Below are 55,104 nucleotides of genomic sequence, written 5' to 3'. Positions count from 1 at the left end.
AAGCTCCAATATAAATTTAAATAAAAGCAAAAGATTAGGCTTCTTTTAAATGCTAGCTATATAAAAGGAGATCATATTGATCTCCTTAATTAAATTTCGCTTATGAATAATTAAAAACGTTCAGCAGTTGCTAAATTCCACATTCTAAAATAGAAGTTTTCTTCATCTTTATTTTCACAACTGAGCAATTCGCCGTCTTTCATCCAAAAGTGCAATTGAGCATAGTTTTTGATTTCACGGTCATTGATTCGTTGTGCCAAATGATGCGCTTTAATCTCAGCAGGATGTTGTAAACCAGCTGCAGCAATCATTTCCGCAAGCGCTTTTAAGGTATTTTTTTGAAAACTAAATACACGATCTGCTTTAGATGGCACATCAAGTGCTTTTTGACGTTCTTTGTTCTGCGTTGCAACGCCAACAGGACATTGGTTGGTATGACAACTTTGTGCTTGGATACAACCCACCGCAAACATAAAGCCACGTGCAGAATTGACCCAGTCGGCACCCATAGCCATCGTACTGGCGATATCAAAGGCACTGATAATTTTACCACTTGCGCCAATCTTGATTTGAGAACGTAAACCTGCGCCAATTAAGGTATTGTTTACAAAAAGCAGGCCTTCACGTAAAGGTGTACCCATATGATCAATCAGTTCAATAGGGGCAGCACCTGTACCGCCCTCTGAACCATCAACCACGATAAAATCTGGAGTGATTTTGGTCAGTAGCATGGCTTTTACAATGCTCATAAATTGCCAAGGTTGTCCGATACACAATTTAAAACCAACCGGTTTGCCGTTGGATAGCTCACGTAATTGCTGAATAAAATGCATCATTTCAATAGGAGTGCTAAAAGCCGAATGTGTCGCTGGAGAAATACAATCCACGTCCATAGAAACACCGCGTATTTCGGCAATTTCTTTGGTGATTTTATCTTTGGGAAGAATACCGCCGTGCCCTGGTTTTGCCCCTTGGGATAGTTTGATTTCGATCATTTTAATTTGAGGCAAAGCTGCTTGTTGCTTAAATTTTTCAGGATCAAACTTACCATCTAAAGTACGGCAACCAAAATAGCCACTGGCTATTTCCCAAACAATATCACCACCGGGTTCAAGGTGATAAGGACTTAAGCTCCCTTCACCCGTGTCATGATAAAAGTTGCCTTTTTTTGCACCAGTATTTAAAGCAAGAATGGCATTTGCACTCAAACTACCAAAACTCATTGCTGAGATATTCATGATCGAAGCACTATAAGGTTGTGAGCACTGATCATTACCAATACTAATTCTAAATGTATTAAAATCAGCAGGTGTTTTGGGTGTCATCGAGTGGGTTAAAAAACGATAGTCATCTTGATAGACATCAATAATTGAACCAAAAGGCTTATCTGCATTTTCATTTTTAGCACGTTGGTAAACTAAGCTTCTTTGTGCACGTGAAAAAGGTAAGGCATCATCATCAGATTCAATGAAATATTGACGAATTTCAGGGCGGATATCTTCAAAGAAAAATCGAAAATGTCCCATTAAAGGATAATTTCTTAAAATAGAATGTTGTGTTTGGATGATATCGGCAAAGCCAATTGCGGCCAGTATGGATGAAATAATCCAAGCTAAATTCAGTACAGTATCTGAAAAAAAGTAATAAATATAATGACCTTCGTTAAAGAAAATAATCCAAGTCAAATATAAAGATACAAATATACAAAGGAACCAAACGGAATAACGGGAGAAAAAAGTATTGAGAAGTTGATGTCGAATTGCTTGAGCAGGACTTGCCATGAAGTAAATATCTCATTCTTTATATAGCGCTAAATTGCCCAAATTGATGAAAAAGCTCAAGTAATGATTTGTTAGACTTGAGAATGGTTCTAGATTAATAATTGAATGATTTATTTTCTAAACAATTTGAGTTAATTTAACTGAAATATTTATTCAATATGCGATGAAAACAAAAAGGAATCGAAAATGTTTGAAGAGTTTCTGACAAAATTGTTAAACCCAAGTATCAGTTTTTTAGCCATTTATGTTTCTGTAATCGTTGTTATTGCTTATATCGGGCTATTCTTCCAGTTTTTTAAAATTAAAAATCTAAAGCAGGAAAATGAGACATTAAAGCATCAGTTAAGTTCTCAAGCTCACTCAAATATCAGTTTGAGCAAGGATGAGGGAATTATTTCTTAAAATTATGCTGAAAATAAATTGATAGAAATAAAGCCTGAATTTTCAGGCTTTATTTGATAAGTTTTAATTATTTAGCTTTAAAATTTTGACAGTAATTATATGATCGACCTTACTTCTGATGTAGAACAGGAATTATTAACAGCAATGGACAACTATAAAGCCATTGCTGAAGTGCTTATTGATAAATTAATTACAGAAACAGACCAACCTGAAAAAGAAAAAATTAGCGCAGGACACTATTACGAAATACAAGATGCTGATTTTTTAAATGGACAAAAAACGCTATCGGAAGATTGGTCTTTTTTTGTGCATGGAGAACACTGTATGTTTGAGAATTTAATAACAGGACAAATTCTTGAAGTTTCGCTTGGAAACAAAGAAAGTATTGGCAATCTTGACCCATATTTCTTTTATAATTTTCTCAAGACAACAGTTGAATTCAATCACTTAACAAAATACTTCGTTAATCCCTTTAGTAGTACTTTAGACTTTTTTGAAAAACTTGAACGACAAAAAATATTGACAATAGATTTCGGAGTTTATCGAAAACTATGAGAAAAAATAGTCTGATAAAAGGACAATAAAGTCACAGCAAAGTCTTTATCTCTAGTGGGATGAAGTGTTTACTTTTCTAATACCTATGAAAATTTATACTTTAGCAGAACTGAAGTGACTTAAACTCAATGCTTCGGTTAAGTCCTCAAGCTCACTCAAATATCAGCTTAAGCAAGGATGAGCGAGTTATTTCTTAAAGTTATGCTGAAAGTAAATTGATAGAAATAAAGCCTGAATTTTCAGGCTTTATTTAAGCGTTACATTGTTAGAGTTAGATTGCGAATTTTATTCGTCAGTGGGAACAAGCATCAAGATAGATTCATTTAATAATCCAGCAATGTCCTCTAATATTTCATCATCAGACAATTCATGATTGAGTTTGACACTTTGTCCATCTGCAATCTGCTTTAAATGGGGTGCAAATTGTTCAAAAATACAGATCGATTCACCATTTGCCCAGAATAATAATTCATGATTCTGTTGAAGATAAATTAATCGAGAGGCTGGCTCAATTTGTAGTAAATAGCCTTGTTCAAGAACTTCTTCTAAATCTTCAGTGCCAATCGCTTCAGCATCTGGAATATTTTCAGGGTACTTTGCTTCAGCCATTAGACTCATAATGGCATCTTCCAACACTTTAGAATTATTTAATTTCGCCAACAATTCAGCTTTTAAATAATCGAGTTCAGCTTGTGTTACTTGCCCAATCGGGTTTTGTTTATTCCGTAAGATGTCGATAAGCGGATTACGTAGTTGTTGGTCTTCGACAAATTTATCGCTGACACGATCCATCATGTCTGCAATATTCGGCATACGGAAACCAAAAGAGTAGGTTAGGCAATCGTCTTCCGCTACACCATAATGTGACAATCCTGGTGGGACATAAAGTAAATCACCTGGCGCTAAAACTTCATCAAAATTGATCTCCATTTCTGGAAGTAGCTTTAACGGCTGCCCTTCAACAAATTCAGATTCAGCATCACACATTTGTCCAAGTTGCCAACGACGGTGTCCATAACCTTGTACAAGAAATACATCATAAAAGTCAAAATGCTGACCTACAGAACCACCTTTAGCAGCATAAGAGACCATAATGTCATCACGACGCCACTGTGGAATAAAAGGAAATTTCTTCCAAAGCTCTGCTAAATCAAATGAATAATGATCTACAGCTTGAATCAATAAGGTCCAAAGTTTTGGCATTTTTTGAAAATCACCTTTGATGAGCGGTGATGATTTTACTGACCATTGATTTGGATCTTTGTCTTTTTGCTTAATCAGGCGTGCTGTGATGTTTTCATCCAGAGCAAGCTCCATGACGTCATCTGGAACAAGGATATTGGCAATTTCAGGTAAAGCATTACGAACCAATAAAGGTTTTTTTTGCCAGTATTCTGAGAGGAATTGTTCAGCAGTAATTCCGCCAAGAACATCTAAAGGTAGGGACATGAAAATAGCCTAAGCAAATTTGAATCTATAATGTGGCTATTGTCTTATGAGATGACAGGTGGTGCAAGTATTTGTAAATTTATTCAAAATATATTTATATAAAAACAGCCATGCTTTTTGAAAATTAAAGGAGTTATAAAAGTCATGATTTTAAAAAAAATATCTCATAATATATTCGAGATTTGCCTAGATTTAAAAGAAAGCATTTTTAATTGGATTGAGGGATATGGATTTGTTCCTATTTCGTATTATTCTGACCCAAAAAAAGAAATTGCAAACAAAACACTTTCAGTATTGCGTTCGTATCGACAATTGATTATCAAAGGCAAAAATATGTCTATTCCAACTTGGGTGGTGAATGAAGCGCAAGTGAATGATTTTAGTGAGGCGCAATTAAATCAAATTTGGTTAGAGTATTTAAACAAGATGATTCTTGCTTTTGATTTGGTCTTGATGGGGGACTGCCAAACAGAATCTAAGGCTAAGATTAAAGAAGGGCTTATGTTATTTGCAACGCATTATCAGGATTTATGGGATTAACTCAAAAAGTCTTCATCCTTTTTTAATGCATGAGCAAATAACACAAAGTCCATGTAATTATGAAAATTTATAATAAGATCGAGCTTATTATACAATGTGGAAATTAAGGTAGCAGGATGCCCAACTTCCTTAAAATTCCACATAACTGAATCATTGGCATACCCATCAAAGTGGTTTGGTCTTGCCCAATCATTTGCTCAAATAAACTAATACCAAGACTTTCACACTTAAAGCTACCCGCACAATGCAGAGGTTGATCAATTTCGATATAACGCTCAATTTCATCCAAAGTTAAGTCACGAAATTTCACATGATAATGCTCAACTAAGGTTTGTTCAAAACCAGAAGCCAAATGTTGCACACTTAAGGCAGTACTAAAAAAGACATTTTTGCCTGAATTGGCTTGTAGCTGGTGAATGGCTTTTTCTACAGATAGAGGTTTACCAATAAAATCTTGTGGTGCATGTTCACGCCAAGCCACCTGATCTGACCCAATCACAATTGCATTTGGATGATCTTGTGCAATGACTTGGGCTTTTTCAAAAGCCAAGCGCTTAGCCAAGTCATCGGCATGAGATTCACCCTGTGGTGATTCATCGATTTCAGGAGAGATACAATGATAGTCTAAGCGCAAACGATTCATTAAATCTTTACGGGTTTGGCTCGATGAAGCCAAAATAATTTCAGGGTGATTCATCTTTGAATAATTCATGCCTAGTTATACTGCATATTCCATCAAGAGATCTAAGGGAACATACGCCAAAACAGCTTGATGACAGGCTTGTAGTTTTACACGAGGTGCCATGTCGTTTTGATAGGCCTCAACCCAACGCGTCACACATAAACACCAAAAATCACCAGGTTGTAGTCCCGGAAAGCCGTGTTCTGGCAGCGGTGTAATTAGGTCATTTCCCACTTTTTGTGAAAAATTTAAAAATTCTGAAGTCATTTCAGCGCATACAGTGTGCTGACCGAGGTCGGTTGTTGCTGTATGGCAGAAACCATTACGAAAATAACCTGTGATTGGGGAAAAACAACAACTTGCTAAAGGTTCACCTAAGACATTTAAACCATTGATTTTAGGATCGGGATGAAAAGACATAAGCGTATAGAATTTAAAAGTTCGCCCTATAATAATCAAATCTCAACTTTTCTACAGCTTTTCTACAAAAGTATCTAACCTTTTTTTGTGTAATCATTTAGAATCTACGCGATTTTTAATATCTATAAGAGAGCTATACATGAATTTTCAGCGTATGACTGACCTCGATTTAGCAGGCAAGCGTGTACTTATTCGTGAAGACTTAAACGTACCTGTTAAAAATGGTGTGATTACAAGTGATGCACGTTTACGTGCTGCATTACCGACAATTAAATTGGCACTTGAGAAAGGTGCTGCGGTCATGGTGTATTCTCATCTTGGTCGTCCCGTTGAAGGTGAGCCAAAAGCGGAACAATCATTAGCTCCTGTAGCTGCTTATTTAACTGAGGCACTTGGTCAAGACGTTAAATTATTTACAGATTACTTAGATGGTGTTGAAGTTGCAGCAGGGCAAGTGGTATTACTTGAAAACTGTCGTTTCAATGTGGGTGAAAAGAAAAATAATGCTGAACTTTCAGCAAAATATGCAGCGCTTTGTGATGTATTTGTGATGGACGCATTTGGTACAGCGCATCGTGCAGAAGCATCAACTGAAGGCGTAGCACGCTTAGCAAAAGTTGCAGCAGCAGGCCCTTTGCTTGCAGCTGAATTAGATGCTTTAGGTCGTGCATTACAAACACCTGAAAAACCTATGGTTGCAATTGTTGCTGGTTCTAAAGTTTCTACTAAACTTGATGTTTTAACTTCGCTTTCTGATATTTGTGATCAATTGATTGTTGGTGGTGGTATTGCCAATACATTCTTAGCTGCAGCTGGCTTCAATGTCGGTAAATCATTGTGTGAACATGATTTGATTGACACAGCGAAAGCGATTGCGGCAAAAGTATCTGTTCCACTTCCAACCGATGTTGTTGTGGCAGATGCTTCTGCAATCGATTTTGCAGATTTCTTAGGTTCATTGGCAAATGCTAAAGCAATAGTAAAAAAAGTTGAAGATGTAGCAGACAATGACATGATCTTGGATGTCGGTCCTGAAACTGCGAAAGCTTTTGCTGAAATCTTAAAAACGTCTAAAACGATCCTTTGGAATGGTCCAGTTGGCGTGTTTGAAGTGGATCAATTTGGCGAAGGTACAAAAACACTTTCTTTAGCGATTGCAGAATCTGAAGGATTCTCTATTGCTGGTGGTGGTGATACTTTGGCAGCAATTGATAAATACCAAGTTGCAGACAAAATTGGTTATATTTCAACTGGTGGTGGTGCATTCCTTGAATTTGTCGAAGGCAAAACACTTCCAGCTGTAGCGGTATTGCTTGAACGTGCTTAATTGAAAAATTATTTTAATTATGACGTTTATATGAAAGGCTGACCTCGTGTCAGCCTTTTTTATCTGAGAGATTCATTGTAAAGTAATAAAAATGAAATATAACTGCAATAAACTAGATCAAATCCAATCACCAACACTGGGAAATGTGATGAAATTTAAATTTACACTTGCAGCACTTCTTATTGCTCCTTTGGCATTTACTGCATGTTCTAAACAAGAAAAAGCACCAGCCTCAGAACAAACATCTTCTTCTGAAGCTGCTTCAGCAGAATCAGCAAACACATCTGCAGAACAACAAGCTGTGATTGATGCGCTTGATCAGCCTGTTTTGGATGAAAAAAATACAGATGTTCCAGCTGAAAAAGCAAATGCTCCAGCGGATGCGGCTACACCAGCGACTGAAGAAGAAGCAGCTAAAGCTCAATAATCTTTCTAAATGTTGTTATTTGTTAAAAGTCCTCGCTAACGCGGGGATTTTTTATGAAATAGTCAATATTGTTGCTGAATTGAAATAAAGCAACATGTAGAATATGGGGCATTACTTGGGAGGATATTATGGCTCTTATCTCATTGCGCCAACTCTTGGATCATGCCGGTGAACATAGTTACGGCGTTCCAGCGTTTAATGTGAACAACTTAGAACAAATGCGCGCAATTATGTTAGCCGCTGACGCAACAAATTCACCTGTAATTGTGCAAGCTTCTGCTGGTGCACGAAAATATGCAGGTGCTCCATTTTTACGTCATTTAATTTTAGCTGCAATTGAAGAATGGCCACATATTCCAGTGGTAATGCATCAAGATCACGGTACAAGCCCAGATGTTTGTCAACGTTCGATCCAGCTTGGATTTTCATCTGTAATGATGGATGGTTCTTTAGGTGCAGACGGTAAAACACCAACGTCTTATGAATATAACGTTGATGTAACACGTCGTACTGTTGAAATGGCACATGCATGTGGTGTTTCTGTAGAAGGCGAAATTGGCTGTTTGGGTAGCCTTGAAACAGGTTTGGCTGGTGAAGAAGATGGTGTTGGTGCAGAAGGTGTACTTGATCATTCTCAACTTCTCACTTCTGTTGAAGAAGCTCGTCAATTCGTTGCAGATACCAATGTTGATGCTTTAGCAATTGCAGTTGGTACTTCTCATGGTGCGTACAAGTTTACTCGTCCACCTACAGGCGATATCTTGGCAATTGACCGTATTAAAGAAATTCATGCGGCACTTCCAAATACTCATCTTGTTATGCATGGTTCAAGCTCGGTACCACAAGAATGGTTAGCGATTATTAACCAATATGGTGGTGACATCAAAGAAACTTATGGTGTTCCAGTTGAACAGTTGGTTGAAGCAATCAAGCATGGTGTACGTAAAATCAACATCGATACAGATTTACGTTTAGCATCTACAGGTGCAATGCGCCGTATGATGGCTGAAAAACCAAGTGAATTTGACCCACGTAAATTCTTCGGTGAAACTGTTGAAGCAATGAAACAAATCTGTGTAGATCGTTATACAGCATTTGGTACTGCGGGTAATGCAGACAAGATTCGCCCTATTTCTTTAGAAAAAATGGTTGATCGTTATAAATAATCTTTGATGGTTGTTGATCACCTAAAAGCCCACTCATGCTAGTGGGCTTTTTCTTGAATCATAGCGACTCGATTCCGCATAAATTTTGCAATGATTGGTGAGATAAGAAATAAATTATGGAACTCATATTTTCAGCAGCACTTTGTAGTGTGTTGGTTTCAATGCTTTTAAAATGGACCAAACAAAAAGCTTTTGATGCATTGCAAATGATTGCTTGGAATTATGCAATCGCCAGTATATTGAGCTACATCTGGTTTAAGCCTGATTTGGCCCATATTTCAATTTCAAATACACCATGGTGGTTGATTTTTGGTTTAGGTGTTGTATTACCCAGTATTTTTTTATGTCTAGCTAAATCATTAAATAGTGCAGGAATTTTAAAAACTGAAATTGCACAACGATTGTCTGTGGTTTTATCATTATTGGCTGCATATTTTTTATTCCAAGAACAATTTAACCAATTAAAAATGCTTGGTATCGGTTTGGGTATTGTGGCAGTTTTATGTATTGTACTTTCCCAGTCGAGTTCATCAAATTCATCCCTCAATCAGAAAGGGATCCTTTATTTACTCAGTGTTTGGGTAGGTTATGCTTTGGTTGATGTTTTATTGAAATATACAACCAGTCTGGGCTTACAGTTTCCAGTTACATTAACCTTGATGTTTATCTGTTCATTCCTATTATCTGTCGGTTACTTACTGATTCGAAAAACTCAGTGGAAGCTTCAGAACTGTATTGCTGGTTTGGCCTTGGGGATCATAAATTTTGCCAATATTGCTTTATATGTCAAAGCGCATATTTTATTAAAAGATTCTCCAGCCATTGTTTTTGCAGGGATGAATATCCTTGTGGTGTTATTTGGAGTCATTGCAGGGCTGTTAATTTTTAAAGAAAAGCTTAAAGTGATTACCGCTCTAGGACTGGTTTTAGGTTTGGCTGGAGTGGTATGTTTAGCCTTGGCAATATAATGACTTAACAGCAAGAAAACTTCGCTGTTAATACGATTGCTGATCACTTTACAATGACATCAAACGGTAAATTTATAGATTAACTTGGTGGATATGAGATGGATGCATTTGAACAATTATTTATTCATTTAGATTTACAACTAAATAATATTCGCTTAGTACCACTGTCTTTTGAACACGAGCAAGGACTCGCTGAAGCGTGTCGTGATGGTGAATTGTGGAATTTACGAATTACCTCTACACCACATTACACAGAAGTTAAAAATTATATTGAAAAAGCACTGATCCAAAAAGCACAGGGCAGCCGTTATCCCTTTGTTGTCATAGAGCAAAGCTCAGGGAAAGTCTTGGGAACGACCAGTTATCACGATATTTTATTAAACGTAAAACGTTTTGAAATCGGCTATACATGGTATGCACAATCGGCACAACGGACCCATGTCAATACAAGCTGTAAACTATTGTTATTAGGATTTGCTTTTGAACAACTTCAAGCCAATACCGTGGCGTTGCGGACTGATCAATTTAATTTTAAAAGCCAAAAAGCCATTGAACGTTTAGGTGCTAAAAAAGATGGCATTATTCGGGGTGATCAAATGCGTAAAGATGGTACGATTCGAGATACGGTGTTGTACAGTATTGCGCAAGGTGAGTGGAACAATGTAAAAGCACATTTACAAGACATGCTGGCACACTATAAAAAATAACTATTTTGTTGAATTATATTCGATTCAAGGGCATGCAAATGCCTTTGAAATCATTTGAAAGATCGTCATGGTGATTTCATATTTTGATCATAAAACTTTCAAAAACATAGCGGACAATGGAGGAGCATTCTTTACATTGGTGTAATTGCTATGAATCAAGATATCTTTTCAACGCTTTATACATCATTACAAACCCATCAAGTGCAGCTTTTACCACTACAAATAGAACATGAAAATGCTTTAGTTGAGGTATGTAAAGATGGCCGCTTGTGGGAATTGGAATATACATCTGTTCCACATTATTCTCAGATCAAGGCTTACATTGCCAAGGCACTTGAACAAAAATCTTTAGGAATACGCGTACCTTTTGTTGTTTTAAATCAGCGGAATGGTCGTATTGTAGGAACCACCAGTTTTCGCGATTTTATTTGGGAGGTACGCCGTGTTGAGATTGGCTATACATGGTATGCACAATCAGCACAACGCAGTCATATCAATACCAGTTGTAAGTTGTTGTTGCTTGAGTACGCATTTGAAAAACTACAAGCTAACTCGGTTGTATTAAGGACGGATATTCGCAATATTAAAAGTCAAAGTGCCATTGAGCGTCTAGGTGCGCATTATGATGGTGTGCTACGTCAAGATGCGCTACGAAAAGATGGAACTGTTCGCGATACTGTTATATACAGCATAATCAAAGATGAATGGCAGGGCATTAAACAACATTTAAGCCAGTTACTTAGCCAAAGCTATAAGGTTTAACTTATAAGGTTTGATTATGTATTTAACTACAATCTATATGTAAGCGATGTTGTTGGCAATGAATGCATTGAAACAGATAGCCTGTTAAATCACCGTCGATACTGAGCTGATCTTGGATAAGCTCTACTGGATAACCATTTTCTTCGATATCGGTTTTAACCTCATCCCAAATTGGTTTAAGCATTTCACTATCCGCATAAGCGATAAACTGACATGGTTCATTGCAATGCACCAGCCAAACTTCTTGTTGCCAACTATGATAACTTGGCGTTTTTAAGCAGATTTCATCTAAAAATTCAGGGTTGATTTTTTCGGATGGAACATTTGGGTTTGAAGAAATACCTTCAATGCCACAATAGTCATTGTATTCTCCATCGTATTTTTGCGCTGCTGTACCATTGGCAATACACCACGGACAGATATAATCGGGTTCATCTACGCTATAGAAAGAGCATACGTACTTTAAATCACGTTGTTGATTGCAAATTGAACAAATACCATCTTCTTTTTCAAACAGATCAAGTTTGTATGCATTGGGATGATATTTAAACTGAGGGTAATTCATATTTTTGATTCTTCTAGGCAGAGATTTTAACTATTGAATGCTAACAATAAAATTCTACACGAAAACTTTCAATCAGTTCAGGTGGAACACGTGTTGTTTGTCCATTGGTGCGCATAAACAATTCGCCTTTGTAATACAACGGGCGGTCCGATTTATTACATTTAAAGACCAATATGGTTTTTCCTTGAATCTGTATTTCTTCTAGTGTGGTATAAATATTTGAAATTTTGTTACTTTCGTGCGCCAGTTTATCAATCAAACTCCGCTTCATTAAGTCGAGTGAATTATTAAAGTGTTCCGCAAGTTCATTTTCAATCCCTACAATGGCTAAATCATCAGCAACGCCTATAAAGACATAGCCATTGCGGGTATTCATAAATGCAAAGCACGCTTTGACCCATTTATCTGATTTGCGATTGGTTAATAGGTCTGTGGTACGTTCTTTAAATTCAATCCGTTGATTTTCACCCAGTTGAATTAAATTAAAATAGTACTCTGAACAGGATTTTTGCCGATAATGATTGAGTGTGGTCTTAATTTTTTCTAATGATTTATATGCGGCGACAGTTTCTAAATTATGAATATCTTGCCATTGGTAAATTAATTTAATCTTTAACTCGTTGGCTAAGTTGGGATCAGCAAGGTATTCAAAGCTCAAATTGAGATATTGTAAAATTTCTGTGTAAATAGCATGACTGGCAATTGGAATGGAAATTTTATTAAAAGTATTTCTAATTTTTTCTAATTTTTTGTGAAATTCAAAAGCTTCTTGGTAAAAGCTTAAATATTTAAACTCATTTAAAATATGCTCATAAGGGCGATGAAATGAGTTGGGAAACAGTTGTTTGGGTGGTATATGGATATATTTTTCAATCTGTTGGAAATAATATCTTAAGGTTGGGTACTTTAAGGCCTGATCAATATTGATTTCAAATTTTTCGGAAAGTGGCTTGGTGGTATAGGCTTGAAAAAACAGCAGTGTTTGGATTTCTTTATATTTATTGGGGTAGTCATGCCAATGCGTTTCTAGAAACTCATTAAAATTCTTAAATTTATTGGTGAGATACATGTTCAAATCCATAGCAACACCTTTAATCCTCTATTGTTTGGTGTTCGGTATTTACAACAAATATGTCATCAGACTATTTATATATAGTTATTTATAAGTTAATTAAGTCAGGAAATAAAGCGTAAAACTTTAAATCGGATCGTGAAAGTTGTTAGAAAATATAACAAATATTTCAATTTGGTGAATAGCGCATTTGACTGCTTCATTTCGTCATTCATCGATAATTTGGGGAATCGCCGAACTTGGATCTTGGATAAATGATGCTAATCGTTCTTTTAATGAGGTGGCTCGTTCAGGAACAGCATCAAGTGCAATCTCAGCGAGCGTCTTGACCAATTGTAAATCACCAGCAGCACCAGCTACATAGCAGAGGGTACACATGTGTGCGGGATGTAAGGGGTTTATACAGGCCTGATGCGCTTTCTTGAGAAAATCTTCAGGCCAATGTGTCAATTGCTTAAAGAAATTTTGGCTTTGACGATTCCACTCAGATACTAGAAATTGCACCATTTCGTTAGCATCTTGTTCATTTGAGGTATATGACCAGTCGTTGTCATGATCATTGATCAAATAAGGTAGGATCGAACTACGCCATGCACAATCGAAATCACGCATTTTTTCAATATCTAAAGCGTTACCTGTACATCGCATAACATATTCACCTAATGGGATGAGGTGAATACCGAGATTAACTTGAAAACAATGTCTTTTAATGGAGTGCTGTATATCGACGATTCGAATAACTTCTCCCTCAACCTGCCTAAATACATCGCCTTTTTTTATAAAGCCTTGTGCTTTTAAAATGGGATAAAACTGACGTTGTAATAGTTTGGAAATGACTTTTTTATCCATTAGATATATCCATGGTGAAGGCTAGCATTGCCATAGAAATTTAGCAGTTTTACCCTGAGGGCAAACAAACAGCCATTCAACTTGTAAGCCAATCGTTTTAACAGGAAGACCGCCAAAAGAGGTTTGATCAAGGTGTTGTGAGATTTGGTCTAAAATTAACAGTTGAGTCATGTTTATACCTTATTTTATTTGTATTTTAGCTCTGGGGGCGTTAGATCTTAACTGTGTACAACATATCCAAAGATTCCAACCAAGCTGCTCTTCTGGGTTAAGCCCAATGCAAGTCGAGGCAAGACACAACCTGTAATGATTGTTCCTTTCGGGTAATTATCAGAATTGATTTGTTCTAAAAGTGCTGAGTCACCAATCCGAACAAATGCACAGTCGATAAAATCGTGTTGTGCTGCAAACCAATTTATCATCTTGTGCCAAGGCTGAAAATATTCTGCTGGAGATTCTTCACCATCTTGTTCAACTTCTTTCCACCACTGTGTATTGGTTGTAAGCGGTTCAGTCGTAATGTTCGCCAAAGGAAAAATAGTATTGGCAAAGTATTTTTGAATCAGCTGAGGCGTAATTTTTTGGCTAGCTGAGTTTTGTGAATGCATGATATAAAAATCTTGAAAATAATCACCCGAGTTTGAACCCATACCAACTTCAACATTTGTCATGATATTGGCGATTTCAGCGCTTAGTTTTTGACAAAGTTTTAATTCATCGGGATCAATTTCATGCTGCAATGGGATATTGTGCTTTGAAATAGACCCATCATTATAAACGCTGGTAAAGCGCGAAATGATATTGTTAGGCCATTCATCTGTATCAGCACCCACGTCATAATTCTGCATACATTCAGATAATATTTTTAATCTTTCTTCACTTAACGCTAGTTTTGTACTCATGGTTTTGCCAAATTTAATTATAAATCTTAATCATATAAACGGTAAATTCCAGTAAAGCGCTCACAGCCTTTTTGTGTTGTTGTCACAGACAAAATTGCTTTTTGGAAATTAAGCACATATTTACAGTCATGTTCATTGTCCAAAATTTGATTCTTTTTTTCAGGCGTGGTGTAAGCCAACAATGAGACAATTTGACTATCTTTACGATTATTGGGATTTCGGTAGGCGATGCCTTCAACTTTAATCCGATCTTTAGTCAGTTGATGGATTTGTAAATGGGCGGGTTGCTTCGAAATTTTACCATGTTCATATTTGATGAAATGTTGGGTTAAACTTTGATTCATTGAAGTGTAAAAATTTAAGTCTTCTAGGCGAATATCGAACTGTTGTTTAAAACAATCGTTGCTTTTACATTGACTTAAACGGTTGAGCCACAAACGATGCGTATCATTGATTAAGCGTATTGGTGCATCTGTGACCAGATATGCAGTGAGATAGCTCTCATTTAATTGAGCGCGTAGTTCACTATACTGCGAACCACATAACTTTTTTAAAAGTGATGAATCTTGGTGCTTACAGTCAAGAGGCAGGGCGTAAACAGCTGATGTACTGATACAGCTCAAAATGAGACCAGACAAGAGTGTTTTAATTTGATTAAATTCTGTATTCAACAGCATGATCGCTTATACTTTCACAATGTTTGCATACGTACTATAGCGAAAGAGAAAGTACGAATACAAGATTTTTAAATTTTAAAAACTGCAAAAGGAGCTAAGAATGATCATACCGATTCGTATTGGGCAGGGAATGGATGTACATGCTTTTGAAGAAGGTGATTTTGTAACTTTGGCAGGCGTTCAAATTCCACATACGCATGGTTTAAAAGCACATTCTGATGGTGATGTCGTGTTACACGCATTATGTGATGCTTTATTGGGTGCATTGGCTTTAGGTGATATTGGACAGCATTTCCCAGACACAGATGCTGAATTTAAAGGTGCGGATAGCCGTAAACTTTTAAAACATGTTTATCAATTAATTTTAGACCGTGGTTATAAATTAAATAATGCCGATATTACTGTGGCATGTGAACGGCCTAAATTAGCCAAACACAATTTGGAAATGCGTCAAAGTATTGCAGATGTGTTAGATGTTGATGTGACTCAAATTAGCGTTAAAGCAACAACCACAGAGAAATTGGGTTTTACTGGCCGTCAGGAAGGTATTTTAACTACTGCAACAGTCTTAATTTCACATTTAGCAAAATAATTATTTTTATTGTTTAGAACTCTTACTTATCTATCTACTGAGAAATATTGATGCGGTGGTAGATAAGTTTTGATGGTTTCCGATTTTAAAGCGCTATAGTCAAATTTTAGCTACAAAAAAAGCCCTTTAAAGGGCTCTTTTCACATGCAAAAATTAGTTAGCTAACGCTTTAACTTGTGCATTCAAGCGGCTCTTGTGACGAGCAGCTTTGTTTTTATGGATGATACCTTTATCCGCCATACGGTCAATAACTGGAACTGCAGCTTTATAAGCTTCAGTTGCGGCAGCATATTCACCAGTAGCGATAGCAGCGATTGTGCGTTTGATATAAGTACGTACCATTGAACGCAAGCTTGCGTTGTGTTTACGTGCTTTAACGTTTTGACGAGCACGTTTTTTTGCTTGAGCAGAGTTTGCCACTCGTGCACTCCTTGAATTAGATGGGTCTGGGCGGGCTGAAACCACATCTGAAAACCACATCAGAGGATTATCACCAGCCCGTAAACAAGTGCCATATTGTGATTAAAGAGGCCAGTAAAGTCAAGTGTTGACATGCTTTGACAACATTTTTGTTGAAGAAAAATTTGAAATAAAACGTTAGATTAGTAATAAATCTAGGAGATTGTTTAAAAAATGACTAATTCGATAAAAAATGCGATTGTGATTGGAGCAACAGGTTTAGTTGGGCAACGTCTCATTGAACAGCTCAATTTATTGGCAGATTGTGAAAAAATTACAGTTGTTGTACGACGAGAAAATCCTGACTTTTTAAAATTTAAAAAAGTTGAACAATTTGTATTGGATGACTTCCTTCTACTCAATGATCAAGATGTCAGCGGTTACACTCATGCATTCAGTTGTTTGGGAACAACTATTAAAAAGGCAGGTTCTAAAGAAGCTTTCTATAATATTGATTTTGAGATCAATGCACATTTTGCAGATTTATTTGAAATGACTGAAACCCATTTACTTTTAGTCAGTGCGATGGGGGCAAAAGTCAGCTCGCCAATTTTTTATAATCAAGTGAAAGGTGAACTTGAGGACTATATACAAAAGTTGAATTTATATCGCTTTTCAATCATTCGACCATCGTTACTCCTTGGTGATCGAAATGAAAAGCGATTCTTGGAAGATGTAACGCAAAAGCTGTATGGTAAATTTTCGCATTTGGTACCCAATTCTTTTAAATATAAGCCAGTGACAGCACAACAAGTGGCTCATACTATGGTCGAGGCTGCTCAAACACAAACTCAAAAAATTGAAATTTATGATAATTTGCGTATACAAAATAGCAAATAATGGAGTGATAACGTGACTACAGTACCTTTTGTAACTTGTGATTTATTAGATGATCACCCAGACCAAGACATTCAAACCTTGATTCCATCTCTAGATGGCAAATTTTTTAGAAGTTATGGGGCGCGTAAAACCTTTGGTGGTCAAATCGTGACAGTCAAGTGTTTTGAAGATAATTCACGAGTGAAAGAGTTACTTGCTACAGATGGAACAGGCAAGGTTTTGGTTGTCGATGGTGGAGCATCCATGCGTTGTGCCTTGATGGGTGACATGATTGCAGAGTCAGCGGTTAAGCATCACTGGAATGGTGTAGTGATTTATGGTTGTGTACGTGATGTAGATGCACTAGTTGAACTTGATCTAGGTGTCCATGCATTGGCTTCAATTCCACAAAAAAGCAATCGTAAAGGCATAGGTGAGGTCGATATTCCTGTGTATTTTGGTAGTGTCACTTTCAATTCTGGTGAATATATCTATGCAGATAACAATGGCATTGTGGTTTCAAAAGAAAAATTAGTGGATTTATAAAAAGCTTAATTTAAGCAAAAACAATCGTCTAGGGGGTATAAAATGGTGCATCATCAAATTAAAGTTGTACAAGCTTTGGCTTCATCACTGACTGAGGGAGGCCGTGGTGTAACAGGAACTCCGTTTCCGAACCAGCCAGAAAAGGCTTTAAAGTTATATGAGTTTGAAGGTTCACCATTTTGCCGCCGTGTACGAGAAGTGATGACCTTGCTCAATTTGGATTATGAAGTCTATCCATGCCCTAAAGGTGGAACTAAATATCGTCAGATTGTAAAAGAAAAAGGTGGAAAATTGCGTTTTCCGTATTTCATTGATGAAAACACGGGAACAGCAATGTACGAATCGCAAAAGATTGTTGATTACTTATTTAAGCATTATGGTAAAACGGGCAAAACACCAAAGAAATATTCTCATTATCCTAAATACCCAACGGTCGCTATGGTGGGAACCATTATTAATGGTGCACGCGGGGTTTGGGTTAATAAAAAAATTGTTGATCGTGCAAGTCCAGCGCAATTATTGGAATTATGGGGGTTTGAAGCCAGCCCCTATACACGTGTTGTGCGTGGTGTGTTAACTGAATTAGAAATTCCATTTATCTTTCATAATGTGGCTAAAGAGTGTTGGCAAGATCTAGGCCCAGCAGTTTTACGTTTAAAACCGGGTAAATATGTTCCTTTGGTGGGTGGCAAACGTGAAAAAATTATTCCAGTTATGGATCGCGCAAAGCAAGACATTCAAGTGCCTTATTTAGAAGATCCAAATACAGGTGAAAAACTCTTTGAGTCAGCAGCAATCGTACGTTATTTACAGAAACAATATGGTTAACTCTATGTGTCAAAAGCACCGAACATAGGTGCTTTTAATTGAAGGATAAATGTGGGTTTACAAGAAAATTATCTTGAATATCGAAATCATATAAATACTTTAAAGACTGACCAAGGCTATATAAAGTATATTTTGAAAATTCAGCAGATCATGCATCAACGGCAGTTGGTATCTTGTATGAGTGATTCAAAATGGCTCAAACTTCTGCATGCAATGACAGACTTGGATTTTCCACCTGCATTTATTGTCAAATTGGTGACTGAAAATAGAGATCTACAAGCTGAATATCAATTTGTGAAGAAAATTCCGTGGTATTTGGGTGATTGGCATCCTTTCTATCACGATGCTATGCCTGTATTTATTGCAATTGAATATTTAATTGTAAAGCCTATGCTAAGCAAGCCGAGGGGAAGATTGATCGATGATTTGATTTTAGATCAAACAGATCAATTTCGTACTTTATTGCAGCGTTTGAATATTGTGTTTGATGAAAAAAATAGTTGTTTTAAAATTTATGCTTATCACTCAAAGTAATTTTAAAAATAATGACAATAGAAGTGTCTAAGCAAATAAGTCAAAACTGATTGCCTTAATCATTTTTCGCAACATTTCTATCCATATAAATATTGTGAATTAGTGGATTGTTAACGATAAAAACTTAAGCTTTAAAACAGCCTATGTTAGATTGTAACCAATAGAATATTTTGAGATAAATTATGACTTCAACTCGAATTCAACCTGTTATGAATCGTCCAGGGGAAAATGCCTTATTTATTGTTTTAGGATTAAGGCTTGGGGCTGAAGTAATAGATACAGTAATCGATTTTGCAGCAAATTTTTCAGCATTAACACGTAGTTTAACCAACCGTTATCCAGATGCACAATTTAGTGCAGTCATGGGATTTGGGGCAAATGCGTGGGAACGTTTATTTCCTGATCAGGCTAAACCACAAGAATTAGAACAGTTTAAAGAAATTAAAGGGCCAAAATATACGGCTGTTTCAACAGAAGGCGATTTGTTTTTCCATATTCGTGCTGATCGCCAAGCGTTGTGTTTTGAAATGGCAGATATGATCAATACGCAATTAAAAGCCGTAAGTTATCCAGTGGATGAAGTGAATGGTTTTCGATATTTTGACGGTAGAGCGATTATTGGCTTTGTTGATGGGACAGAAAACCCAGAGCCTGAAATTGCAGCTGAATATGCGCTGGTGGGTGATGAAGATCCAGACTTTAAAGGTGGCAGTTATGCATTTATTCAAAAATATATGCATGATATGGATAAGTGGCGTGCGCTCAGTGATGAAGAACAAGAAAAAGTCATCGGACGTAAAAAGTTTAATGATGTTGAGTTGAGTGATGATGTAAAGCCGAAAACAGCACACAATGTAGTGAGTAAGGCGCATGATGCAGATGGCAATGAAATTAAAATCATGCGTGCAAATATGCCGTTTTCAAATCCATCTAAAAATGAATATGGCACCTTCTTTATTGGTTATGCACGCAAATTTAGTGTCACTCGACAAATGTTAGAGCATATGTTTCAAGGTGATGAAGAAGGTAATTTAGATCGTTTATTAGATTTTAGTACAGCAGTGACAGGAACCTTATTCTTTGTGCCTACTGTCGATTTCTTAGATGATTTAGGCGACGAATAACGCTGATGGTTTATGTTCAGGTAAAGGATCGTTTTAAAACGGCCTTTTACTGCGAACTTTTGTCATCTTTGTTATGATGAATCTTTGATTTAATTGAGTTTTAATGATGTTTGATAAAATTGCAGCATTATTTAAGGGCAATAAAAACGGTCCTGAACAAGTTTTTCTACAAGAAAATAATATTCAAATTGATGCTGAGCATGGTTTTATTGTAGATGGTATTGTTTTAAATCGTGAGTTATCTGAAAGGCTGGAATACTTTTCCAACCGAAAACTTAATAATTTTGATGATTTAAAAGCTTTGTTCTATAAAACAATTTTGATCAATGAAAAGATTGATTTAGAAATCGCGACAAACAACTATGTGCAAAGACTTGGCAATACAGAAGGAAATTTAAAACAATTCAAACAAATTATTCAAAAACTCAATGATTATTATAAAACGTTTAAACGAGAAAAATAAATCAACTTAAGGCATGGATAAAACATTTGGTGGAATCAGAATATTTCACCAAAGAATGATGTGTGATGTTGCTTAGATTTTTAATTGTTATTAAATGGTTATTCTCAATTCATTTGGCAAGAGCTTCCACAGGTCTATGATCCTGTGAGTTTGTCTTGAGGTTGATGTGAATTCTATCCTGATGAAGAAATGCTGTTGATGAGTCATTGCGCAGATAAATAGAATAAACAAAATCACTCAACTGAATAAAGTCATCATGTTAAACTATTGCTCATGTCTTTTAGACCCTATGCGATTATGTTTAAACAAGAAATCTCTGACCTCAATTTAAAACAACTGAAAGCAGGCGAAAAACGTTGGATTGGCACAATGCTCGGTTCATCTGCAGCCTTATTGTTTAAGGAGATCGCAGAGAAATCGGATCAGCTCTTTGTATTGGTTGCAAAAAATAATCAGCACTTGGGACAGTTGGAAAGTGAATTAGAATTTTATGGGGTAAAACCAACAATATTTCCAGACTGGGAGATATTGCCATATGATCGTTTATCTCCACACCAAGATATTGTTTCTGAAAGACTATCAATACTTTCCAATATGCCACAAAAAGGTATTTTATTGGTATCAGCAACCACCTTGGCACAACGTGTTGCCCCTACATCATGGGTGTTGGGTGAGCATTTTGATATCCGCGTTGGTCAGAAATTTGCATTAGAACAACAAAAATTAAAATTAGTTCAGGCGGGTTATCATCTGGTTGATACCGTTTATGATCATGGGGAATTTGCTGTACGTGGTAGCATCATGGACATTTATGCCTCTGGGCAAAATGCGCCTATTCGTATTGATTTATTTGATGATGAAATAGACAGTTTAAAATTCTTTGACCCAGAAACCCAAAGAACAACAACAAAGTTAGAGCGTTTTACCGTACTTCCTGCAAAAGAATTTCCGTTAAAAGAAGCGCGTTCAACGTTTCGTGATCGTTATGCAGAAAGTTTTCCAACTGCAAATCCCAAGAAAAACCCAATTTATCAAGATGTGTTAGAAGGCATTGCTTCTCCAGGATTAGATTTCTACTTCCCATTATTCTTTTCACAGCAAGCCATGCAAACACAAAGTTGTTTGGTATCGTACTTACCAAGCAATGCGATTGTCATTACAGATAAACACATTGACGAAGGATTGTTGAGTTTTTGGACAGATGTGATGCGCCGTTATGAAGACCGACGCCATAATGCTGATCAACCGCTATTACCACCTGAAGAAATTTTTATACAACCGAATCAACTATTCGAATATTTAAATCAATTTTCAAGAATTATTGCCTCAACAGAAGCCATTGAATTAAAAGCAGGCTGTATCAATTTGTCGGTTGAATTGCCGCCACGATTGCCTGTAGACCCTAAACAAGACCAGCCATTTAAAGCAGTGAAGCAGTATGTAGATGAGGCCAATCATCCAGTGTTACTGGTGGCTGAAAGTGCTGGACGTCGTGAAACTTTAAAAGATGCTTTACGTGCAAGTTTAGGTGAAATTCCAGTTGTTGAAAGTTTTGCTGTATTTCAACAATCTAATTTCTCTGTCGCGATTACCAATGCGCCTTTGGATCGTGGATTGGTCATCAGCAATGATCTATCGGTTATTTCTGAAAACCAACTGTATGAACACCGTGTAGTACAGCGCCGTAGAAAACGTCAACAAGAGGTTTCAGAAGAGTTTCTGATCCGAAGTCTGACGGAACTCAATATTGGTGCGCCAGTGGTGCATATTGATCATGGTGTTGGGCGTTATGCAGGTTTAGTCACCTTAAATATTGATGAACAAGACTATGAGTTCCTGCAATTAAACTATGCAGATGATGCAAAAGTGTATGTTCCTGTCACTAATTTACATCTGATTAGCCGTTTTAGTGGCGGTGATCCTGATTTAGCACCTTTACATAAATTGGGTACAGATGCATGGAATAAAGCAAAACGTAAAGCGCTTGAACAGATTCATGATGTGGCAGCTGAATTACTACATATTCAAGCACGTCGTCAGTCTAAACCCGGGATTAGCTTTGAGCTGGATCAAAGTGCATATATGCAATTTTCCAGTGGTTTTGCTTATGAGGAAACACTGGATCAGGCCAATGCCATCGAAGCGACTCTATACGATATGCAACAAGCCAAACCAATGGATCGACTGGTTTGTGGTGATGTTGGCTTTGGTAAAACGGAAGTGGCAATGCGCGCGGCATTCGTTGCTGTTCAAAATAATAGGCAAGTGGCTGTCTTAGTGCCTACCACCTTATTGGCGCAACAACATTTTGAATCATTTAAAGATCGCTTTGCCGATTGGCCAATTCGTATAGAGGTACTTTCGCGTTTTGGAACCAATAAAAGTCACACCAAAACCATTGATGATTTAATCGATGGTAAAGTTGATATTGTCATCGGCACACATAAAATTCTTCAGGAAAATGTGCAGTTTAAAAACTTAGGTTTAATGATTGTTGATGAAGAGCATCGTTTTGGGGTACGTGATAAAGAGCGTATCAAAGCCATGCGTGCAGATGTTGATATGTTAACCTTAACTGCAACACCAATTCCTCGTACATTGAATATGGCATTTGGCGGAATGCGCGATCTTTCAATTATTGCCACACCACCAGCACGTCGTTTAGCTGTCAAAACTTTTGTCAATGAACAAACCAATGAAACCATGAAAGAGGCAATTCTGCGAGAGTTGTTACGTGGTGGTCAGGTTTATATTTTACACAATGAAGTAGATACCATAGAACGCGCTGCGGAAAATATTCGTCAACTTGTACCTGAAGCGCGTGTCGCGGTTGCGCATGGTCAAATGCGTGAACGTGAACTTGAGCAAATCATGCAACAGTTCTATCACAAAGAATTTAACGTGCTGGTCTGTTCAACAATTATTGAAACGGGGATTGATGTTCCCAATGCCAATACGATTATTATTGAACGTGCAGACAAACTCGGCCTAGCACAATTACATCAATTACGTGGTCGTGTTGGACGTTCCCATCATCAAGCCTATGCATATTTGATGGTGCCATCGATTAAAGGCCTTAAAGGTGATGCAGAAAAACGTTTAGATGCCATTCAGAGAGCTTCAAATCTTGGCGCTGGTTTTATGCTGGCTACGGAAGACTTAGAGATCCGTGGGGCTGGTGAATTACTGGGTGAACAACAAAGCGGTTCAATGAATGCAATTGGTTATAGCCTATATATGGAAATGTTGGCCAAAGCGACCAAAGCAATTCAACAGGGCAAGACACCTAATTTTGATACACCACTTTCACTTACCTCTGAAATTACCCTGCATATGCCCGCTTTGATTCCCGATGAATATTTGGGAGATGTACATCAGCGTCTTATGTTCTATAAACGTATTAGTAATACCGATACTCAGGATAAACTTGACAATATCCGTATGGAGTTGATCGATCGCTTTGGTGTACCACCATTGCCGGTAAAACAACTGTTTAGTGTTCATCAAATTCGGGTTAAGGCTGAAGCCTTAGAAATTACCAAAATTGATATTGGGGCCAATGGTGGGGTGATCGAATTTTCACCTGATACACCTGTGCAAGCGATCAGTATTATTCAGCTAATGCAGAAGCATCCAACTTGGTTCCGTATGGAAGGTGGGCAACGTTTAAAAGTGATGGTGATGCTTGAAGAAAATGACAAGCGAATTCAGTTTATTCAGGATTTGTTAAACAATTTACTGACAGAATTAAAGCGTTAATTTATCAGGATTTTGAGCTTAAAAAATGCTCAATTTGAGATTAAAAGTGCTTATGAATTTTTTCTAGTAAATCACTTGAAAAAATTCTGTGATTCTTTAAAGTGTAATTGTGATCAGGTTCAAAACAAACTGTGTTTATTTGTACCAAAACACAAGATAACCAATATTCACACGAAAACCGATGTGTTAGTATTAGCCATCCTTTTAATTTTGCGTCATTTATAAAGATATGTTTAGTTTGCATCCACAACTTGCTCAAGATACTTTTTTTGTAGGCGATTTTCCGCTTTCAACATGTCGTTTAATGAATGATATGCAATTCCCGTGGCTGATTCTTATTCCACGTGTTCCTGGTATCACTGAGTTATATGAACTAAGTCAAGCTGACCAAGAGCAGTTTTTACGTGAATCAAGCTGGTTGTCTAGTCAGCTTTCTCGTGTTTTTCGTGCAGATAAAATGAATGTCGCTGCACTTGGAAATATGGTTCCGCAATTACATTTTCATCATGTAGTTCGTTATCAGAATGATGTAGCTTGGCCTAAACCTGTATTTGGCCTGCAAGCAGTTCCTTATAGCAATGAAGTATTAGCACACATGCGTCAAACACTGATGTTGGCGTTACGTGGTCAAGGTGAGATGCCATTCGATTGGCGTATGGATTAAGTGTAAACAGCACAAGGGAAGTGTTTAATAAAATGACATCCGAGGTAAAATATTTTGCCATTTGAACGTATGTTAGATAAAGAGCCAAAGCAATTTGAAATATTCCAGCGATTTATGGGGTATTTGATTATTGCTTTGGTGGTCATGGTTTATTATTTCACCTCCCCAATTGCAAATTATCAATTTTATGTTCCTTTTTTTATTGGCTTTATTTTTATTGTTAGCCCTAAATTATCGCGTTGGCTAGAATATTCATATGGCTCTAAGATTCGGAAGAATATTTATTTTTTAATTGATGTCATCGTTGTTTCTACCGCATTGGCTGCTGTACATTTAAGCCTCGTGGTAACTTTTGTATTGTTATTTGCACTGATCTATACAGCGATTAACAACAAAATTTCTTTTATGATGGGCTCTTTGGCAATTTTAGTTGCCTTTGTTGTGTTTTATACCAATATTATTTTTATCTTTGGTTTTTATGATTATTTTCAGCAAACCAGCCCTGAGCTATCAGTCCTGTCTTTTATTAGTATTATCTTGTTTGTAAACATCGGAAATTATTATCAAAATCGCCGTATCAAAAGTGTAGAAACCAAGAAAAACACCTATTTCAATGAAATGAATCGTTATATTGAGTTGTCAAATCAACTCAGTCGTTATGCGCCATTACAGCTTTGGCAGGCGATTATGCGTGGCGATACAGAAGCCAAGATTGAATATAAACGTAAAAAAATGACGGTTTTCTTTTCTGATATTCAAGGATTTACAGAATTATCAGAAACTTTGATTCCAGATGATTTGGCCTTTGTATTAAATGACTATTTAAGTCATATGACTGAAATTGCCAAACAATATGGTGCAACCATTGATAAATTTATGGGTGATGCAATCCTGATTTTCTTTGGTGATCCAGACTCACAAGGTGTGGAGCAGGATGCGAAAAACTGTATTGATATGTCGATTGCAATGCGCCAGCAGATGAAATTTCTCCGTGAACGTTGGGTGAAAATGGGCTATGCACCTTTACATATTCGTATGGGGGTCAGTACAGGTTATTGCCACGTTGGAAACTATGGTGCTGTACATCGTATGGCGTATACCATTGTGGGTCGTGATGCCAATTTAGCAGCGCGTTTGCAATATGCTGCAGATATCGATGAAATTTTGGTTTCAGATGAAACCTATAAGCTGATTAAAAACGATTATCTTTGTGCCCCAAAAACCCCGATTGAACTGAAAGGGATTCAAGGTAAGGTGCGCACTTGGCAAGTGATGGAAAAATACTCTGCAACCAAGAATGAAAATCAACAATGGTTTGATTATGAGTATAAAGGCTTCCATTTGGTGCTGAATTTAGAAGAAGTGCAAAACTTTGAATATCCAGAGCTGGTTGAAGTATTAGAAAAAATGGTGGAACGGATTAAGGTTCAGCAAAAGCTTACCAATTCTCAAGGTGTTGCAAAGCTTAATATTGAAGACGAAGTCAACTCAAATTATTTGTAAAATCCTTAAATATTAAATTAAATACCTAAGCCATTAAAAAACCACTCATAAAGAGTGGTTTTTTTGCCTATATGAAAAGCAACTTAGTGGTTTTCAGAAGCATGGTTAATTGTATACTTTGGAATTTCAACTTCCATATCTTCATCAGTGATTTTAACTTGGCAAGATAGACGCGAATCGGGTTCTAAGCCCCAAGCGCGATCGAGTAAATCGGCTTCAATATCATCCATCTCTTCGAGCTCATCAAAGCCTTTGCGTACAATCACATGGCAAGTGGTGCATGCTTTAGACATGTCACAGGCATGTTCGATTTTAATACCATTATCGAGCAAGCTTTGGCACAGATTGGCGTTTGGTTCAACTTCAAACTCAGCACCATTTGGACAAATTGTTGCATGAGGTAGTACTTTAATACGTGGCATAGTCGTTACCTTAAATTAGTTTGAGTTAGACCAATCATCAAGTTTGGTGCCTTTGAGTGCATGATCAATATGTTGATTCATACGTTCTGCTGCAAAGGCATCGCTATAAGTTTTTAACTGTTCAACTGCATGCTCAATCGATTTGATATCGTTTGTTTCAAGCTGGGCTTTTAAAGCTTCAGCGGCTTGGTTGAGCGCAGTCAGTTGTTCAGTACTGAGCAGATTGGAGTCGACCTTTAACGCCTGTGTTAAGGCTTCAAGTTCACGCTGTGCTTCAACTTTAGTTTCATTGAGATGGCGAAGATTTTTATCTTCTTCAGCGAATTTATAACCTTCTAAAAGCAAGCGTTCAGTATCGGTCTCAGACAATCCATAAGAAGGTTTAATGTCGATTTGCGCATTGACCCCTGATGTGGTTTCTTTGGCTGAAACAGTAAGCAGGCCATCTGCATCGACCTGAAAAGTGACTTCAATACGTGCCTGACCCGCGGTCATTGGTGGGATACCATGTAATACAAAGCGACCTAAGCTGCGGCAATGCTCAACTAAGTCACGTTCGCCTTGCAAGACATGGATCAACATGGCGGTTTGACCATCTTGATAGGTGGTGAACTCTTGACGGCGTGCAACAGGAATGGCTGTATTACGTGAAATTAAGCGTTCAACCAAACCACCCATAGTTTCTAAACCGAGTGACAGTGGGGTAACATCTAAAAGTAATGAGCCATCCTTAGAATTCCCAATGAGTTGATTCGCAGTGATAGCAGCGCCAATCGCCACAACTTCATCAGGATTGATGGTACAAAGCGGCTCTTGCTTAAATACTTCACGCACCACTTTCTGTACAGCATAAGAGCGGGTTGAGCCACCAACAAGAACTACATTTTGAATATCATCGAGTTCAAGTTTTGCATCACGCATGACACGTTTACACACATTGATCGTCTTATCTAATGCCACTTGAATGATTTCTTCAAATGTCGTGCGATCTAGCGTGAGGTGGTGTGTTAGAACTTTAATATCAACAGAGGTAGCATCACTGAGCGCTTCTTTGGCTTTACGTGCAGAAACGATAAAGTGTGCATATTCTGCATCATCTAAGGTTTCAATATTCAGTTGTTTTTTTGCCCATTTAACAATAAGGCGATCTAAGTCATCGCCACCCAGTGCGGTATGACCGCCTGTAGCTAAAACTTCAAACACACCTTGAGAAAAGCGTAAAATAGACACATCAAATGTACCGCCACCTAAATCATAAATGACATAGTTACGGTCTGTTGTTAGATTGCTCTCTTGATCTAAGCCATATGCAACAGCTGCAGCGGTAGGTTCATTGAGTAAGCGTAATATATTTAAACCTGCGAGTTCAGCTGCATCACGTGTAGCTTGGCGTTGCGCTTCATCAAAGTAGGCTGGAACCGTAATCACAGCGCCATTCACCGGATTGCTTAAACTTTGTTCAGCGCGATCTTTCAGTTGTTTTAAAATTTCTGCAGAGATTTCTACAGGTGTTTTACGACCTTGCGCTGTTTCAAATGCTGGCATTTCATTATCAGCACCTGCAAGCGTGTAAGGGTGTTGAAATTTAACATCTGCTTTAGAACGGCCCATAAAGCGCTTAACAGAAACAATGGTATTTTTAGGGTCAGCAGTAATAAACGGTTTTGCTGCGTCGCCATATTCGGTCGAATTTTTAGAATAATGTACAATAGAAGGAAGTAACACGCGACCTTGCTCATCGTTCAGTACTTTGGCTTTGCCTGATAATACCGTAGCAACAAGAGAATGGGTTGTCCCTAAGTCGATTCCAATCGCAATACGGTGTTCATGTGGCGCACTTGATTGTCCTGGTTCAGCAATTTGCAAGAGTGCCATTTGTCACATCCTTAAAATAAAAACTAAAAACAAATTCAGGTAAAACATATAATGAAAGTTAAAATTTAGAAATCATCATCTAAACTAAAATCTTCATCATCTAAAAGCTGATCTTCGGCTTTATCAATATCATTCATGACTTTTTGAAAGAATCGTAACTTGCGCACCGTGTCACGTGCTTCAGCCCAATCTTCATCCTCAAAATCAATTTTGAATTCACGAACTAAGCCATCAATCCATTGTTGGACTTCTTTTTTTAAAGAATGCAATTGTTCGGTATTGGTTGCTTCATCAAGCTGCTCACGAATTTCTAAAGCAGATTGTAAAAACTCAAAATCACTAATTGATTGATCTAAGTGATGATCTTGCTTTTTGAGTGACAGTAGATAAGCAGCACGACTGTCTACATTGGATAAAGCTTTATATGCTTGATTAATTTCACTTGATTTAATCAAAGCTTTGTCTTTATCTTCAGCTTTATCAGGATGATATTGCTGTTGTAGTTTTAGGAAATTAGCTTTTAATGTCGCTAAATCAATATCGAGTGCTTCCGGGAGATCGAACAACTCAAAATGACTCATGGGAGATACTCATCCACGATGTTTTACAGGAAAACGGTGTAATTAAATGTGATTAAAACAGTGCAAGACACTGTTTTAACATGAGAAAAAGCAGGGCAGATTATACAGTGAAAGATTCACCACAGCCACATTCACCTTTTTTATTTGGGTTATTAAACTCGAAGCCTTCATTTAGACCATTTTTAACATAGTCCATTTCCATACCATCGAGATAAACCAAACTTTTTGGATCTACAAAAACTTTTACACCAAACTGCTCGAACATTTGATCATGAGTGTCGATATCATCAACAAACTCAAGTACATAAGCTAAGCCAGAACAGCCTGAAGTTTTCACACCAAGACGAATACCTTCACCCTTACCGCGATTCTTTAAGTAATTGCTGATATGAGTTGCAGCATTTTCAGTTAGATTGATCATGAAAACTCCGTTAAAAAATCATCTGCTAAATTTGACGAACAGATATTAGGCTTTAGTTTTCTTGCTACGGTAATCTTCAACAGCAGCTTTAATTGCATCTTCTGCAAGTACAGAACAGTGTACTTTTACAGGAGGAAGTGCAAGTTCAGTTGCGATGTCGATATTCTTAATCGCCTGTGCTTCGTCAAGCGTTTTACCTTTTAACCATTCGGTTACGAGTGAACTAGACGCAATTGCAGAGCCACAGCCATAAGTCTTAAAGCGAGCTTCTTCAATTACACCACTGTCATTCACTTGGATTTGTAAACGCATTACATCGCCACATGCAGGTGCACCCACCATACCTGTACCAACATTTTCTGCATTTTTATCCAACACACCAACATTACGAGGATTTTCGTAATGATCTATTACTTTTTCGCTATAAGCCATGTTGCTTCTCCAAACCTCGGGGTCAGCGTTGATAATATGTATTTCTACAATCTAATTTGGTGGCATTTTACTGATTTTCAATAAAATGCCGCGTTTTGATTTCAAGGAACTTAGTGTTCAGCCCATTCAACTGAATTTAAGTCGATCCCTTCTTTGTACATATCCCAAAGCGGAGAAAGCTCACGCAATTTCTCAACAGCAGCTTTAGTAATCTTAATTACATGATCAATGTCTTCTTCAGTCGTATAGTGACCAAAGCTAAAACGAATTGAACTATGTGCTAACTCGTCAGAAAGACCGAGGGCACGAAGTACGTAAGAAGGTTCAAGTGTTGCAGATGTACATGCTGAACCAGAAGATACAGCAGCATCTTTTAACGCCATCATCAATGATTCACCTTCAACAAAGTTGAAGCTAACATTTAAGTAGTTTGCAACATTGTATACAGGGTGGCCATTTAAGAAGACTTGTTCTAAATCTTGTAAACCGTTCCAGAGTTTGTCACGGAGTACACGTAAACGTGTTTGTTCAGCTTGTAAAGATTTGCCAGCAAGTTCAAATGCTTCACCCATACCGACAATTTGATGGGTTGCAAGTGTACCTGAGCGCATACCACGTTCATGACCACCGCCATGAATTTGTGCTTTGATACGAACACGCGGGCTACGGCGTACAAATAAAGCACCAATGCCTTTAGGTCCATAAACCTTATGACCTGAGAAGCTCATCAAATCGACTTTCATGGTAGAAAGATCGATTTCAACTTTACCTGCAGCTTGTGCAGCATCTACATGGAAATAGGTTTTATTGGCACGTGTTAACTCACCAATTGCAGCAACATCTGTCACAGTACCAATTTCATTGTTCACCATCATCAATGAAACAAGTAGCGTATCTGGACGAAGTTCAGCTTGAACCATTTCTGGGGTAATTAAACCAGTTTTAGGTTCAGGTTCAAGATAGGTAATCTCAAAACCTTCTTCTTCTAATTCACGACAAGTATCTAAAATTGCTTTATGTTCAATTTTACTTGTGATGATGTGTTTGCGTTTAGAACCGTAAAACTGAGCAACACCTTTAAGGGCAAGGTTATCAGATTCAGTAGCACCAGAAGTCCAGACAATTTCGCGTGGATCAGCTTTTACTAAATTTGCGACTTGTTCACGTGCATATTCAACTTTTTCTTCAGCTTGCCATCCATAAGCATGTGAGCGAGAAGCAGCATTACCGAATGTACCATCAAAGGTTAAACACTCCATCATGCGTTCTGCTACTTGAGGATCAACAGGCGTAGTTGCTGCATAGTCAAGATAAATCGGACGTTTCATGTCAAATACCTGTAACCGATAAAAGGGCTGAATCAAGAGGTGCTGAATTTTGGCGAACCGCAACGGTTTGTACGTTGTCACGAGCTACTAAATCCGCAAGGGTGATTTTAGCTAAATAATCGGCAATATGGAGAGAGAGTTCTTGCCATAAATCGTGAGTTAAACACATTGCACCATTTTGGCAGTTGCCTTTGTGGTCACAACGAGTCGCATCAACAGTTTCATTTACAGCTTCAATAATTTCTAAGACAGTAATTTCTTCAGCATGGCGCGCTAAGTGATAACCGCCATTTGCTCCACGAACACTTGAAACTAAGCCATGACGTTTAAGTTTAGCGAACAATTGTTCAAGATAAGCGACAGATATCGTTTGGCGGGTTGCAATTTCTGCAAGCGTAATCGTTTGTTCAGGTGGCTGCAATGCTAAGTCAAGTAGTGCAGTCACTGCATAGCGACCGCGAGTAGTTAGGCGCATGATTCGATACACATGTTTTAGACTAGATGTATGAATTTTATGAATCCTGACTAAAATAGTCAAGTATTTTTAAGTTTAATTCTGACTAATTTAGTCAGAATTTATTACTTGAACAAAAATTACTGGAAAATTTCAATTTTTGTTCAAGTTTTATGAAAATATTTGCCAAAGATTATACACGACTAATGCCATAAATAGAAAGCCCAATACGCCTAAAGCCGTATATAAACGTTGTTGGTTGAGCTGCAAGCGTTTAACACGATTTTGATATTGTTTCACTTCAACTTGAAGTGTGTTGATTTTAGAGCGTTGCTGATCAATCTTTTCAAGCAAAGGGGCAATGCGTTTTTTTGATGCTTTTGTCTGGCTGTCATCATCTGGATTGGTTAACCATTGCTTCCAGTCTGAAAGCAATTTAGGGGCAGTTAAGTGTACAACTAGATCACGGAACTGTTCCTTGAGCAGGTTATCGCCTTCCAGACGCATTTTTTTCATGCTACGACGATTAGCAAAGACAAAAATTTGGATGAAATCGATGAGTGTACTACTCACAGAAAGGTCAATAGCTTTTTCTGGAGGCTGTAAATCAAAAAGAATACCACGATCTGTAAATTGAACATAAAAGTCAAAATAAGGAATATAACTATTCATTTTAATTGTAATCTGCTGTCCGACGAATTTTTTTGCCTGTAAGCGAACAACACGATCATGTTTTAATACGAAAGAATAAATGGTTTCCAATATAATCATGACAATGTTTAGCAACAAACGAGAATGACCTTGCTTTTGTTGCGATTCATTCATAAAAAATTCCTATAGCAAAACAGAGAGTCCGATCTCTAAATAAATTTGAAACAATCTCATCCATGACTTGAAACACAATATTTCCACAATGATATAAAAATTATCTTAATAACCATTGTCGAATTGCCAAGTGTTCCTTAACATTAAAACAATTACTTTGCTTTGTAGAACAGTTTAGCAAAAGGTTCAATAGTTTTATTTGATAATATAGCAATATTTTCTACATAATTTGGTCATATAGGTCATTACACGCTGGAGTTTGGGGTAAATGGAGCAAGATATGAAAAAGAGCAACAAAGAACAAACGGATCTTTATGAAGATCAAAATGAATTTGATGAATCTCAAATAAAGCCTAGAAATCATAAAAAGTCAGCATTAGATTTCAGAAAATATACAAAACAAATCTGGTTGGCAGGGTTGGGAGCGTTCTCCAGAGCCGAAGAAGAAGGCAATAAACTCTTTGATTCTCTAGTCAAGGTGGGTGAGGAGCTTGAATCCAAGACAGTTGAAGTCACAGATCAGACAGTCAATAAAGTCACTGAAAAAACCAAAGAGTCAGTTGCAGAAACCAAAGACAAGGTTGAAAAACTTTTAGATCAGCGTGTAAATCATTCATTAAACAGAATTGGTTTAGTGACTGCTAAAGATCTTCAGCATTTGGAAAACTTGATCCTGCAACTTCACAATAAGGTCGATGCGTTGGCTGAAGAGAACCAAAACTTACGCGACCAATTGCTAAAAAAAATGAAATAATTACCATTAATCCAAAAAAATCGTAAATTTTAGTCGTAATTTTTGTGAAAAGCGTGTTTGGAGTCTTGCGTTTCCCCCCAAAGCATTGCTATAAAGTCGTCATGGCCTTTGATCTACAGCCTTGGAACTTAAACAAACGATATAAGAGGACGTAATCTTCATGAATAAATCAGAATTAATCGATGCGATTGCAGAAAAAGGGGGATTGTCAAAGTCCGATGCTGGTAAAGCATTAGATGCGACTATTGCTTCAATTGGTGAAGCGCTTAAAAAAGGCGACACAGTGACTTTAGTCGGCTTTGGCACATTCAGTGTTAAAGACCGTGCTGCTCGTACTGGTCGTAACCCTAAAACTGGTGAAGAGCTTCAGATTAAAGCAAGCAAAGTACCTAGCTTTAAAGCTGGTAAAGGCTTAAAAGACTCAGTAGCTTAATCTGAGCTTGTTAAAAGCGCGCCTTTGTGGCGCGTTTTTTATGAAATATATTAAATTATCAGTGATTGCTCGTTCATTCATTTCACAATTTCAGTTAGAATCCTTACGAAATATAATATTGGAATACTCATGGAATCGTTTCGCACTCTCATAAGGGGCTGGTTTGGTAAAGTTCTCCTTGTGTTATTTTTAGCGCCATTTGCTGTGGTTGGTATTGAAGGCTATTTCAGCGGTGGGCAAAAAGCAGACGTAGCTAAAACTGTTAATGGTCAAGATATTTCTAAAAAAGAGTTAGAAACGGTTACAAAAGGCTATACAGATCAATTATTGGCAAATCCTGCTATACATGGGGATGAGTCTTTATTGAACAAAGAATTTATTGCAAATAAAGCACTTGATTACCTAATTAGCCAAAGTCTTTTAAGACAACAAGCTGATAAGTTAGGTGTGACTTTGAGCGATGCTCAAATTGAACAGAAAATTGCACAAATTCCTGCTTTTCAGGAAAATGGTAAATTTTCAAATACACTATATGCAAACTATTTACGTTCACAGGGTTTAACTAGCCAAGCCTTTATCCAAAATATTCGCCAAGATTTTGCCTTAAGCATTTTGAGCTCTACAATTTCGGATAATGCACTGATCAGTAAATTGGATATCCAGCAAATTGCCAACTTGCAATCTGAACAACGTGAATTATTCTTATCAAGCGTTAAACTTGATGACTATAAAGCCAATGTTAAAGTGACCAATCAGGAAATTGCAGATTATTACAACAAGCATCAAAATAAGTTTAAACAAGTTGCTTCAGTGGATGTGGACTATGTGGTGCTCAGCCCAGCGACATTGACACAGCCAAATGCGGCAGTGACTGATGCTGAATTACAACAAGCTTATACTCAGTTTGTAGAAAAATATAAGCAAAGTTTGAAGCGTGATGTTAAACATATTCTGATCACGACGGATTCTCGTACGCCTGAGCAAGCTGCTACACTTGCAAATGAAGTGTATGCAAAAATTCAGGCAGGTACGTCATTTGCTCAAGCTGCTGCTCAATATTCAGAAGACCCTGATTCTAAAGCGAAAGGTGGTGCACTTGCTGCCTATGCGCCAGGTGCCTTTGGTGATGATTTTGATAAAGCTGTGAACTCAACAAGCAATGGTCAAGTGTCTAAGCCTGTTAAAACTCAATTCGGTTATCATTTGATTGAAGTGAATACACCAGTAGATTCAGTGCCATCATTTGAGTCGAAAAAAGCTGAATTGACTGCTGAGGTTTTAAAGAATAAATCAGCCAACTATTTCTCAGACACTGTAAATAGTTTAAATGAGCAAGTGGTTAACAGTGATGCATTGGATGTGGTTTCACAAGCAGTGAAGACTGTTCAAGTTCAATCTGCAAATAATGTGAATTTAACGACAACCAATCCAGTTCTTGCTGATCCTGCTGTTAAATCTAAACTGTTTAATGAAGATGTGAAAAGCGGAAATACGACGGCTTCAAGTAATATCCAAACAGCCAATGGTGATGTTGTCTGGGTTAAAGTTCGTAAGTATCATCCAGCAGGTGTACAGCCTTTAGCGCAAGCAACTGCGCGTGTAAAAGCACAATTGATTGAACAAAAAGCGTTTGATGCTGCCCATGCAAAATTAAATGCCATGATTGCAGATTTCAAAAAATTGCCGGCTCAAGAGGTTACTGCGAAATATCAGTCTAATTTTGTCCATGCGGGAACATTCACACGTTCAAAAGGCCTTAAGCGTGAGATTGAGCGCGTTGCCTTTAGCCAGCCAGTACCTAAAGCAGGCATGTGGTCTGTCAGCACTGCCAAGCTGCCAAATGAGTTAGTTGTTGTGGCTGTAGCGAATGTGAAAAAAGTAGATACTGCTCAGATGGATCCTGCTGAAGTTCAGCAACTTACGCAAATGTATCAGAAGTTCCGTGGTGAACAATTATTAGATGATTATTCACGTTATTTAAAAGCACAAGCAAAAATTAAATAATTGATCTTCTCTGATTAAAAAAAGCGCCTCGGCGCTTTTTTTTATGTGAAATGAAATATAGTGTGAGTACAGGAGCTATATCACTAAGATATGATTAGCGGATGTCTCTAATCTTTTTTAGATCTGATTGCGATATTGGCTTGGGCTAAGTTCAAATTGTTTCTTAAATGCCTGGCTAAATGCGGTTTCAGATGAATATCCCACTTGGTGTGCAATCTGCTGAATAGGCAGTTGTCCTTGTTTGATCAGCTGGCTGGCAAGACGTAAGCGATGTTGTTGCAAGTAGGCTAAAGGTGTTTCCCCAATAATTTGATTAAATAAACTGGCAAATTTAGAACGCGACATACAACAGGTTTCTGCTAAGCTTTCTACGGTCCAGCTCTGTTCTGGACGGCTGTGAATGGCTGCAAGTGCATTTGAAAGTTCAGGGTGCACCAGGGCATTTAACCAGTTATTGTGATCTTGCATTTGCTCAATATAGTCACGTACACACTCAATCATCAAAATACTGACGACGTGGTCCATAATTTTATTTTTACCTGCCATGGTTCTACGGGTTTCAGCAGAAACAAAATATAATCCAATTTTAAGCCATTCAGGTGCCTCATCACTCAAGGCATTTTGAATATGTAAATATGGTGGGAGTGCATTGATCAATGGACGAGCCATGATTGCATTCATATGGCATCGTACAGAAAGGATAAGGGTCTTTTCTGAGCTTCCTTGACCAAATTCAATTGCGTCTTGTCTTAATCCATCAAACAGTGATTCTATATTGAGGCTTTCAACTAACTGCGTGTCTAAATGATTTTTTACAGTATGTGCTAATCCTGCTGGGATTAAAAACATATCGCCGGTTTGTAGTGCAACAGTCATTTTGGGTGAAAATTCTAAATAAGCATTTCCATACAGAACAATATGCGCGATCACGGCATCTTGTTTTGGGCTCTGAAATGACCAATCACCTTGAGCTTGAAGGTAAATATATTCTGAATGGTTGAGATGAATATCATCAAAAATTTTACTTAAAGCATCCATAGATTCAGTTCAAATTTCCTGTTCTCAAATAATAAAAATGTTTCATGCTATTAAAACATGTGCGCAAAGGACAAACTCTATGTTGAAGATGCCAAAGACTTTTTCATAGGTTTTATGGACGCTTACAACTGTCTTTAAGTTGAATTTTACATAAATATATAACTAAGTAGAAAGATAGGGAAGATATAGCCATGAATGCACCAGTTCAACTGACAGAGCAGCAATTGCAAGAATTAAAACCAAAGTCAGGTTTGGCACTTGATAAAAAGCGTTATCTTTGGATGATTAGCCCATCACTTCCAGTGATTGGGTTAGGAATTTTAGCGGGATATCATGTTGCACCTAAGCCACTAAAAAAAGTTTTTGCATTGGGTGGGCCACTGGTACTGCATGTGATTATTCCAGCCATTGATTCATTGATTGGTAAGGATAAAAACAATCCGACCAGTGAAGATGTAAAATTACTTGAGCAAGATCCGTATTATTCACGTTTGGTCAAATCCTTTATTCCGATTCAATATGTCGCCAATGTTTATGCTTGTTATTTGGTGGGTCGTAAACAAACATCACTTTTAGATAAGATTTTGCTAGGTGTTTCAATGGGTGCAATTAATGGTATTGCCATTAACACAGCACATGAGTTAAGCCATAAGCATGACCGTATGGACCATATTTTATCGCATTTGGCATTGGTTCCATCAGGTTATAACCATTTCCGTATCGAACATCCTTATGGACACCATAAACGCGCTGCCACGCCTGAAGATCCAGCTTCATCGCAAATGGGTGAAACCCTCTATGAGTTTTTACCACGTACCGTCATTGGGTCATTTAAATCAGCGATTGAAATTGAAACCAACCGTCTTAAACGTAAGGGCCTTGGATTCTGGTCTAAAGATAATGAGTTATTGCAAGGCTGGACAATGACCGCAGCATTCCATTCGTCTATGGTCGGGTTATTTGGTAAAGGTATTTTGCCTTATTTAGCAACTCAGTCAGCTTATAGTATTACGTTGTTTGAGATCATTAATTATATTGAGCATTATGGTTTATTGCGCCAAAAAGATGAAAATGGCAAATATGAACGCACAATGCCTGAGCATAGTTGGAACAATAACAACATCGTAACGAATTTATTCTTATATCAGTTACAACGTCATTCAGATCATCATGCCTTTCCGACACGCCCATTCCAAGCGTTACGTCACTTTGATGAAGCACCTGAATTGCCAAGCGGTTATGCAAGTATGCTGTTGCCAGCGATGATCCCGTCGTGGTGGTTTAAAATTATGGATAAGCGGGTATTTGATCATTACAAGGGTGATTTAAATAAGGCCAGTATTTATCCAAAACGTCGAGCAAGCATTTTCAAAAAATTTGGTGTCGTGGACAAATTGTTGAATAAGTAAAATTTAATTTTAAGATAAAAGCCCAGAATTGGGCTTTTATTGTTTTTGAGCATTAAAAATATCCCAGCATTTTTAAATGTTGACTAACGCTACTTTTAGTTGTGAGTCATCCTTGTTAAAGCATAAGCACTTGTCGCTCAATTTTAATGAATGTAAAAAAAAATCCCTGAAATACTATCTTTCTTTTTCTGTTTATTTCATAGTATTCAGCAATGGTATTTTAAATTTACAAATGTAATTTGGAACTTCGTATGAAATGGGAAGAAATAGGCAATCAACCGTGTTCAATTGCGCGTACATTATCTGTATTGGGTGATCGATGGACCATGCTTATTTTACGTAATGCTTTTATGGGTTTACGTCGTTTTGATGATTTTCAAGAAAATTTAGGTGTGACAAGACATGTATTGTCTGAACGGCTAAAACGTTTGGTTGAGCATGAAATATTGGTTAAAGTGGCTTATGTCGATCGACAAGAGCGTTATGAATATCGCTTAACTGAAAAGGGTTTAGATCTATATCCTATTTTATTAACCATGGTGGCATGGGCGGATAAATGGATGGATGAGGGTCTGGGAGCGCCTATGGTGTATCAACATACCGTCTGTGGTCATGAGTTTACTCCGATATTGGTTTGCTCAGAATGTCAGCAGGCGGTGAATGCGAGACAGGTGAAGCCAATCGTTACCTCTGCGTTTTTCCAATACTTAGCGCAGAAAAAATTAGCTTGATTGCTATTCCCTAGATGATTTTTCAATATTTATCATGAATTAATTTTAGATTAAGTTGTTGGTAAATTTCATAAAAATCTAAAGGCAGGGGCACTCATTATCTTTAGTGTTTGTGAAAATGTTTAGATGAAGCGTTGCAAGTAATTTGAACTTTTAATTACTGATATTGTTTTTGATTTTTGTTAACAAGATATAAAATATGTGATTGTTCAATTTTAAAAAGATATAATTTAAATTAATAAGTAAAAGTATGAAAAACAGTAACTGTAATCTTAGTTTAGAAAATAAGGTTTATTGCTTGATAAAGAATTTAGAGTTTTTTTTAACAGATAACTTTGATCAAGTCATTCACTTTTATATACTTATTTAACTGATGCAAAATTTTAATAATTTATAAAATATTTAATATGGAGTAATCGAATGGGAATTGGTTCAAGCCCAACAGTCGGAAGTACCTGTGATACGTGCCTACAGAAGTTTACGATTCATTTTCGAAGATGTGAAGATAACATATATGATGGAACTTATGGTTTTGATTGGTACAGACCTGAATACTTTAAAAAATTAACCAACTATAGACCGAATGCAGCAACAAAATTTGGAAACAAAGTTGCTTTAGTCAGTGGTTCGATACAATCATTAAAAGCGACATATACTCAAGACCAAATTACCAAAATTAGCCCATTTGGCACAGAATATATCCCTGCATGGTTAGCAATGTACCCAAGCTCACAGGAGGATAACAATAGTTCTAACCCTGTCAATCAAGGGGTTAGGCTTAATTTAGAGTTGAGACTATTAGATTCAGAAAATAATTTTTCATTAAAAAATGATGGAACAAAGATTAAGTTTGAAGTTTCAAATCCGAATATTATTATTGAACCAGCAGAGTTCAGTGTCGAAGATTTTATTTACGCCAAAAAAATGACGCGAGATTTAGGCGAAGATACTAAAAGAGAAGAAGAGATTTATTATTTAGCTTCAGAAATAGTGAATATTAAGTGCACAGGTGCTTTGCAAAAACATGAAGAAATCATTGTAACAGCAATAAAAGGAGAGACCCAAGAGAAAGTTGGGAAGCTAATGCTTTATCATAATGCTGTGATTCCTACTATATCAGTTATCTTTGTAGACGTTATAACTGATGGAAAAAAACCAAGCCGTTCACATGATTATGAAAATTTTTTAAAGCATAACTCATTTAACCAAGCTTTAATTAATGTAGAAATAAAAAATGCCCCAACATTTGATTTAAACAAATATCGTAGCAAAGACGATGATGTTAATATATCTTTGAATAAATTAAATATAAATGACACGGGTTATTTTTTAAGTGACTTAACTAAGTTTTATAAAAAATATCAAGATAAAAACTTAGCGACTAAAAATTATGTTTTCGTCACAACTGTAGAAATAAAGAATGCAGTTGGTGCTGGTGGTGACAGCGTTACTTTATTTAACTGTCCTCAAAATATATTTAATCAAGTCGTGGTACATGAATTAGGGCATCGTTTTGGATTAGATCATTTGTTTGAATCACAGAAAATTACAGCCAAAGGATCGAGCTTTCAATTTATACAGGGTACTACAGCTAATTTTTTAGATTATGATCATTCGGATGGCGTAAATTTAAAAAATAAAACTGCAGTCAATCCAAATCAAACACTAAAATATTTTTTCAAATACCAATGGGATTTGCTCAGGAAGAAAGTGAAATAATTTATGCTATCGCCAGTTTAGATATTTACTCGCTATATTGATGGGTTTGATCTCATATTGAATTAAACGAATCAATTTTTATGGAGTGATCACAAACAATTTGCAGGTTTAGGGATACCTGCCAAACGGCTTAAATGGCGGGCAACCAGTCCTGTATTAAACTTGTCTTGTAGAACAGCATTATCAATTGCTGGATTGATCGTTTTCATTAAAAATTTAATCAGTGGACGAGTCGCAGGAGAGTGGCCAAACTGGGTATAAAATTGACGTACTGCATGCAACACTTCAAAATGCCATGAGGTCAGTTGTAGATCTAAACTTTGTGCCAACTCTTGGGCAACCTGTTCATTCCAAATGGTGTAGTCTACTAAATGACCATCTTGGTCTAACTCAAAGCTCATAAAACAACCTAAACAAAAATAATCTAAACAATCTAACTTTTGATCGACAAAACATAAAAGATTGATTTTTAAAAAATCGAAGATAATTGACAACCTAGCCCACTATTTTAAACTGATACAACGGCTAAAGTCTAAAACTAGCTGTGCAAATTGTGGGTAAGAAATTGATTTAAAATTTTCAGGAATGGATTCAGATAAAATCTCAGCATCATTTTCAAGAAGATAAAGATTCTGTTTGTTTGTTAAGCGCTGATCTGCTGCAAACAGTACCGCATCACCCATTAAAACAACGTGATCATGAGAACCATACAGTTGATCTAACTGATTCAATATATGGTCTGTATGTATAAAAGAAGATTGAATTAAATAAAGCGTTTTATCTGACATTTAAACTTTCCATCCATAGCTTACCAATACAACACATGATCAAAAGACTGAATAAATTCAGCATTCAGTTCTACAAATTCCAACTCTTGTTGTGATTGAGTAACAAAAGTCGAGGATTTATTCATATTTTCTACTAAAACTGGTGTTAAATCATAGAATTCAAAGCTATCGACCAGATTTGAAGCAAGCTTAAATACGTGATTTAATTGGTCAAAAGCCATTTCTGATTTAAGTAGGCTTAATCCAGCGTCTTTAAGTAACACTTTGACTTTACAGCCAAAAGTTGCAAGCACCATGGTTGCTGACAAGCTTTCATGTATCTGCAATGTATTTAAATTTGCTTGAGTTATCACAACGAGCACAGTATTCACACAAATTACCTTTTAAATGCAACACGCTAATGGGATGATCAACTTAGAATTGAATGATACGATCTGTAGATTGAACAGCATCTGCAAGTTCGCCTAAACCCACAAGCTCAAAGCCTTTTGCAAGATTATCGGCTGGAATTTGGTGACGTTTGGCATTCTCTTGATCTGTTATCCCCCGCGCTAATGCAGCACTCACACAGACAGGAAGTCGAATTGAGAGTTTTTGCCATTCTACAGATAAATTACGTTGATCGTCAGGAACCCATTGCAAGTTGTTCGCAACTTGTACACCATCTTGATAAAAGAAAACACGAAATTCTTGATCTTCAGCTTGCAGTGCCTGCGCTAAACCCAATGCATGCCATGCATGAATTGAAGTCGGTGCTGCGGTGATTAGTAATAAAGTACTCATTTGATGGCGATTCACTTGGAGAATGGACAGTTTGCAACATTCAAACTTGATAATGATAGGTAGTATACAATGATTTTAGGTGACATTTTTATGATATTCTCTAAAATTAAAAAAATCACTCAATAAAATATCTTTATAAACAGTGCTTTATTAACATTTTGAGATTCTTAAGTCACTATATCTCTTATATAATCTGCATGAAATAACCTGTATTTTCTTCCTTTTTCCCATAAAATTGATAAAATAAAATGAAATCTACACCAAATCTGCACCAACAATGAAACTTCCAAAATCAATACAACGTGGATCAAGTTGGCGTATTACTGTAACTTTTGATAATAAGAGATACTCAGCAACTAGAGATACAGCAAAAGAATGTGAACAATGGGCATCCATTAAATTACTTGAACTTAAAACAGGGAAGGCTAATCTTGAACAAGGTATAAAACCAGCATATCCATTTCGACAATTATGTAATAAATATTATGAAGAACATGGTCGCCATATGCGATCGGCTCGTACTATCAACTTTAAAATAAAAAACCTAGACCATATCGCACCAAACCTTGCTGATAAGTCAATTTATGAGTTTAGGCCAGCCGACATTGCAGAATGGCGCAATAATCGAAAGAAAGAAGTTAAGGTGGCCACATTAAGAAACGAGCATGCAATATATTCAGCAGTTTTTACATATGCAATGAAAGAGTTGTTTTTACTTGAGTCTAACGTTTGGCACTCAGTATCAATGCCTAGCAAAGAAAAATCACGAAATCAGAGAATTACTCCTGAACATCAAGATACTTTACTAAAGGTGATGGAGTGGGATGGTTCAACTACGCCAATTAATTCTAGACAATATGTCGCATGGGCTTTTTTATTTGCACTTGAAACAGCAATGAGGCAGGGTGAAATATTGGCGATGCACAGGGCAGACCTAAGAGATGGTTTTATTCATTTACCGATGACTAAAAATGGTGAATCTCGTAACGTGCCTCTATCCAAGGAAGCAAAGCGCTTGCTCTTATTGCTTCCTCCAGAAAATGATAAATTATTACCTATTGATAAGAATATATTTTGTGCCATGTGGATGAGGGTTAAGAAAAAAGCAAAGCTGCCTGAAATTAACTTTCATGATTCTCGACATGAAGCTATCACAAGAATGGTTAAGGTTCGTAAATTACCAGTAGAAGTTTTAGCAAAGATCACAGGGCATAAGACAATCGGGATATTAATTAACACTTATTACAATCCAGATGCACAGGATCTAGTAGAGATGTTTAATGACAGTGAGAGCTAATTAGCTCTCGGTCTGCCTCTTTTTTTATTTTTAGTGGTGAGTAGATCATGGGCTAATCGTGGATTATACAAGGCCTTGCCTGGGGTACCTTGATCTATTGAGATAAGCCGTTCTCTAATTGTTGTGGATGATAGGCTATATTTTTCGGCAAGTTGTGCTGCAGAGACTAATTCAACATCCACTTCCTTCAACTCTTTAACAATCCCACCACCAATATTTTGACCAAGCATTACCTGAGGAGGGGTATCACTTTCGACAGTGATAATGTATTTGATAGCACCCATTCAGGCCACCTGCTTATGTAGTTGATGTTTCAAGTTTTTGATCTTAGCCATTAATAGGCAAGATTCATTGCTATCTGGTGTAGCCAATTCATAATAGCTTTGACTATATCTAACCATTTCGGCCTTGCTCATTAGAATCAAATTTTCAATTCGACAATCTGTTTTATCCTGGTTCTTAAAGGCCACTACATAACCTTCAGGAATAAGGCCGTTTTCCTTTTCCCAAACCATTCTATGTTTTAATTCAAACACGCTCGGCTCAGATGTTTTAACCAGGACATAACCATCTTTAGAGCAAATTCTTTCATAACCGATGGGCTTAGCATTCCAAGTTGGCCGACCTTTTTTAAAACTGGTTTTGTTTGCACTGGTTAGGCCCTTGGTACCGGTATTCCAAGGTTTAGACCCTTTTTCAAAACAACCGGTTCTACCAGTACTCCATTTTTTTCTCTTACAAAGGGATTTTATTTGATCAACAGTAAAAGATGTACCGAATAGAGCATTAGTCTTTTCAGTTAACTCTTTTCGCCCCAAGATGCAATTTGATTTAATAAAATCCAATTGAGCTTGGGTATATTTAATAGCAGTACCTTTTGACATAAATCACCCAATCAGATTTTGAGGAACTTCAATTGGATCGACATTTTTCAATCCCTTATGTTCAGCAACAAGCTTGGCAGCACTTAAGCGCATATTGTTATTCTCAATAACCTGTTTACTGATTTTTTCAACTGCACCGGCTTTTTGGATTTCCGCTTGAAGCTCATCACCTTTAAGATCTGGATTGCTTAAACGATCAAGTTGTGCAAATAAAATAGAATTTAAATCTATAGGTGTATTCATATTTTTATCTCCAGACTGCTTCTTTAAATTTAGCGTCCGCAATTAAACTGTCTATTTCCGAAAATGAAACATTGTTGAATATGTGGGTCATTCGGTTGCCAAATACGGTTAAGTTTCTAGTGATGGAAGAATATTTAAATTTCATTTTCCACCACCTTGGAAACTGAGTTTTCAAGCTCAAATCGACGTTTACGAACCAGTCCCATTAATTTCGGTTGAATGTCTGGATGACGGCCTGCAACATCAATTTCCAAAATATCCAAGGCTGTTAAATCAGATGCATTTTGGATCTTAACAGCAAGTGACGGAGGTTGTTCAGGAGGCGGAGCAGCCACACCTAATTCACTCAAACGTTTATTAATTGCATCCATCAATGGCTTACGCTGTTCTTCAGACCATGATTTTGTATAAACAATAAGAGTATTTGCCTCTGTAGGTGTTTTAGCTTCTAGGGCACGATTGACTAAGTCATTGAGTAAAATTTTATATTGGGCGGATTCTCTTAATGTTGAAGCGGGTTCTTTTAAGCTAAGGTCAAACTCAGTAAGTTTGCATTGTTTAGCCTTACTGATTTCATTTAATTGTTCTTCACTAAAACTTTGAGAATCAACATCCCTCAAAGTAATTTCAATCTCTTGTTCAGATTCACAAGAGTTAATTCCGTCTATATAAATTTGATGGTCTAGGCTGGTTAGTTTTGACGCATATAGTTTCTCTGAATTTATTTCAATTTCTGAAATGTCTTCAATTTTTGTGGCCTCTTTTACTTTACGTGGAGTACGAGTTTTTTTAGGCTTTTCACTGAAACCGTCTTTAATTTCAATTTCAGTAATCATATTGCCAAATGTTTTACCAAATGCCTGAAGCTGCAGTTGTGCATTTTCAGCATCTAATTGAGCAAATCCATTTGCCACACTCAAACATATATCATCATGTTCTGAATCGTATTTAGTACGCAAGATACATGTTGGCATCACAATAAAGATTTCTTGGCCATTCTCCAGATCGTGTGGTTCTACTGGCTTAGTAAATTGAATATCTGCCAAAGTTAAAGATTCACGTTTGATACAGAACTCATAACCAGGTAAAGCAAAAATCGTAGCAGGGAATTGATTTAAGTCATCAAAGTCCATCAATTCGCCAACAGCGCGGCACATAATATTTTTACCAGCCATGAGTGCTGAAAATGCTTCATTACTATTTAATAAATTCATTTTTTATTTTCCTCAATGCTGCATTTGATTTTGTTGTTGAACTTGGTTTATCGGTGGCGCTTCATTCCATCCCATTTGATCTGCTCGAGCGCGACAGGCTTTTGATATACCTGACTCGTATTGAGTGCCTTTGAATGTGTTAATTGCTTTATCAAGGGTTTGAGGATTTTTAGCATCTTTTATAGCTAGAAGTGCATCGTTATAACGCTGAGCCAATGGCTTTTGTTGCTGGCCACTAGCTTGATTATTTTGATTGCGATTCGGTTGTTGAGCCTGCCTTGTGTTTTGCTGGTTGTTGTTGCGTGTAGCACCCTGATTAACTTGGTTATGATATTCATCCGAGTCATAGTCTTTGGTGTCATCAATTAAGAACAAGCCATTTAGCGCGTATTTACGGGCATATGAGCTGGATGCGCCAAATGTCTGAGCCACATCCATACCTTTCTTGCTAATCTCCACACCAGCATGGGCTTTGACAGTAGTTTCTTTGCCGCTTGCATCTGTAAAAATTACTTTTGCTGTAACAACGACTACACCGCCAACTTCTTGAACCTCATCTGTGATAACCAGGGAAGCATCATATTTCTGAAGAAGCGGTTTTACCGCTTCCAGAATATCCTCACAGTTTCGATAGTTGTAATTACCGAAAGTGTTCTTCTTACTTTTTGGCGCTTTTAACTCAAGTTGAATGAGTTGTAATGTATTTTGTGTAGATGAAACTACTTGTTGATTCACTGCTGCATTCATTTTTATTCTCCTTAAGCGCCGTTGTACTGTGAGTTATGGTAATTAATACGTTGTTCTTTGCTATAGCGTGGGCTTTGAGTATTGGCACTGCGTTTAATTGCACGTTGGTAATTCACAAGTTTCTTAACATTCCTCTTAAGCCAGCTCACAGCTAATTCATCCTCCGTGATAGGGCGAGGCATACTGTCAGGAGTTTCTTTAACTAGAATCGAATGCCAATTAAAAGGATTTGCTTTAGCACCACCAAAGAACTCTGCGTCAAAATCAGGGGTGTAATTTAACGATACTTTGACCAAATAAACTTTTGGACCAAGTCGCACGTTGTAATAACCGTTCACGTCCTTACAAATGAATTGTGCGAAAGGGGTGTTATAGCGTTTCTTTTCCATCACTGGCTCCACAAACTGAGTTGTTTTGAGGGTTGTGAATTCACGACTTTTAACACCTTGCTGAAGGGTGATAGGGTTGGGAGAAATACGTTTACTTTTTGGGAACTCACCCTTAGTAAATGGTGTTGAACCTCTAGTATTTACAGGGCTTACAAGTGTCTCTGCGCCATAACTTGAAGGTTGAATTTTGAGCGCTGATGAAACTTGTAAAAGTGAATTTTTAGTATTGAGAGTTGTATTCATTAGAAAGCCTCCACCAAACGGTTACGCTCGATATAACCGATAATTATCTGATTGATATTTCGGTGATCGTTGTAATCTGTGAAGTCGTTATATTCCTTGCCGTTAATGTCTTTGATCTCATCAATTGCTAAGTTGGTGATATCAATTGCAGTAAATTCAGAACCAGGTACGCCGTAGTTATCAAGATGAGATTCAAAATCAAAGCTAACTTTAAGTAAGAAGCTATCAAGTTTAACAACGGCAATGCCAGATGAATTAGAAGTGACTTTTAGTGCTTGAATGCTATATGAAGAAGGGGCAGTGTTAGGAACAGCTACTGCAGGTTTGTATTCAGTGGCTTTTTGATCATATGTAAGACCGATAACGCCTACTGTGAATAAACCACTGATTGCAGCTACTTTGATAAAGCTGAATGGCTGTACACGATGTGTAACAGAAGGGTTGATAGAATTTGGATTTGTATTCATACTAATCTCACTCATTGAGTAAAAGCACATTTGATTTAGAGGTCCAATGTGCTTTTTTATTGTCTGTGAGATAAATATAAGAAAACTTAGTTTTATTGTCAATAATTATTCTAAGAAAACTTATATTTTGCAGAAAACTTATTTTATTTGTGATTTAATAAACAAAAGAAAACCCACACAGGGTGGGTTAAATTGTTGCTAATTTTGTATTAGCACTGAATATTGTATCTAGCTTTATACGATTCAATTGTTTTTAGAATATCTGAACTTTTATCAATATCTGTAGGCTCGGTCAGCTTCAAATAAATTGGAAGGTATTCTTGTTTGTAGGTAACAGGAAATTCCTCACAAATTACTTTTTTGCGTTCTTCTATCTGTGTAGTTGGTGCTGCCAGAGTCCCAAGATACGATGTAATTTTCAGATCCACTTCTTTATATTCCTCAAGAAGCTTTTCACGTTCAGGTGAAATTTGCTCTGGTTTATCGCAACCTAATATAGAAAGGGTTAATAAACATAAAAATGATACGGTTTCCATAAGGTAGATTCTTAGTTTTTTGTTGAAGGGAAAGAAAACCCACGAAGAGTGGGCTTCACATGGGAATTTTTAATTAATTTTTATTTTATCTAAGCTATTGATTATAAAGCGTGGACTGCTATCACCAACTTGAATGACATTAAATTCAATTGAAATTGATTTATGAAGCCACTCACGGTTAATTATATCTGGATCCACAACATTAACATCAAACTTGCCTCTAATAACCTTATCTTCATCATAAGACTTAAATTCAAATGTTCTTGAATCAGGCAAAACACCTTGGAACTCACCTTTATGTAGTTGAGTTATTTCACGAATATTATTGCTATCTAATCTTGTGACAGACTTTGCTAATTGATCTTGATCATTAAAGCGGAAAAAATTATTAGCAAACTCAAATCCACAAAGAGAGTTTTGTTTTTGGAGAAATTTTAAAAAATTAAAAACAGTTTTTGCAGCTCTAGGATGAATCTCACTGATTAACTCCGTTAACTCTTCATCTGTTCCAGTTGCCGAAATTTGAAATAGTTTTGAAATTTCTTCCAAAGCTGTGTCAACCATGGGTGGATCTGCATACAGATCGTTAGCATCTGGTTGTGGTAGGTTAAATTCAAAACCAAAAGATCCTGTTGCCATACCAGTTATCATTAACTGATTATTTAATTTTTGCGGGATCTTGCCTTTAAAGTTAAACTCTCCAGACATAGCAGCAGAAATTGCAGCAACAGCATCGGCAAAGCGCTTAGTCGCTTCTGATGCAAATGTTGCAGAAATTGCATCACTACCATGAACATGTGGACCTCTAAATGTTAATTTAGCTTTTTTAGACAAATGGTAAGGGTTGATTGTCCCTAGTTTGTTCCTTGCCTTATTTAGTCTTTTTTCAATACTAAATCTGTCAAAAATATTTTCCTGTGGAATATTTTTTAGAATTCCTTCAAGAGTTGAAACTTCAGAGGTTAAATTTTCAAATTCATTATAATTCATTGTAATTCCTCCTTCGATTCAATCTGCTTAAGGTCAGTTATCGCTTTTAGGTCTTCAGTGGGAGAGAATGGAACTTGGATAAATCCTTTCCACATATTATCACTTTTTCTATGTGACCACATACTATACCAGTAACTTAATTGTTGAACTGTGTGCGCCGAAAATACAGTGCCTAGTTGCATTCCATACGCGTCAACATTGTATTTAGGTTTTGTAAACTCAGAATCTATTAGATTATTTATCCCAGTTATTAATTCACTTGTTACATCAATCCCAACTGGGAGGCTAAAGAAAGTTACAACATCTATATCACCTGGATCTCTTTGTTCAATATTTTCCACATCTTGACAAAAACTCCCATCAATCCATTGAAATCCATCGACAACACCTAAATCATAAAAGTCTTTTCTAAATTCTAAAAACCCTTTAAGAATCTGAATTCGTTTGGGTGATGTTGCAAACCTTGAGATAACACTATTTATAGAAACAATGTAGGGTGATCGATCATCACTATGTCCTGGTGCGCCTGGTCTTATTGGCGGAATCACGCCAGCCATATTAAATTCTGGTATCACAATACACCCTCTGTATATCAAACCCGATCATTTCTAAAGTCCTGCATCGGGTTCGCAGTTTTTTTAATACAAAAGTAAATAGGTTATTTTATTTCTGAATACGTTTCTAAAAACTCATCTATCCATCCTTGTGCTACTTCTAGATTGGTTATGTCACTCAGTTTTAGATTGGTTTCTTCTGCTTCGTTAAAGCCTTCAATAATGGCTTCAAAGATGTTTGCTTCGGTAATGACCTCTTGTGCAATTTCCGCAGCATCATAGCTTTGCTTGGCTTTTTTAAGTGAAGCTATTTGTTTGTCAATTCCTGCACTAATTTTAGCTAAAGCTAATTTGAATTCTTGACGATTAATCGTTAGCGCAGTTTTGTATTTATTAAGTGTTGCGATCATTATTTTCTCTTTTATTTAAGAAATTTTAATTATCCAACTCGCCAAAATTGACGAGCAGATCAGTAAGTTGCACTACATCTCAGTTTCAACTTTTCCTAATCTTGGATCTACGTTTTGATTTGTATACATATCTAATAGAATCAATTACCTCCCCAACAAAGATACACTCTTCATCAAGAGGTATTATGTTGGGTTTGAACTCAGGGTTTAACGCCTGCAAGTATCTTGAGTTATCAGTTTCAATAACTAAACGCTTGAAAGTCGCTTCATCATGTTTTCTTACAACAATTACATCCCCAGATTGCATTTCATTATACTGAACTGTGGGGTCAACAAGAATGTAATCTCCTTCTTGGAAGGTAGGATAGTTACTCAATCCTTGTACTTTCAAAAAAAAGCATTTATCACAATCATCGGGTAATGGAAGCCAATCCTCTACTTGTGACATATCAACTGATTCTACATTAGTGAACATACCAGCTTGCACCCAAGATAGAACAGGAGCCATTTTAGGGACAACAGGGATAGCGTTTTTTTGATTCTTAATCTCACCACCCTTGCCAGTAAGAATATATTCAGATGTAACACCAAATTCATTTGCCATGGCTTCTAGTGAGGCAGCCTTAGGTAGATAACTGTCTTTTTCCCACTCTGTAACTGCTGGCGAACTTACGCCAGCAATCTTCGCTAATTGCACTTGAGTTAATTTTTTCGAACGTCTAAGCGCACGTATGCGCTGACCAGCAGATTGTTTTTCCATATAAGTTATCTTACATATTGCTTTTATAAGTTTTCTTTGATTAAATAATAAGAAATCTTACTTTTAAGGTGTTAGTGATGACCAAACAAGAAGCATTGGATTTGCTTGGGGTTAATGGCGTAGAACTGGCTAAGCTTTTGGGTATTGAGCCATCAGCAATTTATCAATGGCCAGAAAACAAAATCCCATTAGCTCGTGAATACCAAATTCGAGATTTAGCAAATGGGAAAGAACCAATTACACGTCACCAAGTGGCATAGAAACCACCTTGAGCTAAGTATCAACACTTAGTACTCAAATTGAAACGTGAATAAATTTAAGGATTCACATATGGAAATTAATTTAAGCCGAGAAGCCCAAAACGCAATTTGGCAAATGATAAGTAATACACCGGGATTTACGCCTAAAGATATTGCGCAAGTAATTGGGGATTCACATAACACTATTTGCAATTACGCAAATATCAATATGCCCAACCATTTACCCAGTATTAAAAAGTTAGAAGCAATTCTCTATTACACCCAAAACCCAGCGCTGTTAAAAATTTGGGCGCATGAACTTGGTTTTGCTTTAGTTCCAGTGACATGTGACCGCAGTAAGCATCATGAATTGTCGATCTTTGAAGCAATGATGCAGCACAACATTAAGTCAGGAAAGACTAACAAAGCTGTCTATGAAGCGTATGAGGATGGAGTAGTAACACCACAAGAATATGAAGAGATTCATCAATTGACATTGCATCTCATTGAATTGGCGACAGCTGTAGATCAAGCAGCTTTAAAACAAATGAAGAGATATACATCAGGCGCTGAAAAAGAAAAAGCCTGAGGCTCATATCCCAGGCTTTCCTATATCCATAACGAGGTGGAATGAATATGAGTTCAAATTTAGCACAAATTTCATTCATTTTAAAGAAGAAGCCTGACGTATCAGATCAGGCTTCCCGTAATTCACCGCGTACCCAATACACCCTAAACGACTTTTCGGAGTATCGAATGGACATCAATCTAGCACAAGAAAAAGAGCCAGGCAAATACATGAATGGCGATGTGGTTGTGTATATGAATCACATCAAAATAAAAGACTTACAAACGGTAGAAGCGTATCAACCGAACAATCATTACTGGTTAGAAGGCGGCAAGTTGGTAAAGGAAGCTGATATGCGCACAGCCACTTTACCAGAACTATTTCATAAACGCCGTTTAGATGAAATCGAGCAATCGATTGCGGAGGTTTCATGAATAGCCATTTTCAAATTAAACCTGAGCATAAGCAGACTCAGGAAATCCAATCATTTTATGAACCAACTTTGCTTTTGTTGGACCACATTCATGACATCAAAAAAGGCAATTTAAGAATGCGTGGTTACAACGAAGATAATGCTGCTGTAACCAAGGAAGAATTGGCCCAAAAGATGGCTTATCGATTCAAGATCACGATTTGGTTATCACATCAGGTTATTACGAGCTTGATCAAAGCTGAACAGATCATTTCATTTGGTGGGTACGTAAAGCCTAAGGTCGGTGAAATATGAGCTTAGATGCAACAGTGTGGGCATGGAAAGCTACAGTCTCAGGTGCAAGTGAAAGACTTGTACTTCTATCACTTGCTGATCGAGCTGGAGATGACCATAAGTGCTTCCCCAGTTTAAAACGGTTAGAGAAAGACACCACTTTAAATCGAAAAACGATTATCAAAGTTTTAGACGAACTTGAACTTAAAAAGTTGATTAAATTTACAGGTGAAATTAAAGGGAATGGCGTAAAAGTCTATCAATTAATTGGAGTGTTTGGACGTGAAGATAGTTCAGATACCAATACCAAAAAGGGGACTAGTACCAAAAATGACACTAGTGTTTATTTAGGCACTGGTTCCAAAAATGGTATTAGTACCAATAATGGAACTGGAACCAGTACCAATTTTGGTACCGAGACCAGTACCAATTTTGGGACACAGAACCTCCCAAGGAATCTCTCATTAGAATCTAAAAATAAAAAAGACTGGCTTTGTTTGAAAAAACTTCGTTCTGAATTAGATCAAGCCGATCCCACGGTAGTACCAAAATCGATTATCGAAGCAGGTTGGTTTGAACGTGAGAAAAAAGCATTTGAGCTTTTCAATGCTGAAAATAATCTTTGTGATGATCTCTTGATTTACCACTTCGCTGACACACTTTTGAAAAACCGTCACAAATACGATAAAGCGCAAAATGGAAAATCCAGTGGTGAATCTGATTGTATATTTTTCTCATCACCTCAACAGATTTACGTGTTTGCCAACAAACTCGCTCAACTTCCTGATGTCATCGATAAATTCAGTATGCCTGGTGAATCCTTTGAAAAACTAGCAAGCCGCATTGCCGCAAAACTCTCAGATCCAAATGAACTCCAAAACTGGAAATCGCATCTGCAGGCTGTTGGATTTAAACCTAAGGGTAGAGGTACTGCGTAAGTGGAAATCCTCTCAATCGCTGAATATCAAAAACTTTACGGTGGTAGATCCAAGAAGAAATCTAACTCGAAGCGCAATACTCGAGTTAAAACTCATCAAGGTGAAAGTATCGGTGAAACATTGTTGGCCAACCAGCTACGAGTTTTAAAAATTAGCTTTGAACAGGAATATAAATTCCATCCTAAACGTAAGTGGCGCGCTGATTTTCACATTATGGGCAAGAAGATATTGGTTGAGGTTGAAGGCGGTGTTTGGAGCGGTGGACGTCATACAAGGGGTAAGGGGTATATCGGTGATATGGAGAAATACAACGCTGCAGTGGTAATGGGATATCAGGTATTACGGTTTAGTACAGATCAAGTGAAATCAGGTTTAGCGGTTCAACAGATAGAGACAATGGTGGGGGAGTAAAATGACAGCCACAGCAAACTTTGAAAAACATAGAGATATGACAATCGTTCATGATTTACGTCGTTTGCTATTTAAGCCTAGTACGTCACGAGTTGATTTTACTCTTCTTGATTTAGCACAAAAAACGATGGATGGCTTTAAAGATGGAGTGGGGGGACCATCAGTTTATGGAAGTAAAGTAAACAGCGCTGCTTTAATGATGCAAAATATGGCTACAGAAGAATATGCACTAATATGGGCTTTAGTACGATCGATCAGTCCAACAGATCGCCACTTTGCTTTATTGCATAACCTACTTACTAGTGAGATCCGTTTAAAGTTTCAAGCTGATAGTTTTCAAACAAAAAAAATAACTACAAAAGAGGCGGCAAAAGGAGTAGCACGTACTGCATTAGTTCAATTTTTATTTAAACGTGGAGTGTGCACTAAATGTAATGGTAAAGGTTTTATATTTTCTAAAGTTGAAAAGAAACACATCGAATGCAGCAAATGTGAAGGTAGAAAGGAAAACTCATACAATCAGTCTGAGCGTTATAGAATTTCAGGTATGAATATAGATCGTAAAGCGTACATTAGAACCTATGATAAATATGAGAAATATGCATTAGAGATATTAGGAGAGTGGCGAATTAATCTAGATAGCCATTTAAGAGGGTACTTTTTCAAAGTTGCAGAAGAATTTGATTTGTGAGAGAACAGATGTAAAAATAGGAATTCATTTATTAGAATCTGGTCGTATTAGGATTATCCAAGACCAATTTGTTCATTAAAAGAGTTTATTCATGATTTATATTAGCACTTTAAAAGAAGAAGATGGAAGTTTTAGTTTTTATCGTATGCCAATACCAGCTGATATTCTTAAATTTGAGTCTATGAGTGGCATGGTTTCGTTGCAATTAAATAAAGGTGAGGAAATTTTTACAGTTTATTACGATGATTATTTAAGTCCTGACGATGTAAAACAATTGG

At 37.0% G+C, this 55,104-nt stretch carries 70 protein-coding genes; 34 read left to right on the top strand and 36 right to left on the bottom strand.

What is annotated here, in order from left to right; all coding sequences use genetic code 11:
* Positions 1 to 110: 110 nt before the first annotated feature.
* Entirely contained in the window at positions 111 to 1,781 is a 1,671-nt protein-coding gene (locus tag GJV03_RS07040) for an FMN-binding glutamate synthase family protein (protein WP_154129746.1), read from the bottom strand.
* 186 nt (positions 1,782 to 1,967) lie between these two features.
* Between GJV03_RS07040 and GJV03_RS07035 the strand changes: the two genes are divergently transcribed.
* Entirely contained in the window at positions 1,968 to 2,183 is a 216-nt protein-coding gene (locus GJV03_RS07035; protein WP_034610331.1) for a hypothetical protein, read from the top strand.
* Positions 2,184 to 2,282: 99 nt separating this feature from the next.
* Entirely contained in the window at positions 2,283 to 2,738 is a 456-nt protein-coding gene (locus tag GJV03_RS07030) for a hypothetical protein (protein ID WP_154129745.1), read from the top strand.
* Between the two features lie 285 nt (positions 2,739 to 3,023).
* Here the strand turns inward: GJV03_RS07030 and GJV03_RS07025 are convergent, their stop codons facing one another.
* Positions 3,024 to 4,187 carry a cupin domain-containing protein gene (locus GJV03_RS07025; RefSeq protein ID WP_154129744.1) on the bottom strand — a complete coding sequence of 388 codons (1,164 nt, stop codon included), beginning with the start codon at positions 4,185 to 4,187 and terminating at the stop codon, positions 3,024 to 3,026.
* Between the two features lie 144 nt (positions 4,188 to 4,331).
* Between GJV03_RS07025 and GJV03_RS07020 the strand changes: the two genes are divergently transcribed.
* On the top strand, positions 4,332 to 4,727 hold the full coding sequence (locus tag GJV03_RS07020; RefSeq protein WP_105712730.1) for a hypothetical protein: 396 nt from the start codon (positions 4,332 to 4,334) through the stop codon (positions 4,725 to 4,727).
* Positions 4,728 to 4,830: 103 nt separating this feature from the next.
* On the opposite strand, the gene GJV03_RS07015 is transcribed toward GJV03_RS07020, so the two are convergent.
* Positions 4,831 to 5,424 carry a Maf family protein gene (locus GJV03_RS07015; RefSeq protein WP_105712729.1) on the bottom strand — a complete coding sequence of 198 codons (594 nt, stop codon included), beginning with the start codon at positions 5,422 to 5,424 and terminating at the stop codon, positions 4,831 to 4,833.
* A gap of 21 nt (positions 5,425 to 5,445) precedes the next feature.
* Positions 5,446 to 5,829, bottom strand: coding sequence for a DUF2237 domain-containing protein (locus tag GJV03_RS07010; protein WP_004720680.1), 384 nt, complete (start codon positions 5,827 to 5,829; stop codon positions 5,446 to 5,448).
* 139 nt (positions 5,830 to 5,968) lie between these two features.
* Between GJV03_RS07010 and GJV03_RS07005 the strand changes: the two genes are divergently transcribed.
* The 6 genes from GJV03_RS07005 to GJV03_RS06980 all read left to right on the top strand — a co-directional run bounded on the left by GJV03_RS07005 (position 5,969) and on the right by GJV03_RS06980 (position 11,186).
* Entirely contained in the window at positions 5,969 to 7,156 is a 1,188-nt protein-coding gene (locus tag GJV03_RS07005; RefSeq protein ID WP_034610338.1) for a phosphoglycerate kinase, read from the top strand.
* A 148-nt stretch (positions 7,157 to 7,304) separates the two neighbouring features.
* The gene (locus tag GJV03_RS07000; protein WP_154129743.1) at positions 7,305 to 7,583 is read left to right on the top strand and encodes a hypothetical protein; all 279 of its coding nucleotides are present in this window, start codon (positions 7,305 to 7,307) and stop codon (positions 7,581 to 7,583) included.
* Positions 7,584 to 7,711: 128 nt separating this feature from the next.
* The gene (gene fba / locus GJV03_RS06995; protein WP_004720677.1) at positions 7,712 to 8,749 is read left to right on the top strand and encodes a class II fructose-bisphosphate aldolase; all 1,038 of its coding nucleotides are present in this window, start codon (positions 7,712 to 7,714) and stop codon (positions 8,747 to 8,749) included.
* Between the two features lie 116 nt (positions 8,750 to 8,865).
* On the top strand, positions 8,866 to 9,717 hold the full coding sequence (locus GJV03_RS06990) for a DMT family transporter (protein ID WP_154129742.1): 852 nt from the start codon (positions 8,866 to 8,868) through the stop codon (positions 9,715 to 9,717).
* Between the two features lie 98 nt (positions 9,718 to 9,815).
* Positions 9,816 to 10,424, top strand: coding sequence for a GNAT family N-acetyltransferase (locus GJV03_RS06985; protein WP_004821359.1), 609 nt, complete (start codon positions 9,816 to 9,818; stop codon positions 10,422 to 10,424).
* A 150-nt stretch (positions 10,425 to 10,574) separates the two neighbouring features.
* Complete coding sequence (locus GJV03_RS06980; protein WP_096734048.1) at positions 10,575 to 11,186, top strand: GNAT family protein; 612 nt, start codon at positions 10,575 to 10,577, stop codon at positions 11,184 to 11,186.
* 22 nt (positions 11,187 to 11,208) lie between these two features.
* Here the strand turns inward: GJV03_RS06980 and GJV03_RS06975 are convergent, their stop codons facing one another.
* The 6 genes from GJV03_RS06975 to GJV03_RS06955 form a co-directional block, all read right to left on the bottom strand.
* The gene (locus tag GJV03_RS06975; RefSeq protein WP_154129741.1) at positions 11,209 to 11,751 is read right to left on the bottom strand and encodes a CbrC family protein; all 543 of its coding nucleotides are present in this window, start codon (positions 11,749 to 11,751) and stop codon (positions 11,209 to 11,211) included.
* 40 nt (positions 11,752 to 11,791) lie between these two features.
* On the bottom strand, positions 11,792 to 12,832 hold the full coding sequence (locus GJV03_RS06970) for an ATP-binding protein (protein WP_154129740.1): 1,041 nt from the start codon (positions 12,830 to 12,832) through the stop codon (positions 11,792 to 11,794).
* A gap of 198 nt (positions 12,833 to 13,030) precedes the next feature.
* Positions 13,031 to 13,672, bottom strand: a complete 642-nt coding sequence (locus GJV03_RS06965; protein WP_154129739.1) for a DUF4304 domain-containing protein — start codon at positions 13,670 to 13,672, stop codon at positions 13,031 to 13,033.
* A gap of 21 nt (positions 13,673 to 13,693) precedes the next feature.
* Positions 13,694 to 13,843, bottom strand: coding sequence for a hypothetical protein (locus GJV03_RS21440; RefSeq protein ID WP_171501840.1), 150 nt, complete (start codon positions 13,841 to 13,843; stop codon positions 13,694 to 13,696).
* Positions 13,844 to 13,890: 47 nt separating this feature from the next.
* Entirely contained in the window at positions 13,891 to 14,574 is a 684-nt protein-coding gene (locus GJV03_RS06960; RefSeq protein ID WP_171501839.1) for a hypothetical protein, read from the bottom strand.
* 26 nt (positions 14,575 to 14,600) lie between these two features.
* Entirely contained in the window at positions 14,601 to 15,251 is a 651-nt protein-coding gene (locus tag GJV03_RS06955; protein WP_004720662.1) for a hypothetical protein, read from the bottom strand.
* A 100-nt stretch (positions 15,252 to 15,351) separates the two neighbouring features.
* Between GJV03_RS06955 and ispF the strand changes: the two genes are divergently transcribed.
* Positions 15,352 to 15,843 (top strand): 2-C-methyl-D-erythritol 2,4-cyclodiphosphate synthase, encoded by a 492-nt coding sequence (gene ispF, locus GJV03_RS06950; protein ID WP_105712721.1) that lies wholly within the window; start codon positions 15,352 to 15,354, stop codon positions 15,841 to 15,843.
* A 153-nt stretch (positions 15,844 to 15,996) separates the two neighbouring features.
* Here the strand turns inward: ispF and rpsT are convergent, their stop codons facing one another.
* On the bottom strand, positions 15,997 to 16,263 hold the full coding sequence (gene rpsT / locus GJV03_RS06945; RefSeq protein ID WP_004720657.1) for a 30S ribosomal protein S20: 267 nt from the start codon (positions 16,261 to 16,263) through the stop codon (positions 15,997 to 15,999).
* A 213-nt stretch (positions 16,264 to 16,476) separates the two neighbouring features.
* Between rpsT and GJV03_RS06940 the strand changes: the two genes are divergently transcribed.
* The 9 genes from GJV03_RS06940 to GJV03_RS06900 all read left to right on the top strand — a co-directional run bounded on the left by GJV03_RS06940 (position 16,477) and on the right by GJV03_RS06900 (position 26,542).
* Complete coding sequence (locus GJV03_RS06940) at positions 16,477 to 17,142, top strand: nucleoside-diphosphate sugar epimerase (RefSeq protein WP_154129737.1); 666 nt, start codon at positions 16,477 to 16,479, stop codon at positions 17,140 to 17,142.
* Positions 17,143 to 17,154: 12 nt separating this feature from the next.
* Positions 17,155 to 17,667, top strand: a complete 513-nt coding sequence (gene rraA, locus GJV03_RS06935) for a ribonuclease E activity regulator RraA (RefSeq protein ID WP_004720654.1) — start codon at positions 17,155 to 17,157, stop codon at positions 17,665 to 17,667.
* A gap of 42 nt (positions 17,668 to 17,709) precedes the next feature.
* On the top strand, positions 17,710 to 18,495 hold the full coding sequence (locus GJV03_RS06930; RefSeq protein WP_154129736.1) for a glutathione S-transferase N-terminal domain-containing protein: 786 nt from the start codon (positions 17,710 to 17,712) through the stop codon (positions 18,493 to 18,495).
* Between the two features lie 150 nt (positions 18,496 to 18,645).
* A complete protein-coding gene (locus GJV03_RS06925; RefSeq protein WP_354666841.1) occupies positions 18,646 to 19,029 on the top strand; it encodes a DUF6678 family protein in 384 nt (127 codons plus the stop codon).
* 182 nt (positions 19,030 to 19,211) lie between these two features.
* Positions 19,212 to 20,153 carry a Dyp-type peroxidase gene (locus tag GJV03_RS06920; protein WP_004720648.1) on the top strand — a complete coding sequence of 314 codons (942 nt, stop codon included), beginning with the start codon at positions 19,212 to 19,214 and terminating at the stop codon, positions 20,151 to 20,153.
* 106 nt (positions 20,154 to 20,259) lie between these two features.
* A complete protein-coding gene (locus GJV03_RS06915; protein ID WP_154129759.1) occupies positions 20,260 to 20,616 on the top strand; it encodes a hypothetical protein in 357 nt (118 codons plus the stop codon).
* Positions 20,617 to 20,913: 297 nt separating this feature from the next.
* A complete protein-coding gene (gene mfd, locus GJV03_RS06910; RefSeq protein ID WP_154129758.1) occupies positions 20,914 to 24,375 on the top strand; it encodes a transcription-repair coupling factor in 3,462 nt (1,153 codons plus the stop codon).
* 229 nt (positions 24,376 to 24,604) lie between these two features.
* Positions 24,605 to 25,039, top strand: a complete 435-nt coding sequence (locus tag GJV03_RS06905) for an HIT domain-containing protein (protein WP_004720642.1) — start codon at positions 24,605 to 24,607, stop codon at positions 25,037 to 25,039.
* 54 nt (positions 25,040 to 25,093) lie between these two features.
* Positions 25,094 to 26,542, top strand: coding sequence for an adenylate/guanylate cyclase domain-containing protein (locus tag GJV03_RS06900; RefSeq protein ID WP_004720640.1), 1,449 nt, complete (start codon positions 25,094 to 25,096; stop codon positions 26,540 to 26,542).
* An 83-nt stretch (positions 26,543 to 26,625) separates the two neighbouring features.
* Here GJV03_RS06900 and fdx read toward each other — a convergent pair whose 3' ends face one another.
* From fdx to GJV03_RS06860, 8 genes are all read right to left on the bottom strand, one after another.
* Positions 26,626 to 26,964, bottom strand: coding sequence for an ISC system 2Fe-2S type ferredoxin (fdx, locus tag GJV03_RS06895; protein ID WP_004720638.1), 339 nt, complete (start codon positions 26,962 to 26,964; stop codon positions 26,626 to 26,628).
* Between the two features lie 15 nt (positions 26,965 to 26,979).
* Positions 26,980 to 28,839: a Fe-S protein assembly chaperone HscA gene (gene hscA / locus GJV03_RS06890; protein ID WP_004720636.1), complete on the bottom strand. Its 1,860-nt coding sequence runs from the start codon at positions 28,837 to 28,839 to the stop codon at positions 26,980 to 26,982.
* Between the two features lie 65 nt (positions 28,840 to 28,904).
* Positions 28,905 to 29,420, bottom strand: a complete 516-nt coding sequence (hscB, locus tag GJV03_RS06885) for a Fe-S protein assembly co-chaperone HscB (protein ID WP_004720634.1) — start codon at positions 29,418 to 29,420, stop codon at positions 28,905 to 28,907.
* 100 nt (positions 29,421 to 29,520) lie between these two features.
* Positions 29,521 to 29,841 carry an iron-sulfur cluster assembly protein IscA gene (gene iscA / locus GJV03_RS06880; protein ID WP_034610390.1) on the bottom strand — a complete coding sequence of 107 codons (321 nt, stop codon included), beginning with the start codon at positions 29,839 to 29,841 and terminating at the stop codon, positions 29,521 to 29,523.
* A gap of 45 nt (positions 29,842 to 29,886) precedes the next feature.
* The gene (iscU, locus tag GJV03_RS06875) at positions 29,887 to 30,273 is read right to left on the bottom strand and encodes a Fe-S cluster assembly scaffold IscU (RefSeq protein WP_004720629.1); all 387 of its coding nucleotides are present in this window, start codon (positions 30,271 to 30,273) and stop codon (positions 29,887 to 29,889) included.
* 110 nt (positions 30,274 to 30,383) lie between these two features.
* On the bottom strand, positions 30,384 to 31,601 hold the full coding sequence (locus GJV03_RS06870) for an IscS subfamily cysteine desulfurase (RefSeq protein ID WP_004720627.1): 1,218 nt from the start codon (positions 31,599 to 31,601) through the stop codon (positions 30,384 to 30,386).
* A gap of 1 nt (position 31,602) precedes the next feature.
* Positions 31,603 to 32,076 carry an Rrf2 family transcriptional regulator gene (locus tag GJV03_RS06865; RefSeq protein WP_004720625.1) on the bottom strand — a complete coding sequence of 158 codons (474 nt, stop codon included), beginning with the start codon at positions 32,074 to 32,076 and terminating at the stop codon, positions 31,603 to 31,605.
* 150 nt (positions 32,077 to 32,226) lie between these two features.
* Positions 32,227 to 32,880, bottom strand: coding sequence for a hypothetical protein (locus GJV03_RS06860; protein ID WP_004720623.1), 654 nt, complete (start codon positions 32,878 to 32,880; stop codon positions 32,227 to 32,229).
* A 268-nt stretch (positions 32,881 to 33,148) separates the two neighbouring features.
* Here GJV03_RS06860 and GJV03_RS06855 point away from each other — a divergent pair, with 268 nt between their 5' ends.
* The 3 genes from GJV03_RS06855 to GJV03_RS06845 all read left to right on the top strand — a co-directional run bounded on the left by GJV03_RS06855 (position 33,149) and on the right by GJV03_RS06845 (position 36,071).
* A complete protein-coding gene (locus GJV03_RS06855; protein ID WP_004821389.1) occupies positions 33,149 to 33,634 on the top strand; it encodes a phasin family protein in 486 nt (161 codons plus the stop codon).
* Positions 33,635 to 33,794: 160 nt separating this feature from the next.
* Positions 33,795 to 34,067 (top strand): HU family DNA-binding protein, encoded by a 273-nt coding sequence (locus GJV03_RS06850; protein WP_004720620.1) that lies wholly within the window; start codon positions 33,795 to 33,797, stop codon positions 34,065 to 34,067.
* A gap of 129 nt (positions 34,068 to 34,196) precedes the next feature.
* Positions 34,197 to 36,071, top strand: coding sequence for a SurA N-terminal domain-containing protein (locus GJV03_RS06845; RefSeq protein ID WP_105712712.1), 1,875 nt, complete (start codon positions 34,197 to 34,199; stop codon positions 36,069 to 36,071).
* A gap of 117 nt (positions 36,072 to 36,188) precedes the next feature.
* Here GJV03_RS06845 and GJV03_RS06840 read toward each other — a convergent pair whose 3' ends face one another.
* The gene (locus GJV03_RS06840; protein WP_004720615.1) at positions 36,189 to 37,109 is read right to left on the bottom strand and encodes an AraC family transcriptional regulator; all 921 of its coding nucleotides are present in this window, start codon (positions 37,107 to 37,109) and stop codon (positions 36,189 to 36,191) included.
* A gap of 191 nt (positions 37,110 to 37,300) precedes the next feature.
* Here GJV03_RS06840 and GJV03_RS06835 point away from each other — a divergent pair, with 191 nt between their 5' ends.
* The 3 genes from GJV03_RS06835 to GJV03_RS06825 all read left to right on the top strand — a co-directional run bounded on the left by GJV03_RS06835 (position 37,301) and on the right by GJV03_RS06825 (position 40,968).
* The gene (locus GJV03_RS06835; protein WP_056511027.1) at positions 37,301 to 38,518 is read left to right on the top strand and encodes an alkane 1-monooxygenase; all 1,218 of its coding nucleotides are present in this window, start codon (positions 37,301 to 37,303) and stop codon (positions 38,516 to 38,518) included.
* A gap of 251 nt (positions 38,519 to 38,769) precedes the next feature.
* Positions 38,770 to 39,249: a helix-turn-helix domain-containing protein gene (locus tag GJV03_RS06830; protein ID WP_004720612.1), complete on the top strand. Its 480-nt coding sequence runs from the start codon at positions 38,770 to 38,772 to the stop codon at positions 39,247 to 39,249.
* A 420-nt stretch (positions 39,250 to 39,669) separates the two neighbouring features.
* Positions 39,670 to 40,968, top strand: a complete 1,299-nt coding sequence (locus GJV03_RS06825; RefSeq protein ID WP_154129735.1) for a reprolysin-like metallopeptidase — start codon at positions 39,670 to 39,672, stop codon at positions 40,966 to 40,968.
* Positions 40,969 to 41,057: 89 nt separating this feature from the next.
* On the opposite strand, the gene GJV03_RS06820 is transcribed toward GJV03_RS06825, so the two are convergent.
* From GJV03_RS06820 to tusD, 4 genes are all read right to left on the bottom strand, one after another.
* Positions 41,058 to 41,369 (bottom strand): TusE/DsrC/DsvC family sulfur relay protein, encoded by a 312-nt coding sequence (locus GJV03_RS06820; RefSeq protein ID WP_004720607.1) that lies wholly within the window; start codon positions 41,367 to 41,369, stop codon positions 41,058 to 41,060.
* A 102-nt stretch (positions 41,370 to 41,471) separates the two neighbouring features.
* Complete coding sequence (locus GJV03_RS06815; protein WP_154129734.1) at positions 41,472 to 41,756, bottom strand: DsrH/TusB family sulfur metabolism protein; 285 nt, start codon at positions 41,754 to 41,756, stop codon at positions 41,472 to 41,474.
* 20 nt (positions 41,757 to 41,776) lie between these two features.
* Positions 41,777 to 42,127, bottom strand: coding sequence for a hypothetical protein (locus tag GJV03_RS06810; RefSeq protein ID WP_354666840.1), 351 nt, complete (start codon positions 42,125 to 42,127; stop codon positions 41,777 to 41,779).
* A gap of 43 nt (positions 42,128 to 42,170) precedes the next feature.
* Positions 42,171 to 42,539: a sulfurtransferase complex subunit TusD gene (gene tusD, locus GJV03_RS06805; RefSeq protein ID WP_004720599.1), complete on the bottom strand. Its 369-nt coding sequence runs from the start codon at positions 42,537 to 42,539 to the stop codon at positions 42,171 to 42,173.
* A gap of 277 nt (positions 42,540 to 42,816) precedes the next feature.
* Between tusD and GJV03_RS06800 the strand changes: the two genes are divergently transcribed.
* Positions 42,817 to 43,836 (top strand): site-specific integrase, encoded by a 1,020-nt coding sequence (locus tag GJV03_RS06800; protein WP_154129733.1) that lies wholly within the window; start codon positions 42,817 to 42,819, stop codon positions 43,834 to 43,836.
* On the opposite strand, the gene GJV03_RS06795 is transcribed toward GJV03_RS06800, so the two are convergent.
* From GJV03_RS06795 to GJV03_RS06740, 12 genes are all read right to left on the bottom strand, one after another.
* Positions 43,833 to 44,120: a DNA-binding protein gene (locus GJV03_RS06795; RefSeq protein WP_154129732.1), complete on the bottom strand. Its 288-nt coding sequence runs from the start codon at positions 44,118 to 44,120 to the stop codon at positions 43,833 to 43,835. The two genes, GJV03_RS06800 and GJV03_RS06795, sit on opposite strands and share 4 nt — an antisense overlap.
* The gene (locus tag GJV03_RS06790; RefSeq protein ID WP_154129731.1) at positions 44,121 to 44,720 is read right to left on the bottom strand and encodes an HNH endonuclease signature motif containing protein; all 600 of its coding nucleotides are present in this window, start codon (positions 44,718 to 44,720) and stop codon (positions 44,121 to 44,123) included.
* Between the two features lie 3 nt (positions 44,721 to 44,723).
* Positions 44,724 to 44,963, bottom strand: a complete 240-nt coding sequence (locus GJV03_RS06785; protein WP_034616612.1) for a hypothetical protein — start codon at positions 44,961 to 44,963, stop codon at positions 44,724 to 44,726.
* 134 nt (positions 44,964 to 45,097) lie between these two features.
* On the bottom strand, positions 45,098 to 46,177 hold the full coding sequence (locus tag GJV03_RS06780) for a hypothetical protein (RefSeq protein WP_154129730.1): 1,080 nt from the start codon (positions 46,175 to 46,177) through the stop codon (positions 45,098 to 45,100).
* A gap of 12 nt (positions 46,178 to 46,189) precedes the next feature.
* On the bottom strand, positions 46,190 to 46,924 hold the full coding sequence (locus tag GJV03_RS06775; RefSeq protein ID WP_154129729.1) for an ERF family protein: 735 nt from the start codon (positions 46,922 to 46,924) through the stop codon (positions 46,190 to 46,192).
* A gap of 11 nt (positions 46,925 to 46,935) precedes the next feature.
* The gene (locus tag GJV03_RS21710) at positions 46,936 to 47,556 is read right to left on the bottom strand and encodes a hypothetical protein (protein ID WP_252720681.1); all 621 of its coding nucleotides are present in this window, start codon (positions 47,554 to 47,556) and stop codon (positions 46,936 to 46,938) included.
* A complete protein-coding gene (locus GJV03_RS06765) occupies positions 47,556 to 48,023 on the bottom strand; it encodes a hypothetical protein (protein ID WP_154129728.1) in 468 nt (155 codons plus the stop codon). The genes GJV03_RS21710 and GJV03_RS06765 overlap by 1 nt, the downstream gene beginning before the upstream one ends.
* 209 nt (positions 48,024 to 48,232) lie before the next feature.
* A complete protein-coding gene (locus GJV03_RS06760; RefSeq protein ID WP_154129727.1) occupies positions 48,233 to 48,559 on the bottom strand; it encodes a hypothetical protein in 327 nt (108 codons plus the stop codon).
* A 69-nt stretch (positions 48,560 to 48,628) separates the two neighbouring features.
* A complete protein-coding gene (locus tag GJV03_RS06755; protein WP_154129726.1) occupies positions 48,629 to 49,549 on the bottom strand; it encodes a hypothetical protein in 921 nt (306 codons plus the stop codon).
* Complete coding sequence (locus GJV03_RS06750) at positions 49,546 to 50,106, bottom strand: hypothetical protein (RefSeq protein ID WP_171501838.1); 561 nt, start codon at positions 50,104 to 50,106, stop codon at positions 49,546 to 49,548. The genes GJV03_RS06755 and GJV03_RS06750 overlap by 4 nt, the downstream gene beginning before the upstream one ends.
* Before the next feature lie 101 nt (positions 50,107 to 50,207).
* Complete coding sequence (locus GJV03_RS06745; RefSeq protein WP_154129725.1) at positions 50,208 to 50,513, bottom strand: hypothetical protein; 306 nt, start codon at positions 50,511 to 50,513, stop codon at positions 50,208 to 50,210.
* Between the two features lie 85 nt (positions 50,514 to 50,598).
* The gene (locus GJV03_RS06740) at positions 50,599 to 51,273 is read right to left on the bottom strand and encodes an XRE family transcriptional regulator (protein ID WP_154129724.1); all 675 of its coding nucleotides are present in this window, start codon (positions 51,271 to 51,273) and stop codon (positions 50,599 to 50,601) included.
* Positions 51,274 to 51,350: 77 nt separating this feature from the next.
* Here GJV03_RS06740 and GJV03_RS06735 point away from each other — a divergent pair, with 77 nt between their 5' ends.
* The 8 genes from GJV03_RS06735 to GJV03_RS06700 all read left to right on the top strand — a co-directional run.
* On the top strand, positions 51,351 to 51,533 hold the full coding sequence (locus GJV03_RS06735) for a Cro/CI family transcriptional regulator (RefSeq protein WP_154129723.1): 183 nt from the start codon (positions 51,351 to 51,353) through the stop codon (positions 51,531 to 51,533).
* 70 nt (positions 51,534 to 51,603) lie between these two features.
* Positions 51,604 to 52,101, top strand: coding sequence for a phage regulatory CII family protein (locus tag GJV03_RS06730; RefSeq protein ID WP_154129722.1), 498 nt, complete (start codon positions 51,604 to 51,606; stop codon positions 52,099 to 52,101).
* Positions 52,102 to 52,268: 167 nt separating this feature from the next.
* Complete coding sequence (locus GJV03_RS06725) at positions 52,269 to 52,514, top strand: hypothetical protein (RefSeq protein ID WP_154129721.1); 246 nt, start codon at positions 52,269 to 52,271, stop codon at positions 52,512 to 52,514.
* Positions 52,511 to 52,807, top strand: coding sequence for a hypothetical protein (locus tag GJV03_RS06720; protein ID WP_154129720.1), 297 nt, complete (start codon positions 52,511 to 52,513; stop codon positions 52,805 to 52,807). Before GJV03_RS06725 ends, GJV03_RS06720 begins: the two co-directional genes overlap by 4 nt.
* Positions 52,804 to 53,724 (top strand): helix-turn-helix domain-containing protein, encoded by a 921-nt coding sequence (locus GJV03_RS06715; RefSeq protein WP_154129719.1) that lies wholly within the window; start codon positions 52,804 to 52,806, stop codon positions 53,722 to 53,724. Before GJV03_RS06720 ends, GJV03_RS06715 begins: the two co-directional genes overlap by 4 nt.
* Positions 53,725 to 54,135 carry a DUF559 domain-containing protein gene (locus tag GJV03_RS06710; protein WP_354666839.1) on the top strand — a complete coding sequence of 137 codons (411 nt, stop codon included), beginning with the start codon at positions 53,725 to 53,727 and terminating at the stop codon, positions 54,133 to 54,135. It begins immediately after the preceding gene.
* Position 54,136: 1 nt separating this feature from the next.
* Positions 54,137 to 54,826 carry a hypothetical protein gene (locus GJV03_RS06705; RefSeq protein WP_154129718.1) on the top strand — a complete coding sequence of 230 codons (690 nt, stop codon included), beginning with the start codon at positions 54,137 to 54,139 and terminating at the stop codon, positions 54,824 to 54,826.
* Between the two features lie 91 nt (positions 54,827 to 54,917).
* The coding region (locus GJV03_RS06700; protein WP_154129717.1) for a hypothetical protein at positions 54,918 to 55,104 on the top strand (187 nt) is incomplete at its 3' end.

Origin of the sequence: Acinetobacter sp. RIT698 (assembly GCF_009668065.1) — a bacterium.
Taxonomy (GTDB): Bacteria; Pseudomonadota; Gammaproteobacteria; order Pseudomonadales; family Moraxellaceae; genus Acinetobacter; species Acinetobacter guillouiae.
This window is presented reverse-complemented; position numbering and strand designations above follow the sequence as displayed.

Bases quoted from the DNA above. Each gene is read 5' to 3' on its own strand.
- GJV03_RS06765 (WP_154129728.1), bottom strand. From the start codon at position 48,023: ATGAATACAAATCCAAATTCTATCAACCCTTCTGTTACACATCGTGTA.
- fdx (WP_004720638.1), bottom strand. From the start codon at position 26,964: ATGCCACGTATTAAAGTACTACCTCATGCAACAATTTGTCCAAATGGT.
- GJV03_RS07015 (WP_105712729.1), bottom strand. From the start codon at position 5,424: ATGAATCACCCTGAAATTATTTTGGCTTCATCGAGCCAAACCCGTAAA.
- GJV03_RS06955 (WP_004720662.1), bottom strand. From the start codon at position 15,251: ATGCTGTTGAATACAGAATTTAATCAAATTAAAACACTCTTGTCTGGT.
- GJV03_RS06720 (WP_154129720.1), top strand. From the start codon at position 52,511: ATGAATAGCCATTTTCAAATTAAACCTGAGCATAAGCAGACTCAGGAA.
- GJV03_RS06850 (WP_004720620.1), top strand. From the start codon at position 33,795: ATGAATAAATCAGAATTAATCGATGCGATTGCAGAAAAAGGGGGATTG.
- GJV03_RS06865 (WP_004720625.1), bottom strand. From the start codon at position 32,076: ATGCGCCTAACTACTCGCGGTCGCTATGCAGTGACTGCACTACTTGAC.
- GJV03_RS06755 (WP_154129726.1), bottom strand. From the start codon at position 49,549: ATGAATTATAATGAATTTGAAAATTTAACCTCTGAAGTTTCAACTCTT.
- GJV03_RS06960 (WP_171501839.1), bottom strand. From the start codon at position 14,574: ATGAGTACAAAACTAGCGTTAAGTGAAGAAAGATTAAAAATATTATCT.
- GJV03_RS06970 (WP_154129740.1), bottom strand. From the start codon at position 12,832: ATGGATTTGAACATGTATCTCACCAATAAATTTAAGAATTTTAATGAG.
- mfd (WP_154129758.1), top strand. From the start codon at position 20,914: ATGTTTAAACAAGAAATCTCTGACCTCAATTTAAAACAACTGAAAGCA.
- GJV03_RS06915 (WP_154129759.1), top strand. From the start codon at position 20,260: ATGTTTGATAAAATTGCAGCATTATTTAAGGGCAATAAAAACGGTCCT.
- GJV03_RS07025 (WP_154129744.1), bottom strand. From the start codon at position 4,187: ATGTCCCTACCTTTAGATGTTCTTGGCGGAATTACTGCTGAACAATTC.
- GJV03_RS06925 (WP_354666841.1), top strand. From the start codon at position 18,646: ATGCATCAACGGCAGTTGGTATCTTGTATGAGTGATTCAAAATGGCTC.
- GJV03_RS06845 (WP_105712712.1), top strand. From the start codon at position 34,197: ATGGAATCGTTTCGCACTCTCATAAGGGGCTGGTTTGGTAAAGTTCTC.
- iscU (WP_004720629.1), bottom strand. From the start codon at position 30,273: ATGGCTTATAGCGAAAAAGTAATAGATCATTACGAAAATCCTCGTAAT.
- GJV03_RS06725 (WP_154129721.1), top strand. From the start codon at position 52,269: ATGGACATCAATCTAGCACAAGAAAAAGAGCCAGGCAAATACATGAAT.
- GJV03_RS21710 (WP_252720681.1), bottom strand. From the start codon at position 47,556: ATGAATACAACTCTCAATACTAAAAATTCACTTTTACAAGTTTCATCA.
- GJV03_RS06740 (WP_154129724.1), bottom strand. From the start codon at position 51,273: ATGGAAAAACAATCTGCTGGTCAGCGCATACGTGCGCTTAGACGTTCG.
- GJV03_RS06780 (WP_154129730.1), bottom strand. From the start codon at position 46,177: ATGAATTTATTAAATAGTAATGAAGCATTTTCAGCACTCATGGCTGGT.
- tusD (WP_004720599.1), bottom strand. From the start codon at position 42,539: ATGAGTACTTTATTACTAATCACCGCAGCACCGACTTCAATTCATGCA.
- GJV03_RS06815 (WP_154129734.1), bottom strand. From the start codon at position 41,756: ATGTCAGATAAAACGCTTTATTTAATTCAATCTTCTTTTATACATACA.
- GJV03_RS07020 (WP_105712730.1), top strand. From the start codon at position 4,332: ATGATTTTAAAAAAAATATCTCATAATATATTCGAGATTTGCCTAGAT.
- GJV03_RS07030 (WP_154129745.1), top strand. From the start codon at position 2,283: ATGATCGACCTTACTTCTGATGTAGAACAGGAATTATTAACAGCAATG.
- GJV03_RS06870 (WP_004720627.1), bottom strand. From the start codon at position 31,601: ATGAAACGTCCGATTTATCTTGACTATGCAGCAACTACGCCTGTTGAT.
- GJV03_RS06715 (WP_154129719.1), top strand. From the start codon at position 52,804: ATGAGCTTAGATGCAACAGTGTGGGCATGGAAAGCTACAGTCTCAGGT.
- GJV03_RS06795 (WP_154129732.1), bottom strand. From the start codon at position 44,120: ATGGGTGCTATCAAATACATTATCACTGTCGAAAGTGATACCCCTCCT.
- GJV03_RS06835 (WP_056511027.1), top strand. From the start codon at position 37,301: ATGAATGCACCAGTTCAACTGACAGAGCAGCAATTGCAAGAATTAAAA.
- iscA (WP_034610390.1), bottom strand. From the start codon at position 29,841: ATGATCAATCTAACTGAAAATGCTGCAACTCATATCAGCAATTACTTA.
- GJV03_RS07040 (WP_154129746.1), bottom strand. From the start codon at position 1,781: ATGGCAAGTCCTGCTCAAGCAATTCGACATCAACTTCTCAATACTTTT.
- hscA (WP_004720636.1), bottom strand. From the start codon at position 28,839: ATGGCACTCTTGCAAATTGCTGAACCAGGACAATCAAGTGCGCCACAT.
- GJV03_RS06840 (WP_004720615.1), bottom strand. From the start codon at position 37,109: ATGGATGCTTTAAGTAAAATTTTTGATGATATTCATCTCAACCATTCA.
- GJV03_RS06975 (WP_154129741.1), bottom strand. From the start codon at position 11,751: ATGAATTACCCTCAGTTTAAATATCATCCCAATGCATACAAACTTGAT.
- GJV03_RS07005 (WP_034610338.1), top strand. From the start codon at position 5,969: ATGAATTTTCAGCGTATGACTGACCTCGATTTAGCAGGCAAGCGTGTA.
- GJV03_RS06980 (WP_096734048.1), top strand. From the start codon at position 10,575: ATGAATCAAGATATCTTTTCAACGCTTTATACATCATTACAAACCCAT.
- GJV03_RS07035 (WP_034610331.1), top strand. From the start codon at position 1,968: ATGTTTGAAGAGTTTCTGACAAAATTGTTAAACCCAAGTATCAGTTTT.
- fba (WP_004720677.1), top strand. From the start codon at position 7,712: ATGGCTCTTATCTCATTGCGCCAACTCTTGGATCATGCCGGTGAACAT.
- GJV03_RS06965 (WP_154129739.1), bottom strand. From the start codon at position 13,672: ATGGATAAAAAAGTCATTTCCAAACTATTACAACGTCAGTTTTATCCC.
- hscB (WP_004720634.1), bottom strand. From the start codon at position 29,420: ATGAGTCATTTTGAGTTGTTCGATCTCCCGGAAGCACTCGATATTGAT.
- GJV03_RS06930 (WP_154129736.1), top strand. From the start codon at position 17,710: ATGGTGCATCATCAAATTAAAGTTGTACAAGCTTTGGCTTCATCACTG.
- GJV03_RS06860 (WP_004720623.1), bottom strand. From the start codon at position 32,880: ATGAATGAATCGCAACAAAAGCAAGGTCATTCTCGTTTGTTGCTAAAC.
- GJV03_RS06830 (WP_004720612.1), top strand. From the start codon at position 38,770: ATGAAATGGGAAGAAATAGGCAATCAACCGTGTTCAATTGCGCGTACA.
- GJV03_RS06785 (WP_034616612.1), bottom strand. From the start codon at position 44,963: ATGAATACACCTATAGATTTAAATTCTATTTTATTTGCACAACTTGAT.
- GJV03_RS06985 (WP_004821359.1), top strand. From the start codon at position 9,816: ATGGATGCATTTGAACAATTATTTATTCATTTAGATTTACAACTAAAT.
- GJV03_RS06855 (WP_004821389.1), top strand. From the start codon at position 33,149: ATGGAGCAAGATATGAAAAAGAGCAACAAAGAACAAACGGATCTTTAT.
- GJV03_RS06730 (WP_154129722.1), top strand. From the start codon at position 51,604: ATGGAAATTAATTTAAGCCGAGAAGCCCAAAACGCAATTTGGCAAATG.
- GJV03_RS06735 (WP_154129723.1), top strand. From the start codon at position 51,351: ATGACCAAACAAGAAGCATTGGATTTGCTTGGGGTTAATGGCGTAGAA.
- GJV03_RS06775 (WP_154129729.1), bottom strand. From the start codon at position 46,924: ATGAATGCAGCAGTGAATCAACAAGTAGTTTCATCTACACAAAATACA.
- GJV03_RS06825 (WP_154129735.1), top strand. From the start codon at position 39,670: ATGGGAATTGGTTCAAGCCCAACAGTCGGAAGTACCTGTGATACGTGC.
- GJV03_RS06750 (WP_171501838.1), bottom strand. From the start codon at position 50,106: ATGGCTGGCGTGATTCCGCCAATAAGACCAGGCGCACCAGGACATAGT.
- ispF (WP_105712721.1), top strand. From the start codon at position 15,352: ATGATCATACCGATTCGTATTGGGCAGGGAATGGATGTACATGCTTTT.
- GJV03_RS06760 (WP_154129727.1), bottom strand. From the start codon at position 48,559: ATGGAAACCGTATCATTTTTATGTTTATTAACCCTTTCTATATTAGGT.
- GJV03_RS06905 (WP_004720642.1), top strand. From the start codon at position 24,605: ATGTTTAGTTTGCATCCACAACTTGCTCAAGATACTTTTTTTGTAGGC.
- GJV03_RS06705 (WP_154129718.1), top strand. From the start codon at position 54,137: ATGACAGCCACAGCAAACTTTGAAAAACATAGAGATATGACAATCGTT.
- GJV03_RS06940 (WP_154129737.1), top strand. From the start codon at position 16,477: ATGACTAATTCGATAAAAAATGCGATTGTGATTGGAGCAACAGGTTTA.
- GJV03_RS06820 (WP_004720607.1), bottom strand. From the start codon at position 41,369: ATGAGCTTTGAGTTAGACCAAGATGGTCATTTAGTAGACTACACCATT.
- GJV03_RS21440 (WP_171501840.1), bottom strand. From the start codon at position 13,843: ATGACTCAACTGTTAATTTTAGACCAAATCTCACAACACCTTGATCAA.
- GJV03_RS06745 (WP_154129725.1), bottom strand. From the start codon at position 50,513: ATGATCGCAACACTTAATAAATACAAAACTGCGCTAACGATTAATCGT.
- GJV03_RS06800 (WP_154129733.1), top strand. From the start codon at position 42,817: ATGAAACTTCCAAAATCAATACAACGTGGATCAAGTTGGCGTATTACT.
- GJV03_RS06920 (WP_004720648.1), top strand. From the start codon at position 19,212: ATGACTTCAACTCGAATTCAACCTGTTATGAATCGTCCAGGGGAAAAT.
- GJV03_RS06990 (WP_154129742.1), top strand. From the start codon at position 8,866: ATGGAACTCATATTTTCAGCAGCACTTTGTAGTGTGTTGGTTTCAATG.
- GJV03_RS07000 (WP_154129743.1), top strand. From the start codon at position 7,305: ATGAAATTTAAATTTACACTTGCAGCACTTCTTATTGCTCCTTTGGCA.
- GJV03_RS06790 (WP_154129731.1), bottom strand. From the start codon at position 44,720: ATGTCAAAAGGTACTGCTATTAAATATACCCAAGCTCAATTGGATTTT.
- GJV03_RS07010 (WP_004720680.1), bottom strand. From the start codon at position 5,829: ATGTCTTTTCATCCCGATCCTAAAATCAATGGTTTAAATGTCTTAGGT.